Annotated in this window: 57 protein-coding genes (1 of these 57 cut by a window edge); 17 read left to right on the top strand and 40 right to left on the bottom strand. The window is 71.1% G+C overall.

The genetic code is table 11. The annotated features are described in order from the left end of the window. The 16 genes from fxlM to N5I75_RS33510 all read right to left on the bottom strand — a co-directional run. Positions 1-854 carry the start of a methyltransferase, FxLD system gene (fxlM, locus tag N5I75_RS33435; RefSeq protein WP_476683866.1) on the bottom strand. Its footprint begins 1,192 nt before the window's first position, so 854 of the gene's 2,046 nt are visible here — the first part of the coding sequence; the start codon lies at positions 852-854; its stop codon lies beyond the left edge, outside the window. 35 nt (positions 855-889) lie between these two features. Further along, positions 890-1,960 carry a lanthionine synthetase LanC family protein gene (locus N5I75_RS33440; RefSeq protein WP_476683867.1) on the bottom strand — a complete coding sequence of 357 codons (1,071 nt, stop codon included), beginning with the start codon at positions 1,958-1,960 and terminating at the stop codon, positions 890-892. Beyond that, positions 1,957-3,996 carry a lantibiotic dehydratase family protein gene (locus tag N5I75_RS33445; protein WP_476683869.1) on the bottom strand — a complete coding sequence of 680 codons (2,040 nt, stop codon included), beginning with the start codon at positions 3,994-3,996 and terminating at the stop codon, positions 1,957-1,959. Before N5I75_RS33445 ends, N5I75_RS33440 begins: the two co-directional genes overlap by 4 nt. Positions 3,997-4,084: 88 nt before the next feature. Then, a complete protein-coding gene (locus N5I75_RS33450) occupies positions 4,085-4,270 on the bottom strand; it encodes an FxLD family lanthipeptide (protein WP_476683871.1) in 186 nt (61 codons plus the stop codon). Between the two features lie 130 nt (positions 4,271-4,400). Further along, entirely contained in the window at positions 4,401-5,039 is a 639-nt protein-coding gene (locus N5I75_RS33455) for a DUF6624 domain-containing protein (protein ID WP_476683873.1), read from the bottom strand. Continuing rightward, the gene (locus N5I75_RS33460; RefSeq protein WP_476683875.1) at positions 5,036-5,590 is read right to left on the bottom strand and encodes a hypothetical protein; all 555 of its coding nucleotides are present in this window, start codon (positions 5,588-5,590) and stop codon (positions 5,036-5,038) included. Before N5I75_RS33460 ends, N5I75_RS33455 begins: the two co-directional genes overlap by 4 nt. 89 nt (positions 5,591-5,679) lie before the next feature. After that, positions 5,680-6,162, bottom strand: coding sequence for a LuxR C-terminal-related transcriptional regulator (locus tag N5I75_RS33465; protein ID WP_476683877.1), 483 nt, complete (start codon positions 6,160-6,162; stop codon positions 5,680-5,682). An 85-nt stretch (positions 6,163-6,247) separates the two neighbouring features. Beyond that, on the bottom strand, positions 6,248-7,189 hold the full coding sequence (locus N5I75_RS33470; protein WP_476683879.1) for a hypothetical protein: 942 nt from the start codon (positions 7,187-7,189) through the stop codon (positions 6,248-6,250). 7 nt (positions 7,190-7,196) lie between these two features. Then, complete coding sequence (locus N5I75_RS33475) at positions 7,197-8,450, bottom strand: acyl-CoA dehydrogenase family protein (RefSeq protein WP_476683881.1); 1,254 nt, start codon at positions 8,448-8,450, stop codon at positions 7,197-7,199. Between the two features lie 84 nt (positions 8,451-8,534). Further along, complete coding sequence (locus N5I75_RS33480) at positions 8,535-9,125, bottom strand: GAF domain-containing protein (protein ID WP_476683883.1); 591 nt, start codon at positions 9,123-9,125, stop codon at positions 8,535-8,537. A gap of 50 nt (positions 9,126-9,175) precedes the next feature. Then, positions 9,176-9,763 (bottom strand): GTP-binding protein, encoded by a 588-nt coding sequence (locus N5I75_RS33485; RefSeq protein WP_476683885.1) that lies wholly within the window; start codon positions 9,761-9,763, stop codon positions 9,176-9,178. Positions 9,764-9,815: 52 nt separating this feature from the next. Beyond that, positions 9,816-10,229: a DUF742 domain-containing protein gene (locus tag N5I75_RS33490; RefSeq protein ID WP_476683887.1), complete on the bottom strand. Its 414-nt coding sequence runs from the start codon at positions 10,227-10,229 to the stop codon at positions 9,816-9,818. Next, positions 10,226-10,741, bottom strand: a complete 516-nt coding sequence (locus N5I75_RS33495) for a roadblock/LC7 domain-containing protein (RefSeq protein WP_476683889.1) — start codon at positions 10,739-10,741, stop codon at positions 10,226-10,228. Before N5I75_RS33495 ends, N5I75_RS33490 begins: the two co-directional genes overlap by 4 nt. Positions 10,742-10,814: 73 nt before the next feature. After that, on the bottom strand, positions 10,815-12,320 hold the full coding sequence (locus N5I75_RS33500; protein WP_476683891.1) for a sensor histidine kinase: 1,506 nt from the start codon (positions 12,318-12,320) through the stop codon (positions 10,815-10,817). Beyond that, the gene (locus N5I75_RS33505) at positions 12,313-14,310 is read right to left on the bottom strand and encodes a glycoside hydrolase family 15 protein (protein ID WP_476683893.1); all 1,998 of its coding nucleotides are present in this window, start codon (positions 14,308-14,310) and stop codon (positions 12,313-12,315) included. The genes N5I75_RS33500 and N5I75_RS33505 overlap by 8 nt, the downstream gene beginning before the upstream one ends. A 475-nt stretch (positions 14,311-14,785) precedes the next feature. Beyond that, positions 14,786-15,187 (bottom strand): ATP-binding protein, encoded by a 402-nt coding sequence (locus N5I75_RS33510; RefSeq protein ID WP_476684866.1) that lies wholly within the window; start codon positions 15,185-15,187, stop codon positions 14,786-14,788. 783 nt (positions 15,188-15,970) lie between these two features. On the opposite strand from N5I75_RS33510, the gene N5I75_RS33515 reads away from it, so the two are divergent. From N5I75_RS33515 to N5I75_RS33540, 6 genes are all read left to right on the top strand, one after another. Next, the gene (locus tag N5I75_RS33515) at positions 15,971-16,963 is read left to right on the top strand and encodes a hypothetical protein (RefSeq protein WP_476683895.1); all 993 of its coding nucleotides are present in this window, start codon (positions 15,971-15,973) and stop codon (positions 16,961-16,963) included. Continuing rightward, the gene (locus tag N5I75_RS33520; RefSeq protein ID WP_476683897.1) at positions 16,960-17,499 is read left to right on the top strand and encodes an N-acetyltransferase family protein; all 540 of its coding nucleotides are present in this window, start codon (positions 16,960-16,962) and stop codon (positions 17,497-17,499) included. The genes N5I75_RS33515 and N5I75_RS33520 overlap by 4 nt, the downstream gene beginning before the upstream one ends. Before the next feature lie 154 nt (positions 17,500-17,653). Continuing rightward, positions 17,654-19,048, top strand: a complete 1,395-nt coding sequence (locus N5I75_RS33525; protein ID WP_476683899.1) for a Tat pathway signal protein — start codon at positions 17,654-17,656, stop codon at positions 19,046-19,048. A 40-nt stretch (positions 19,049-19,088) separates the two neighbouring features. After that, positions 19,089-19,562, top strand: coding sequence for a TrmO family methyltransferase domain-containing protein (locus N5I75_RS33530; RefSeq protein ID WP_476683901.1), 474 nt, complete (start codon positions 19,089-19,091; stop codon positions 19,560-19,562). Between the two features lie 927 nt (positions 19,563-20,489). Continuing rightward, a complete protein-coding gene (locus N5I75_RS33535; protein WP_476683903.1) occupies positions 20,490-20,687 on the top strand; it encodes a helix-turn-helix transcriptional regulator in 198 nt (65 codons plus the stop codon). Continuing rightward, positions 20,684-22,066 carry a tyrosine-type recombinase/integrase gene (locus tag N5I75_RS33540; protein ID WP_476683905.1) on the top strand — a complete coding sequence of 461 codons (1,383 nt, stop codon included), beginning with the start codon at positions 20,684-20,686 and terminating at the stop codon, positions 22,064-22,066. The genes N5I75_RS33535 and N5I75_RS33540 overlap by 4 nt, the downstream gene beginning before the upstream one ends. A gap of 168 nt (positions 22,067-22,234) precedes the next feature. Here N5I75_RS33540 and exaC read toward each other — a convergent pair whose 3' ends face one another. The 6 genes from exaC to xylB form a co-directional block, all read right to left on the bottom strand. Continuing rightward, positions 22,235-23,758 (bottom strand): acetaldehyde dehydrogenase ExaC, encoded by a 1,524-nt coding sequence (gene exaC / locus N5I75_RS33545; RefSeq protein ID WP_476683906.1) that lies wholly within the window; start codon positions 23,756-23,758, stop codon positions 22,235-22,237. A 255-nt stretch (positions 23,759-24,013) separates the two neighbouring features. After that, the gene (locus N5I75_RS33550) at positions 24,014-25,276 is read right to left on the bottom strand and encodes a GAF domain-containing protein (protein WP_476683907.1); all 1,263 of its coding nucleotides are present in this window, start codon (positions 25,274-25,276) and stop codon (positions 24,014-24,016) included. 121 nt (positions 25,277-25,397) lie between these two features. Further along, complete coding sequence (locus N5I75_RS33555) at positions 25,398-26,015, bottom strand: N-acetylmuramoyl-L-alanine amidase (protein WP_476683908.1); 618 nt, start codon at positions 26,013-26,015, stop codon at positions 25,398-25,400. A gap of 92 nt (positions 26,016-26,107) precedes the next feature. After that, the gene (locus tag N5I75_RS33560; RefSeq protein WP_476683909.1) at positions 26,108-27,130 is read right to left on the bottom strand and encodes an acetamidase/formamidase family protein; all 1,023 of its coding nucleotides are present in this window, start codon (positions 27,128-27,130) and stop codon (positions 26,108-26,110) included. Between the two features lie 409 nt (positions 27,131-27,539). Then, positions 27,540-28,733 (bottom strand): ROK family protein, encoded by a 1,194-nt coding sequence (locus tag N5I75_RS33565; protein ID WP_476683910.1) that lies wholly within the window; start codon positions 28,731-28,733, stop codon positions 27,540-27,542. 72 nt (positions 28,734-28,805) lie between these two features. Further along, positions 28,806-30,245 (bottom strand): xylulokinase, encoded by a 1,440-nt coding sequence (gene xylB, locus N5I75_RS33570; RefSeq protein ID WP_476683911.1) that lies wholly within the window; start codon positions 30,243-30,245, stop codon positions 28,806-28,808. A gap of 155 nt (positions 30,246-30,400) precedes the next feature. Between xylB and xylA the strand changes: the two genes are divergently transcribed. The 3 genes from xylA (at position 30,401) to N5I75_RS33585 (ending at position 33,557) form a co-directional block, all read left to right on the top strand. Then, a complete protein-coding gene (gene xylA, locus N5I75_RS33575; RefSeq protein WP_476683912.1) occupies positions 30,401-31,567 on the top strand; it encodes a xylose isomerase in 1,167 nt (388 codons plus the stop codon). A gap of 457 nt (positions 31,568-32,024) precedes the next feature. Then, entirely contained in the window at positions 32,025-32,282 is a 258-nt protein-coding gene (locus N5I75_RS33580) for a hypothetical protein (RefSeq protein WP_476683913.1), read from the top strand. Positions 32,283-32,441: 159 nt separating this feature from the next. After that, a complete protein-coding gene (locus N5I75_RS33585; RefSeq protein ID WP_476683914.1) occupies positions 32,442-33,557 on the top strand; it encodes a substrate-binding domain-containing protein in 1,116 nt (371 codons plus the stop codon). A gap of 4 nt (positions 33,558-33,561) precedes the next feature. Here N5I75_RS33585 and N5I75_RS33590 read toward each other — a convergent pair whose 3' ends face one another. From N5I75_RS33590 to N5I75_RS33635, 10 genes are all read right to left on the bottom strand, one after another. Then, on the bottom strand, positions 33,562-36,018 hold the full coding sequence (locus tag N5I75_RS33590; protein ID WP_476683915.1) for a polysaccharide lyase 8 family protein: 2,457 nt from the start codon (positions 36,016-36,018) through the stop codon (positions 33,562-33,564). Between the two features lie 127 nt (positions 36,019-36,145). Continuing rightward, positions 36,146-37,540 (bottom strand): NADP-dependent succinic semialdehyde dehydrogenase, encoded by a 1,395-nt coding sequence (locus N5I75_RS33595; protein WP_476683916.1) that lies wholly within the window; start codon positions 37,538-37,540, stop codon positions 36,146-36,148. A 91-nt stretch (positions 37,541-37,631) separates the two neighbouring features. Further along, complete coding sequence (locus N5I75_RS33600) at positions 37,632-38,108, bottom strand: NUDIX hydrolase (RefSeq protein WP_476683917.1); 477 nt, start codon at positions 38,106-38,108, stop codon at positions 37,632-37,634. 148 nt (positions 38,109-38,256) lie between these two features. After that, a complete protein-coding gene (locus tag N5I75_RS33605; RefSeq protein ID WP_476683918.1) occupies positions 38,257-38,409 on the bottom strand; it encodes a hypothetical protein in 153 nt (50 codons plus the stop codon). 94 nt (positions 38,410-38,503) lie between these two features. Beyond that, positions 38,504-39,031, bottom strand: a complete 528-nt coding sequence (locus N5I75_RS33610; protein WP_476683919.1) for a GAF domain-containing protein — start codon at positions 39,029-39,031, stop codon at positions 38,504-38,506. 162 nt (positions 39,032-39,193) lie between these two features. Next, a complete protein-coding gene (locus N5I75_RS33615) occupies positions 39,194-40,732 on the bottom strand; it encodes an MFS transporter (protein ID WP_476683920.1) in 1,539 nt (512 codons plus the stop codon). Between the two features lie 129 nt (positions 40,733-40,861). Then, positions 40,862-42,103 carry a cation:proton antiporter gene (locus N5I75_RS33620; protein WP_476683921.1) on the bottom strand — a complete coding sequence of 414 codons (1,242 nt, stop codon included), beginning with the start codon at positions 42,101-42,103 and terminating at the stop codon, positions 40,862-40,864. A gap of 4 nt (positions 42,104-42,107) precedes the next feature. Beyond that, complete coding sequence (locus N5I75_RS33625) at positions 42,108-42,593, bottom strand: cation:proton antiporter regulatory subunit (RefSeq protein ID WP_476683922.1); 486 nt, start codon at positions 42,591-42,593, stop codon at positions 42,108-42,110. A 149-nt stretch (positions 42,594-42,742) separates the two neighbouring features. Continuing rightward, entirely contained in the window at positions 42,743-44,290 is a 1,548-nt protein-coding gene (locus tag N5I75_RS33630) for an ATP-dependent DNA ligase (RefSeq protein ID WP_476683923.1), read from the bottom strand. Between the two features lie 42 nt (positions 44,291-44,332). Continuing rightward, the gene (locus N5I75_RS33635; protein WP_476683924.1) at positions 44,333-45,844 is read right to left on the bottom strand and encodes an MFS transporter; all 1,512 of its coding nucleotides are present in this window, start codon (positions 45,842-45,844) and stop codon (positions 44,333-44,335) included. 112 nt (positions 45,845-45,956) lie between these two features. Here N5I75_RS33635 and N5I75_RS33640 point away from each other — a divergent pair, with 112 nt between their 5' ends. The 3 genes from N5I75_RS33640 to N5I75_RS33650 all read left to right on the top strand — a co-directional run bounded on the left by N5I75_RS33640 (position 45,957) and on the right by N5I75_RS33650 (position 47,032). Next, positions 45,957-46,514 carry a YciI family protein gene (locus N5I75_RS33640; protein ID WP_476683925.1) on the top strand — a complete coding sequence of 186 codons (558 nt, stop codon included), beginning with the start codon at positions 45,957-45,959 and terminating at the stop codon, positions 46,512-46,514. 111 nt (positions 46,515-46,625) lie between these two features. Further along, positions 46,626-46,829, top strand: a complete 204-nt coding sequence (locus N5I75_RS33645) for a hypothetical protein (protein ID WP_476683926.1) — start codon at positions 46,626-46,628, stop codon at positions 46,827-46,829. Continuing rightward, positions 46,826-47,032, top strand: coding sequence for a hypothetical protein (locus N5I75_RS33650; RefSeq protein ID WP_476683927.1), 207 nt, complete (start codon positions 46,826-46,828; stop codon positions 47,030-47,032). Before N5I75_RS33645 ends, N5I75_RS33650 begins: the two co-directional genes overlap by 4 nt. Before the next feature lie 9 nt (positions 47,033-47,041). Here the strand turns inward: N5I75_RS33650 and N5I75_RS33655 are convergent, their stop codons facing one another. From N5I75_RS33655 to N5I75_RS33665, 3 genes are read right to left on the bottom strand one after another with little or no spacing between them, the layout of a single operon-like run. After that, positions 47,042-47,224: a hypothetical protein gene (locus tag N5I75_RS33655; protein ID WP_476683928.1), complete on the bottom strand. Its 183-nt coding sequence runs from the start codon at positions 47,222-47,224 to the stop codon at positions 47,042-47,044. Between the two features lie 55 nt (positions 47,225-47,279). Next, positions 47,280-47,771, bottom strand: coding sequence for a glutathione peroxidase (locus N5I75_RS33660; protein ID WP_476683929.1), 492 nt, complete (start codon positions 47,769-47,771; stop codon positions 47,280-47,282). A 59-nt stretch (positions 47,772-47,830) separates the two neighbouring features. Continuing rightward, a complete protein-coding gene (locus N5I75_RS33665; RefSeq protein WP_476683930.1) occupies positions 47,831-48,409 on the bottom strand; it encodes a TetR/AcrR family transcriptional regulator in 579 nt (192 codons plus the stop codon). A 122-nt stretch (positions 48,410-48,531) separates the two neighbouring features. On the opposite strand from N5I75_RS33665, the gene N5I75_RS33670 reads away from it, so the two are divergent. Both N5I75_RS33670 and N5I75_RS33675 read left to right on the top strand, forming a co-directional pair. Beyond that, positions 48,532-48,975: an anthrone oxygenase family protein gene (locus N5I75_RS33670; protein ID WP_476683931.1), complete on the top strand. Its 444-nt coding sequence runs from the start codon at positions 48,532-48,534 to the stop codon at positions 48,973-48,975. Positions 48,976-49,002: 27 nt separating this feature from the next. Beyond that, a complete protein-coding gene (locus N5I75_RS33675; RefSeq protein ID WP_476683932.1) occupies positions 49,003-49,431 on the top strand; it encodes a DUF4267 domain-containing protein in 429 nt (142 codons plus the stop codon). A gap of 10 nt (positions 49,432-49,441) precedes the next feature. Here the strand turns inward: N5I75_RS33675 and N5I75_RS33680 are convergent, their stop codons facing one another. Beyond that, positions 49,442-50,227: an ABC transporter permease gene (locus N5I75_RS33680; RefSeq protein WP_476683933.1), complete on the bottom strand. Its 786-nt coding sequence runs from the start codon at positions 50,225-50,227 to the stop codon at positions 49,442-49,444. Between the two features lie 161 nt (positions 50,228-50,388). On the opposite strand from N5I75_RS33680, the gene N5I75_RS33685 reads away from it, so the two are divergent. Further along, entirely contained in the window at positions 50,389-51,474 is a 1,086-nt protein-coding gene (locus N5I75_RS33685; protein WP_476683934.1) for an S-(hydroxymethyl)mycothiol dehydrogenase, read from the top strand. After that, entirely contained in the window at positions 51,474-52,133 is a 660-nt protein-coding gene (locus tag N5I75_RS33690; RefSeq protein ID WP_476683935.1) for an MBL fold metallo-hydrolase, read from the top strand. Before N5I75_RS33685 ends, N5I75_RS33690 begins: the two co-directional genes overlap by 1 nt. A 23-nt stretch (positions 52,134-52,156) precedes the next feature. Here N5I75_RS33690 and N5I75_RS33695 read toward each other — a convergent pair whose 3' ends face one another. From N5I75_RS33695 to N5I75_RS33705, 3 genes are read right to left on the bottom strand one after another with little or no spacing between them, the layout of a single operon-like run. Continuing rightward, positions 52,157-52,558 carry an ATP-binding protein gene (locus tag N5I75_RS33695; protein WP_476683936.1) on the bottom strand — a complete coding sequence of 134 codons (402 nt, stop codon included), beginning with the start codon at positions 52,556-52,558 and terminating at the stop codon, positions 52,157-52,159. Between the two features lie 5 nt (positions 52,559-52,563). Continuing rightward, on the bottom strand, positions 52,564-53,178 hold the full coding sequence (locus N5I75_RS33700) for a VanZ family protein (protein WP_476683937.1): 615 nt from the start codon (positions 53,176-53,178) through the stop codon (positions 52,564-52,566). 48 nt (positions 53,179-53,226) lie between these two features. Continuing rightward, on the bottom strand, positions 53,227-53,532 hold the full coding sequence (locus N5I75_RS33705; protein ID WP_476683938.1) for a hypothetical protein: 306 nt from the start codon (positions 53,530-53,532) through the stop codon (positions 53,227-53,229). A 197-nt stretch (positions 53,533-53,729) separates the two neighbouring features. Here N5I75_RS33705 and N5I75_RS33710 point away from each other — a divergent pair, with 197 nt between their 5' ends. Further along, the gene (locus N5I75_RS33710) at positions 53,730-54,428 is read left to right on the top strand and encodes a DUF2470 domain-containing protein (RefSeq protein ID WP_476683939.1); all 699 of its coding nucleotides are present in this window, start codon (positions 53,730-53,732) and stop codon (positions 54,426-54,428) included. Here N5I75_RS33710 and N5I75_RS33715 read toward each other — a convergent pair. Further along, on the bottom strand, positions 54,409-55,512 hold the full coding sequence (locus N5I75_RS33715; RefSeq protein ID WP_476683940.1) for an acyltransferase family protein: 1,104 nt from the start codon (positions 55,510-55,512) through the stop codon (positions 54,409-54,411). The genes N5I75_RS33710 and N5I75_RS33715 overlap by 20 nt on opposite strands. Positions 55,513-55,625: the final 113 nt, after the last annotated feature.

Genomic DNA, 55,625 nt, shown 5'->3' on the forward strand with positions numbered 1-55,625 from the left:
TCGCGCAGGTGGGCAGGGTCGGTTACGGGTGTCACGGTGGTCTCCATTCGAGGGAGGCTAGGGTCCGCCGAGGCGGACTTGCGGGTAGACACGTCAGCTCCTTCTTGGGTGGAGAAGGCGACGTGACGGCCGAGCCACGCGGTGGCGGCCTGCGCGTCCACGGGTACGGCCGCGCGGTTGAACGCGAAGACCGCGTGGTGGGCGATGACCGCCCGGATACCGCGTATCAGCCGGCCGTCGGCGGCGAGCCGGCGCAGCTCGCGGCCGGCGTGCTCGAACGCGGTGACGCGCTCGGCCCAGCCTGGTTCCGCGCAGGGGAGCAGGACGGCGTCGGCGTTCATCAGCCGCCGCATCGCGGATACGGCCTTCTCCAGGACCGGCCCTTGAGGCGGGGTGGCGGGGGGCCGCAGGGCGGCCCACTGGGCGTAGACGTCGCCGGCTTCAAACGGGTCCAGCCCGGCCCCGCGGATCATGGAGGACAGCAGCATCACGCTGCACTCACGGGCGCCGGGGGTGCCGGTCTCGGCGAGCGCGGCCGGACTGTCGGCGCAGAACACATCGTGCGCGACCTCCATGCCCTCGGGCCCACCGAAGGCATGGGTCTCCGGCTCGTAGATCCCGCCCGTCCAGCCAGTGATCACGCGGTCGGCGACGAGCTGGTCCAGCAGGTCACCGACGGGCTGTTCGGTGCGCAGGCGCACGCCGGCGTCCTTGCGCAGGAAGTGGAAGCGGTGGCCGGTCAGCGCGGTCGCCAGGGCCCGGGCGGCGCTCGCGGGCGGGGTGGGGAAGGCCACCGAGGCGTGCCACCAGGACGCGGCTGGGGGGATCGGCAGGTTCTCGTCGTCGACGGTCATGGGAAGGGATCTCCTTGTGAGCGGCAGGGCGAGGGTCAGGCGAGCAGGAGGACGCGGGTCCAGCCGGTGGTGTCGTTGGCCCCCAAGGCGAGTTGGGCTCCGGCGCGGCCTTCCATGAAGCCGGGTCTGGGTAGGTGCTCCCAGTCGATGGCCAGGCGTCGGTGCAGGTCCTGGATGATCGGGGTGAAGCGGCTGGGCGTCGGGCTGTCGGCGGCGACTGCGCGGGTCAGGGTCAGCAGGCCGGCCCAGCCGTGGCAGAGCGTGGAGTCGTGGATGCGTGAGAGGTGCAGCGGGTCGGTCAGGATGGCCGCAACGGTGTCCTCGGCGGCCCGGCGACGGGCTGGGTCGCTGAGGGCGAGCGCGGCGAGCTGCTGGGCGCGGGCGATGCCGGGCTGGCCGTAGCACCAGGACTGGCGGGCCGGTTCCGCGGCGGGAGGCTGGGCGGCGTCCAGGTGGGCTGCGGTGGACCAGTAGTGGGCACCGTGCCGTTCCAGCCAGGTCGCGAACGTAGCGACGGCTTCCTCGTGCCCGGGGACGCGGACTCCGCGGCGCAGGGCGAGGGAGAGCACGGCCAGGGTCCCCGCGATGCCGTGGGCCATGCCGTTGTTGCCGTGCCCGCCGGCCATGTCCTTCCCGTCCGGGCCGACCGCCGACCACCACCCGGGCAGCATCCGGCCGTTGCCGCGTACGGGGTGGGCGAGCGCGACCAGGCAGTCGAGCACGTCGGGCAGCCGGGGCGCGATCGGGCGCCGGTCCAGCAGCAGCGCGGCGAGTCCGGTCAGCCCGCGGATGAGGTCCCATTCGGCGAGGTGGGGCCGCGCGCCGGCCACCTGGCGACGGCGGGCGGCGGCGAGGCGGGCGTCTACGACGCGGTCGACGGCCGCGCGGACGTCGTCACTGGCCCCGTGCACGCGGGTCAGGACGAACTCCAGGGCGGGTGCGCCGTGGAAGAGGCTGGCGTTGCTTCCGGTGCTCACCCCCCGGGCGGTGGCCTGGGCGAGGTGACGGCGCGCGGTGGACAGATCACGGCGCTCGATGTCGAGCAGGGCCATCCCCAGAGCGCCCTCGGACAGGTCCTGTGTACCGGGCACGGTCGTCGTGGTCATGAGCGCCTGCCCAGGGGGACGACGATGCTGTGGGATCGGCTACCGATCCACCCGTCGGCATCCGGTGGGGGCGCGTCGTGCAGGGTGGCGATGCCGAAGGGGCTGGCTTCCAGGTGTGCGCGCAGAAGGTCCAGGTCTACGTCGCGGGTGAGGTCGAGGGGCAGCTGCTGGTCGTCCTCCGCGAGCAGTACCCGCTCCGGCACTTGGAACCGCGCACGCCAGCTGTGGAGTTGGTCCGCCCACTGCTGGAGCGGGGCGGTGCGGCCGGGCAGCGTGCGGCTGCGGATCTTCCACCGTGCGGCGGTGAGGATGGTGCGTCGGTAGGTGAGGGCCGGGGTGAAGGGCAGGGCCCAGGCGGCGCCCCAGTCGAACCAGGTCACCTGCGGGGAGGTGGCTCGGCTGATCTCGCCGAGGAAGCGGGCCATCGGCGGGGTGTAGTTGTTCCACAGGAAGTTGATGGCGGTGGGGGCCAGCAGCTCCAACGGCTTGCCCGTCGCGGACTCCACCAGCTGAGGGCGGCCCCCGGTGACGGTCACTGACAGATCGCGGGGAAAGAGGACGTGCGGGGAAGGGCGGCGGAATTCACCGACGCTGACCACGCGGGGCAGGGCCTGGGGCGCGCGGGTGAGCAGGTCGGCCGGCACCCGTCCGGCGTGGAAGGAGAGGTGCGCCAGTTCTGCCCCCGGATCGACCGTGGGCAGGTTCGCGTACGCCTCCTCGACGCCGGGGAACAGATGCCAGAACCGGCCAGTCATTGATCCGGCCGAGCGGGAGACGGTCAGCACGCGCAGCCGGAAGTCGCCCCTGTCCAGGGCGGAAACGGAGGCGGCGTGAACCTGCGCGGCAAGTTCCAGGTGCGGCGCCAGATCGTGGGGCTTGCTGCCGACCGCTGCTTCCAGTTCCTCGATCATTGCCCCGGTCACCGCCACGCTGCGGCTGCCGTCGGCCGCGGCCGAACCGGCAAGCTCCAACAGCAGGCGGTCACGCCGGGACATCGGCCGGGGCGGCTCGCTCGCCGTAACGAACCCGGGCGGGAAGCCCACGCCGCGGTCAGGGTCCGTCACCTCTTCCACCGGCACCGCGGTGCTGTCGCCGTAGCGCTCAGAGAACTGCGCGATCCACCGCTGCCAGGCCGGTGTCCCGGTCGGATGAGTGACCAGGCGGGCCAAGACCGTCGCGGCGGTTTCCACCTCGGTCTGCACCTGCTGGGGCAGCCGCACGTCGGCGTCCAGCCGTAGGTCGCACGCTGTCCGCAGGCCGGCTACCTGGGCGCGCGCCGCAGGCGGCAAGACATCGGTGGGGTCCGCGACGGTGGCGGGCGCGCGCAGCGAGGAGCGCAGCAGCCGCACCCGCAGCAAGTCACCGAGCAGCCGCTCGCGCGCAGTGCCGCTCGCGGTGGGGAACTCCGCGGCCAGCTTGCCGGACAACTGGCGGTACTCGATCGGTGATCGGGCCAGGTCGAGGACGAGACGCAGCGCGGGACTGAGGGCGAGGCGGAACTCTGCGTCGCCCTCGGAGGGGACGTGGATGTGCTGGTCGCGCTGATAGATCAGGCTGTTGACGCAAACCTCGGCGTCGACCATACCCGCAGCGTCGCTCTCCTCGGCGCTGAGGATCTCGTCCAGTCCCACCGGATCGGGGCGGGTGACGGCATGGTGATCGTTGCCGATGCGGAGGGCTGTGGTTGGGCCGAAGCCGAGCCGGGCGACGCCGGCGAACAGGCCGTACGGGGTGGAGCGGTGGGCGTAGCGGATGGCGTAGCGGGCGGTGGCCAGCGCCGCCCGGCGCATTCGCCGCGTCTTTGGTGTGCGGCCGTCGAGGATTGCCTGCACTTGGTCGGCCAGATGAGGGCTCGCCTGCGACACGGAGCGGCGGAAGTCGGTGTCGGACCACACCCTGCTCAGCCACGCGCGCCACGCGTCCGCGGGCGCCCTGGTCGTCGGCCAGGGCGGCATGGCGGGCTCGGTGGTGTGCACCGCAGCGCGCAGCATGGCCTGCCCCACGGCCTCGTACAGGCTGGGCCGGTGCCGTGTCATCAGGGCTCTCCTCATCGTGTGCGTGACGGTGGGGGACGGGCCGGACGGGGGGACCCCCGCCCGGCCCGCGCTACCGGGGCTTCCCGGCTTACGAGGTGGTGCAGGCGCTGGGGCAGGAGCTGCCGCAGGTGTCGCCCGTGCTGCACATCAGGACGGTCTCGGTCGCCGGCGTGCCTTCGATGAAGGTGATGTCGAGGCCGAACGGGTCGTCGTCGGTCTTCGCGAGATCCGCCTGCGTGGAGGTGGTCGGCCTCTCGGCCTGGATGGCGGTCATGCATGCCTCCTAGGAGTGGTGGATGGTGCGGGATACCGGGGCCCGGCCTGGGCCCCGGGGCCTGCCGCCGGACAGCGGCGGGCAGCCAGAGCCGCTCGGCCGTCACGTGTCCGGAGTCGGTGGGGTGCCGTCAGGCCGCGGCGGGCTGCTGCTGTGGGCGGCTTTTGGCGGCCTGGTCCAGCGCCCGGGTGAAGCGCTCAGCCCGCTCGTCGCCCTCGGCCTCCTGGGCGCGCAGGTCGCCGAAGCGCGTGTACCGGTGCCTCACCGCCTCTAGCGCCACGGCGAGCGGCGGCAGACCCACCGCGCTCCGGCGGGCGTCGACGGATTCAGGTGCGCGCAGCGGGCACAGTTCGATGCTGCTGGCGCTCAGGCGGTGCTGGGTACCGAATTCCTGTGCGTGTCCGTTGGTGATGAGGGCACGGTCGTGCAGGTGTGCCCAGTGCTGAACCGGCGCGTCTTCGGCCTGGACTGCGCGTTTAAGCAGAATGGTGGCGGCGCGTTGGAAGGCGGGGTCGTCGTCGCTGTGGAGGGCAATCGTCCATGCGGCGCGGGCAGCGGTGGGGCCCACGAGTCGGTGGCCGGGCCAGTCGTGCTCGGAGAGGATCCGACGCAACACGGCGGTGTTGGCGTGCTCGGTGTGCCGGCCTCGCCCGAGTTGGATGGCGTCGAGCTGGTCGCGTACGCGCTTGGCTCGCTGCGCGGCCGAGCCGTCGGCGCGGGCGATCAGCTCGCGGGCGAGGTCGGGCCGTCGCGGTTTGTCGGTGGTCACGTGACGCTCCATTCTCCGTTGGCGGGCTGGGGGACGCGGACCCGGCAACTGATCAGCGCGTGGAGCCCGGAGCGGCGCTCGGCATTCAGTTCGAGGTGGGCGACCTCGCCGGCCTGTCCGTCGCCGGCACCGTGCAGAGCCCAGCCCATGTCGATCAGGCGATTGAGGAGTTGCGCGACCGGGGCCGGATCACGCAGCTGGGGGGCGGGCACTTCCGCGCGTATGCGGGGCAGACCGTGGCGGGCGGCGGCGTCGGAAGCCCACAAGGTGATCAGACGGGTGACGTTGTCCGGGTGACCGGGCAGCGTATAGAGGCTGCGGAGGAAGAGGCACGGTCCTTGGCCCCACCGGACATCGGGGGTGTGCTCAGGGATCAGGCAGGCCAGCATCCGTCCGTCCTCGAAGAGCCCGGCGGAACGGGTCTGCGCAGCTCGGAATTGCGCGGGGGCGTCCTCGTCACCAGGGATGGGCAGGCCGTGCCGGATGAGCCAATTCTGGCGATCCTGCACAAGCGCTGCGGCTTCCTCGCGCTCTGCTGCGGTGTCCAGCATGCGCATCGTGTAGAGGGCGGACGCCGGCGTCTGCGTGAACGGGACGGGGGCGGAGCGGTCCTCGCTGCCCGTGTGGATTCCGGGCCGGGTCACTGGCGCGCTCCACTTCGTGTGGCGTGGGCGCCTCGCGTGAGCGGCAGCAACTGCCAGCTGTACGCCAGCACCACCAGCTCGGTGTTGTCCTGTGCGCCTACGTCGGCGAGGAGCTGTTCGAGGGCAGTGGACAGGTCGGCCGGGGCGAGGCGGGCGGCCAGGGCGATGTCGCGTGGCAAGGGGTGCTCGGCCACGGCGCGAAGCAGTCTCGTCTGTTCAGGGCTCAGGTCCGGAGTGGGCCGCTTCGGGGGCGGGGCGGTCGCCAGTCCGGAGACGAGCGCGCGGTGGACGACCATGGCGAGGGGCGATCGCTGCGGGCAGTGCAGTTTCCAGCGCACCGTGGTCAGCATCTTCTTGACCGTGCCCAGCTTCAGGACAGTGGTGGACGCGATCTCTTGGGCGGACAAGCCGTTCACCAGAAGTTGGGCGATGCGTTGTTCGGCTGGGGTGAGGGGCTGTGTCAGGGCGGGGGCGGTCATGGAAGGTTCCTCGTCGAGGGCAGGTCACTCGGTCGTCGTTGGGCACAGCAGGACGGGTAAGGCGGGAGCTGTCCGGGCGCGGTGGTCATGACGCTCCAGACGATCGCTTGCACAGCTCGTGTGCAGAGGTGAGGCCCTGCCCGGGGACGAGGCGGCGGATCAAAAGGCGGCCTTGCTCGGGGCTCATGGCGAGTGTGAGCCGGTCGGATCTGGATGAATCCGGGGGCTGCCGCGCGACAGCAGCACCGAAGCCCACGGCCGCGTCGAGAATTCGCTGGAGACGCTTGGAGGGATCAGAAACCTTGGTGTGGAGGAGGCGCTTGGCCAAGAGACGCGCCTGCTCCAGCGTGAACTTCACGGTGAGGCGATCGACCTCGTGCTCGCAGGCGGGCTCGACCTCTGCGACGACCGAAGAGCCCACCACGCCGGTGATCACCAGCTTAATCCGCTTGGCCATCCGCCGGATGTCGCGGCGGCGGTGGAGCTGCAGTTCCGATGCGATGTCCGGTGCGCCGAGAGTGCGCGCGAGGGTAGCGGCCGAGCCGAGTTCCTCGTCGGCCAGGTGGAGGTAGAGGTCCTGCTTCCCTACGTCGATAGTGCTGTCGAGGCCGTGGTCCGCGAGCGCGTCCTTGAGCTGCTGGGCGGCGGCGTGGGCGGTGATCCAGGGCTGGAGCAGGGTGGTGATGAGTGTGCGCACGGCGTCGTCGGTGGGCAGAGTGAGGACGACTTGATGGGTCTCCTCGTCCAGCGAAGCGATGGCGTCGATGCCGGCGTGGCGCAGCCATTCGGTGGCAGCCTCCACGGTGTCGTCGAAGGGGCGCTTGCTGCGGTACACGGTCAGCCTCAAAGCCGCCTCGTCGTCGGCTACGTAGAGCAAGGAGATGACGTCGGCTGCCTGCAGGGCGTCTTCGAGTTGTTGCTTCAGCGAGGCGGCACTTCCCGCGGTGGCGGGCTTGGGTGACGCTGGCAGGTCTGCGGTCATCATCACTTCCGGGCTTGGCGGTGCGGATTCGGGGTTGGCGCGCACGGGAGGCTCATGCGGCGGTCGGATCGGGCTGTGCCCAGGCGGCCACGGCTGCGAAGCGTTCGGACCACTGGATGCGGTCCTCGTCGAAGGCGGCGTCCGCCAGGCGGATCCGCTGGACTTCACCGGTTCCGGCCGGCGGGTAGGTGTGCTGTATGTCCCGCCACAGGCGCTGGAGGAGGTAGTCGCGGTCCAGAGCGTGTGCGCCGTGCAGTTCCATGGCGTCCTGGGCTGACTTCATCGCCCATCGGTGGCTGAGGTACTTGCTGTTGATCAGTTCCGCGTCGCAGGACACGCCCTCGTCGAGGAGGTGCACGGCCTGGTAGGCGAGGATGCGCGCGGCGCGCAGTCGAGCTTCCATGCCGCCGACGCGGTCGCGAAGGACCGGCAGGTCGGACAGGGTGCTCCTATAGCGGATGCGGGTCTTGAGGCGTTCGGTCGTGGTGGCTACGACGGCCTCGTGGATACCGAGGCTGACGGCGGCGAGGTTGGGGCGTCCGTAGAGGATGCTGCTGCTCTGCGCTACGGCCGAGCCCCGCCCGACGTCGCCGAGCACGTTGTCGTGCGGGATGCGGACCTGGTCGAGGTCGAGGCGGCCGGCGGAGAAGCCGTGCAGGCCAAGGCCGCCGCGGTGGTCGTGAAGGGTGAGGCCGGGGCGGTCGGATTCGACCATGAATGCGGTCAGAGCGGTGGAGGTACTCGTCCCGGCTTCGGCGGTGCGGGCGACGACGAGGTGAGCGGCGGCAATGTGGCTGTTGCCGACGTGGACTTTGCTGCCGGTGATCACCCAGTCATTGCCGGCGCGTCGGGCGGTGGTCTCGATGCCGCCTATGTGCCCGCCGGCCTCCGGTTCCGTTACCGCGATCGACAGGAGTCGCGAGCCGTCGGCGGCGCCGGGCAGCCAGCGCTGTTGCTGATCTTCGGTGGCGAAGTTGAGGACGGCGCCGACCGGGATCAGCGTGGCCTGCAGGATGGTCGCGACGGACGCGGATGCGCAGGCGATGCGGTGGACCAGCACGGACCGCGCTACGTGCCCGGCGTCGATCCCACCCAGCGCGGTCGGGATGGTGACGCCGAACCAGCCACGTGCGCCCATCAGTTCGGCTAGTTTGCGCTCCACTCGATCGGGTGCGGCCTCCATGCGCGCGATGCGGGGAGTGACCTGTTCGTCAGCGAAGGTGTCCGCCTCGGTCCACAGCAGTGCGTGGCGGGCGCTGAGGTAGGGGCGCAGCGCCGGTGGCGGCGTGATGGATGTGGCGGGCATGGTCGTCTCCCTCTGCGTGGGCGAAGGTCGCACGGTCAGAGCGGCCGGGTATCGCGCGCTCTTGGCTGATGCAGGCCGAAAGGTCTAGCGGATCGCCCCGCGGGTGATGCCATCCATCACTTGGGCACCGCCGTCGATGACGATGTCCCGGATCCGGCGTGCGTCACTCAGGGGGCGCTTTTCGGGGTCGATCACGCACACCGTGCCCAGCCGGACACCGCTGTCGTGGATGAGGGGAGCGCCGAAGTAGGCGCGGATCCCGACTGCGTCCACCACGTGATTGCCGCTGAACCGGGGGCTGGCGTGCACATCAGGCAGCGGCAGAGCCTTGCGGCGGGCCATGACTTCCGGGCACCATCCGTGGTCGCGGCTCATGGTGCGGCCGACGATGACGTACCCGCTGTCCGCCGGCGGCTGGTGCAGTCCGACGAACTTCTGCTTCTCCAGGAACAGGTTGACGAACCCGTAGAGGAACCCGGTCTTCTCCGCGATGGCTCGGGCCATCGCGTCGAAGTCCTCGCTGGCCGTGGTGGGCACGCCCAGGCGCCGCAGCAGTTCGTACCGCTGGGACAGTTCGCTCGGCTCTGCCTCATGCGGGAGGGCGGGGGTGGTGCCGACGGGCTGTGCCGGGTTCTGCGCCCCGGGGCGCAGGGCTCGTTGTGGTAAGTGGAGCACGGGCGCGGCTGGCGGCGTCGGAAGGTGAGGTGTAGGGGGCTGGTACGACATCAGGCGTCCTGGAAAGTGATGGCGGATGGAACGGGAGCGGACTCGGTCGGGGGGTTCCGCATGGCGTGGCCGACGAGGGCGATCAGGATGCCCGCGACGTGGTTCGGGTTGCGGGCGTCGCAGGGCAGCACCGGCACCGATGCCGGCAGTCCGAGGGCATCACGTACTTCTTCGGGGTGGTGGCGCTCGGCACCGTCGAAGTGGTTCACCGCGATGGCGAAGGGCAGCTGGATGTCTTCGAAGAAGTCGATGGGGGCAAAGCTGCTTTCCAGGCGACGGGTGTCGACCAGCACGACCGCGCCGACGGCTCCGCGGGAGAGGTCGTACCAGAGGTCTCCGAACCGGTCCTGGCCGGGCGTGCCGAACAGGAACAGCTCCAGGGGAATGGGCGCGTCAGGCAGGCTGGTCCGGCCGAAGTCGAAGGCGACCGTGGTGGTCTCCTTGGCCTCGACGCCCTCAAGACTGTCCACGCCTGTGCTCGCCTCGGTCAGGTACTCCTCCGTACTCAGCGGAGTGATGTCGCTGACTGCTCCCACGGCGGTGGTCTTGCCCACGCCGAAGCCCCCGGCGATCACGATTTTCAGCACGGTGGGTGCGGCAGCGTGTACGGGCGGCGGAGTGCGCAGCCCCGCACGCGGGTCATCCGGCCTGGGAAAAACGGTTGGCATTGGGCCACTTCCTTTTCAGGCCCACCGCGAAGGCAGCCAGTAGATCGGTGGTGGGTCGTTCATCCGCGTCCGCGTCGGAGGAGGCATACGCGGAGGTCACGGAGATGACCAGGGCGTTGGCGTCCAGGAGGTCCGAGACGAGGATCTTGACTGCGGTGACAGGGCGAGCAAGCAGTCCGGCCAGCTCGGTGACCGGCCGCGGATGCTCCTGGCACAGGGCGAGGATCTGCTCGCACTCCTCGGCCTGACGGGGGCCTGGCCGTCCGGGGCCGGCGGCCAGGACGGTCTCCAGGCTCAGCAGGTGCCGCGGCCTGGTGCGCCCGCGCGTCAGCGTGTAGGTCCGCACGAACGTGGCGTCCTCGTCCGCGCGGTCGTGGGTGTTCACCGGGCCTCGTCGTCAGTGCGGCCGCGGACCGGTACCTGCATGTAGGGGGCGAACTTCTGGACCAGGCGTCCGATTTCGAAGCCGACGCTGCCCGCGTCCGCCTCCGTGGTCGCGACAACGCCAAGGACCGTGTCCTTCACCTTGCTGCCGGGGTGGTTGTTGAAGGCGGTGCTGCTTCCGGCGCTCTGGACGAAAATGAGGCAGTCGTCGCGCTCGATGATGACCTGGCTTGCAGGCCGCTTCAGGCGGCTCGGCCCGGTGAGGTTCTTCGCGATGGCGGCGATTCCGCTGAGGGCTGCCGCCAACTCGTCCGCCCAGTCCTTCTCGACCTCGCTGTCCAGGAGTTGCAGGCCGTCCCGCGACAGCAGCACGGCGTGTGTAACGCCTGCGACCTCGGCGACGAAGTGCTTCAGCAGCCACTGCATGTCACCTCGCATGCCGCTCGCCGTCACCTCCGCCTGCGGCGCGGAGGCGTCCTCGGACACGGTGTCCAACTCGGCGTGGGTGCTCATGGGAATCACTCCTGAAGGGGGAAGGGCCGGCGACCATGACCGGTTCGTCGGGAGGCGAGGGGAGGTGTGATCGTCAGGGGCGGGTGGGCTCGCCGGAGTCTGCAGGCGTGGTGGCGGCGCCTTCGCCGGCCTGGACGCCGCGACGGAAGGCAGCTGCCAGCCCCGGCCTGGGCGCAGCCACGGGAATGTGCTCGCGCTCGCCCGGCGGACGAACCGAGCCGGGCTGGCGTGTTCTCCGCGGCAGAGTGGAGGGCCTGGGGCCTCCGGCTGAAGGCAGTGTCGCCGCGGTCGGGCTTCCGCCCGGGTGTATCGCGGGGACAGGCGCCGTGCGGGTCTGCTCCGGCGGCGACGCGACGGGGCGGACGTCACGTCGGGTGTCCATGTTCCCAGCGGGTGCGATCGTCACGAGGAGCCGCTTTGGGATGATCACCTGGGCTGTGGTGCCTCCCATGGCGTTCTCCTGGAGGTGCACCGTCAGGTTGTGCGACTGAGCGATCTTCGCTGCGACCAGCAGGCCGATCTGCCCCACACGTACCTGGGCACTGACGTCGACCTCGTCGGGTGCTTTGAGCAGGTGATTCATCTGTGCGCGGGACTGCGGTGGCATGGGGATGGCTCGGTCTTCGACCTCGATCACCAGGCCGTTGGGCACCGGCTCCGCGCGCACTAGCACCCTGGTGGCGGGATCGGAGGACTCGCATGCGTTCTCGATCAGTTCCGCCAGCAGGTGGGTCAAGTCGGGACCCACATGTCGCGGGAGCCCCAGCTGTACGCCTACCGAACCCGCCGCGACCACCACACGTGAGTACTGGACGACCTCCGAGACCGCGCCGCGCAGCGTAGTCGTGACCGACACCGGCTGACGCGTGCTGCGCAGGGACTGACCACCCAGAACTGCTGTGCTTTCCACCTGACGACGCACCCGGGTCACGAGGTGATCGATCTGGAAGATCCTGTCCAGCATTTCCGGATCGTCGGTCAGCTTCTCCAGTTGGTTCAGGGCCTCCAGGGCCTTGCCCACCAGGGAGTGCTCCCGCATGGCCAGGCGGCGCAGGACCTGGAGAAGGACGACTGACTGGGACTCGTCGTGCACACGTATCAGCGCTGTGACGGCCTCCACCTGGAGTGCCCCGAGCGCACTGCTGATCTCCGCCGTCGCACCGGCCGGACCGGGCATCCGACGTTCGGGCAGCGGCGGTCGGGCTCCTCGGCACAGTTCCTCCGCCGACCAGAGCACTGTCTTCTCCACAGCCGCCGTGTCCTTGGCGAGGGCGGTCAGCTCCGCCGCTCGCCGCTCTTCCACGACTGCATGGATAGCGACGGCTGCCGTGCGCGTGCCGCTCCGGGCGACCAGCGCGATGACACCCAGTCCGCAGACCAAGGCGACCACGATCCAGGCATGAGTCGTCGCGGCCGTCAGCCACCCGATCCAAGCGCCACTCAACAACACCGTCAGTAGGACCAGAGGCGGCATCACGGCGCGACGGACACGACCCACGGTGAGGGCGTCGATCTGTGGGGCTTGCCGTCTGCGGTGACTGGTCGCGGCCGGCCGTGTCGGGAACGCGCGGTCAGGCATGGGATTCCTCGTCGGTGGGTGGGGCGACAGAGCGTGCTTTGGCGTCGGGTTCTGAACCGTCTGGCGCGGTCTGGGGCACGTTTCGAGCGTCGCGCTCGGCCAACTCGCAGGCAATTCCCGGCCGTTCTACTTCCGTTTCACTTCTGTCCCGCCGGAGGCGCGGACTGCGCCCTAGGCGGAGAGAGGGCTGCGGCGACAGCCGGTGCAGGAGCCGGGCGCTCTGGATCAGACCCATGTGGCTGAACGCCTGCGGGAAGTTGCCGAGTTGCCGTCCCTGCGCGGGGTCGTACTCCTCGGCCAGGAGCCCGAGACCGCTGCGCAGCGCGAGGAGGCGTTCGAACAGGCCGTTGGCCTCATTCAGCCGACCGGTTAAGGCCAGGGCATCGACCAGCCAGAACGAGCAGAGAAGGAAGGTGCCTTCGTCGCCCTTCAGGCCGTCCACTCCGGCGCGGTTGCCGGCCGTCGGGTATCGGCGCACCAGTCCGTCCGGGGTGCTCAGCTCCCGGCGTACCGCGTCCACGGTGCCGATGACGCGCGGGTCGTCGGGCGGTAGGAACCCGATGCTGGGGATGAGCAGGGTGGCGGCGTCCAGAGCCCTCGATCCGTAGGACTGCGTGAAGGTGTTGCGGTCGGGGTCGAAGCCCTTGGTGCACACCTCGTGGTGGATCGTCTCGCGCAGCTTGATCAGCGGGGCCAGCTCCATGCTGAGAGCACCGGCCTCGATCAGGCGGATGGTGCGGTCGATGGCCACCCAGGCCATGACCTTGGAGTGCACGAAGTGTCGGCGGGCCCCGCGGATCTCCCAGATGCCCTCGTCGGGTTCCTGCCACCGCTGGACCAGGTGCTCGACGAGTCGCTGGTGCAGGACCGCGGTGTCCGCGCAGTGCGCGACCCCACTCTGATGTGCGAGGTACAGGGTCTCGATCACCTCGCCGTACACGTCCAGCTGAAGCTGGTCGGCCGCTCCGTTGCCGACCCGTACTGGTGCTGATCCCTCGTACCCGGGAAGCCAAGGCAGCTCCCGCTCGCGCAGGTCGCGCTCACCGGTTATCCCGTACATGATCTGCAGGTTCTGTGGGTCGCCGGCCACGGCTCGTAGCAGCCAGCGTCGCCATGCCTGCGCCTCCTGCCGGTACCCGGTGCCCAGCAGCGCGGCCAGCGTCTTGGAGGCATCGCGGAGCCAGGTGTAGCGATAGTCCCAGTTGCGCACCCCGCCGATTTCCTCGGGCAGTGACGTGGTCGGCGCCGCGACGATCCCCCCGCTCGGCCCGTATGTCATCGCCTTCAGCGTGATCAAAGAACGGACCACGGCCTCGCGGTAGGGCCCGTCGTAGGTGCACTCCTGTGTCCAGTCCTGCCAGAAAGCGAGCGTCTCGGTGAGTGTGGCCTTGGGGTCGGGAACGTCCGGCTCGCCGGCATGGGATGAGGACCAGCTGAGGACAAATGCCACGCTCTGCCCGGGGACGACGGTGAAGGTGCTGACGACGACGCCGTCCTTCTCCACCTGCGGGACGCAGGTGTCCAGCCACAGCGCGTCCGCGCCGGCCTCCGCGACCATGCGCCCGCCGACCTCGTGGATCCAGGGACTGACGCTGCCGTATCCCGGCCGCGGACGCGTGGCCGAGACCATCTCGACCTCGCCGGCTAAGCCCTCGACGATCCGGATGACCTGCGGGTCCCCGTCGCGCGGCGGCATGAAGTCCAGGACACGGACCGAGCCAGCCTGGGTGCGCCATACCGATTCCAAAACCAGCGAGTCACCGCGGTATCGGCGCTCAGCGAGTGCCCCGGCATCGGGTCGGTTGATACATGGTGCCGGGGCGATCTGCCAGGAGCCGTGCTCCTGGGTGCCGAGCAGCCCGGCGAAGACTGCCGGCGAATCAAAGCGGGGCAGGCACAGCCAGTCGATGGCTCCGTCGTCACAGACGTGGGCGCTGGTCTGTGTGTCGCCGATCAGGCCGTACTGCTCGATCTGCGGAAGGCGCTTCATCGTGTGGAACTCCATAGGCCCCGCGGCTACGGGGCTGGTTCTGGGGCCGCCGTAGCGGCCGGGAACGGTAGGGACGAGAGACATCGGTGTCACCGGGGCGGGGAAGGAGCGTTCTGCGACGGCGGCAGCTCCTCGCCGGGCCGGGCCGGGAGGGGACGAGTGCTCACCCCGAAGACAAGCGACGAGATGCACCCTGCTGGGCATGTGGCTATCAGGGACAGCAGCCGAGGCGTGAGGCACGAGCTCCACGAGTGTCGTCGTCGCCTTCCGCGACCGATCCGCGATGGTTTGGACCTCGTCTGATGCGGGCTTCGCGTCCGCGCCGAGAACGGCGTCCAGTCGTCATACAGTTCGTCGGTGACTGCCTCACGGGCGAGCGAGCGACGCAGGCTGAAGGGGATCAGGCCCGCCGTAATGTCGTCAGCGGAGCACTGCCCGACCATCTGCGCTGCGGCCTCCCGAGTGATCGCGACCATCACGGCCTCCCGGCGGGGACGCGGAAGACGCACCCCGTCGTCTTGCCGTCGTCGCTGATGCCCCAACGGTCGGCCAGAGCAGCGACGAGGAGCAGGCCGCGGCCGGAATCGTCGTCGTCATTGGGGGAACGCAGGTTAGCGGGGGCGCGACTTCCGTCGGTCACCGCGACGTGCAGTTCGTTGTCGGCGCACTGCACCCGAAGGGCGACTCCGCCCTCGCCGTGTTCGACGGCATTGGTGACCAGCTCGGAAACGGCAAGCACGATGTCCTCGGCCAGCGGGCCGCGCACGTCCCAAAGCCCCAGGAAAGCCTTGGTGATTCGGCGCATGCCTCCGACCCGGCGTCGGGACGGGGTGAAAGCCACCTCGAAGGCGTGCGAGGTCTGCGGCAGTCCCTGCACCGCGACTGGTGCGACTGCTGGAGCCGAAGTCATCGGAAGCCTCCCAGCTGGACCGGGCGGAGCAGAGCGCGAGGCACGACCTCCCCTTGACGCGTGGTGCCTGTGACCCGTCGCCGCCACTGACTGACGCCGGGTGGGCACACGGCACGCGTCACGCTGAAGTTGTCAGTGAAGGAGTTCATGTGGGGTACTCCCGCCCGTCGTGAAGCTGGCCTACCAAGAGCGAACCGCTTAACCGGTTGAATCGGCATGGGGTCAAGGGCTTGGCGGTGGTCAAGGTGGTCAAAGATCGTTTGGCGTTCGTCTGCTCCTTCACGGCGGGACCGTCACGCCGGTCTGCGGCGGAGTGCGCGATCGGCCCGGTGCCGTGTGGAACAAGTAACGCCGAGTCCAGAGCCCCTGGTTAGGGGGTCTGACGCGGAACCGAGATAGCTCACCTAGGGGATTTTGGTGTTCCCTTTACCTAGCTGTGCGTGCGCAACGGTCTACGGTGCGGTCATGAACCCCACGCGAAACAAGGCTCTTGAAGCGTGGATGGAAGACCATCAGCACAGCTCAAACAGCCTGGCCAAAGCCGTAAACGAAGCTCTGGAGGACCTCACCGGTAGATTCGGAACGTACGACGGCCGTCATGTCCGGGAGTGGCGATCTGGGCGAGTTCGATGGCCCAACACGGCAACGCGGAGGGTCCTTGAGGGCATCTCAGGGATGTCTGCTGTCGACTTAGGGTTCGTGCCACGGGGCCGCTCCTCATCGACGGCAGCCCCACCGCAGGAGGACCCTATGCACCGCCGCACCCTTGTCGCTGGAACCATCTCGGCGGCCGTGGCTGCCGCCGCCCCAGCCACTGCCTCGACGCGCAAGATCGGCATGAGTGACGTCGGACGGCTGCAAGAGAAGTTCGCGGCTGTGGTCGCCAGCGATCACAAGCGCGGCGGACAGCGAGATATTGAGAAGCGTGCCGTAGACCTTGCTGGCTCAGCCCTGAATCTCCAGAACTCGGGAAGCGCCACCCAACGCGTGCGGAGCAGTCTTTACGCCACCGCCGCGAGTTTCCGCTCATCCGCGATGTGGGCTGCCATCGACGGCCGCCGTTTCCAAGATGCCGTCGCCCACATGAGGGAAGCCCAAGCGCTCGCCGAGTTGTCCGGGGACCAGGCCATCAAGTTCCGCATCTGGTCGCATGCCGGCAGTCTCTACCGGCATATGGGACGCCCCGCGGATGCCCGAGCAGCCAACGACGTCGCACGGAACCTACACATCACCCGCCGTGACCCAGTGTTCGCTTCCCTGGGTATGGCCCGGCAGATGGCTATCCAGGGCGCCGCGCACGAGGGGCGGGGCCTGCCCCGCACCTTCGACCAGGCGTACGAAGCCATGAACCGCGCTGATCGAGGTGCCTCCCGGCCAGTATGGCTTCTGGCCTTCTACGACGAAGCGGAGCTTCACTCCCTCGCCCTCACCGCCCATCTCGCCGCAGGTAACTGGTCCACCGCCGAGTATCACGCGCACCAGTGCTTGGCCGTGCTCAGACCGCACATGAAGCGCTCGCGCGCCATCGCCACCAGCCGCCTCGCGCAGGCCCAGCTCGCTCAGGGCGACGTCGACACCGCTACTGGCACGGCCATGGACGTCACAGCGGAGGCGGCTACCCATCACCCCCGGGTATCGCGCATGCTTCAGGAGTTTGGCGCTGCCCTGCGTGCTACTGCACCGGGCAGTGACAGCGCGCGAATCTGGACCGAGCACACCGCCGCCTGGAGGCACACCGCATGACCTCGGCACCCGCTATCGAACTCCGATCCTTCACCGAACTGGACGCCGTCCGGGGCGACCTGCTCAATGTGTATGCCGAAGTACGGGCACCGCTGCTCCACCTAGCGAACTATGCGGTCTCCTCCTTCGGCGAGCGGCTGGACCGGCACGGAACCGAGCCTGGCTTTCAGGCGGTACTCGCCTACGAGGGCGAGCGCCCGGTGGGGTACGCCTACGGCAACACGATCGAGGACGGGGACCGGTACTGGCAGCGCACCAGTCCGGCGCCCGTCGAGAAGTACACGGCGCACGCAGTCCTGGCACTGAAGGAAATCGGCGTGTCCCCTGCATGGCGAGGCACTGGTGTGGCGCGACACATTCACGACGCGCTCCTGGCCGGCCGGGAGGAGCCGTACGTGACGCTCATGGTCAACGAAGCAGCCGGCGACGGGAAGGTCCACTCCCTGTACCGATCGTGGGGGTACGAGGACATCGGTCGCAGCCAGCCGTCACCGGCCTCGCCCCGTCTCACGGTGATGATTCGCTCAACAGCTTGATCTTGCGCCCCGCGCAGAGACGGCCTTCGGTCATCTCCTCTGCACCGCAGATCAGTTGAGCACTACGTTGGAATCTGAACCGCCCTGAGCAAGAGCCGGGGCGGGCGGATCGGTCAACATGGTCAAAGATCGGCTTCAGTGACGGGGGCGCACGATGGCGCGCGAGAGGAACGAGCGGCTAGCCGCGCTTCTCCTGGAAGCGCGCTGGTCACGGGCACAGGCGGCATCCGCGTACAACCGGATCTCCGCCGAGACACTGAACGGCGAGGTACGGGAGAACTCCAAGGTCGGCCGCTCCCACGTGAGCATGTGGGTCGGAGGCACCCAGCCGACAGGTGTCGCGCCCGCTATCTTGTGCCAGGCGCTGACCCGTCGTTTGAAGCGTGAGATCACACCGGAAGAGGCCGGGTTCGCAGCATCCACCTCACCAGCGCAAGGTGCGCTGGACTGGCGCGCCGATCCCTTGATCGCGCTGAACGAACTGGGGAGTGGCGTGGACACGGACCGGCGGCGGCTACTGGCGGGTGGCGTGTACTCCGCGGCGTCCCTCCTCCTGCCGGAGGAAGCATGGTGGGATGCCATGTCGAGGCCGCCAGCAGAGGACGACGCTTCAACGGGCAAGCGTGTCGGGCGCGGAGACGTTGAGATCGTACGAGAGCTGACTTTGGCCTTCTCACGTATGGACCAGAGGCGCGGCGGCGGCCACGGACGGCGGGCGGTCGACGAATACCTGAAGCACGAGGCCCACGACTTCCTCCGAGGCCGGTTCGCCGACGAGGCAACCCGCCGCGCGATGTATTCAGCAGCCGCCGAACTTGCCTACGTGTCCGGCTGGATGGCCTTCGATAACAGTGAGCACGGGTTCGCGCTTCAGCGCTTCAACACAGCCGTGAAGCTCGCGGCCCGCTCCGGCGATGCCCCCCTGAGCGGACACATCCTTCGTGCCATGGCGCACCAGGCGCTCGACCTGGGCTTTCGGCGCGAAGCCCTACGGATCGCACAGACCTCAGTGCATGGCGAGCGGTATGCGGCGGCTACTCCTCGGGAGCGGGCACTCCTCGGTGTGGTGCATGCGCGTGCCCTCGCCGCGAACGATTTCAAGCAGCAGGCAGCAAAAGCGCTGCTGCGCGCCGAAGATGACTTGGCGAACGCCAGCGACGGGGTCAGGGAGCCGGACCGGACCTTCTTCTTCGGCGAAGCGTCGCTTGCGCACGAGACCGCCTGTACGTTGCGGGACCTTGGCGATCCTCAGCGCGCGGTCAAGGAGTTTCGGCGCTCCGTACGCACGCGAGGAGCCGCGTTCCGGCGCACGCACGCGGTCACCCTCGGATACATGGGGGCAGCTCAGATCGCACAGGGCGGCGTCGAAGAGGCGTGCGCTACGTGGACCAACGTCCTGGACGCGATGGAGGACGGGATCTACTCAGGTCGAGCCCGGCAGACGGTCGTGGACATGCGACGACTCATGTCGCCCTACCGCAAGCGCGGTATCCCCGCGGTAGGGGCGCTTGACGCCCGTGCGGCGTCGTATCTGGCCCAAGTAGATTGATCACACGTGTTGTCGAGGCCGAATCGAAGGGCGGAGGGCCATGGCTTTGGAGATCAAGCCGATCGGTGAAGTTGTCGCGGGTCGTACGGACGTCGCCGATGACTACTGGGGAGGCGTCGAGTCGGTGATTCAGCTCGACGAGGCAGAGTTCCCGCACGACTCCGTGCAGGGGCTGGAGGAGTTCTCCCACTTGATCGTCGTGTGGCATTTCGACCAGGCGTCACCTGATGCCGTCGAGTACCACGCCCGCAGCCCGCGCGGGAACACGGACTGGCCGGCCACCGGCACCTTCGCTCATCGTAATCACCGTCGCCCCAACCAGTTGGCGCAGAGCTTTCCGCGGTTGCTGAAGGTCGACGGGCTCAGCTTGCGCGTGACCGAGCTGGACGCTGTGGTCGGCACGAAGATCTACGATCTCTCGCCCTACTTCGCAGAGATGGGGCCGCGCGGGGAGGTCCATGAGCCTGCGTGGCCGGGCGAGATGCTGACGGATTACTGGGCCAATCCGGTATGACGTTCAGTAATCGAAAGAGACTCGCTGGGTGGCTGGAGCGTCGCCGTCGATGAGCGAAGCTTCAGCGGCCGCCAACTCAGTTGTGGTGTCGGGAGCATCCTGATTTCCCGCTCGTCCTTGCGGTCGTCTGCATGCTTGGGCTGCTTCTTCCTTCTGGCCAGGTCCCCCTTCTGGTAGCTGGCGGTTGGCGAGGATACCGGGCCTCTGTCCCCGAGATGGATTCGCCCACGGCAGACAAGAAAGAGCCGCACAGGACTGGAATCACCTCGGGACCCATGTCAACGTACAACGTCCCCGGAAAACTCCAGGTCAGAGAAGCTCTGGCAGGGGAAGGGTGGGCCAGGGGTTCCTACGCTGAGCCCAGCCCACCGTCCCGCGTCATCGTCGCTGCCGAGGAGGCTTAATTACCGAAGTCCGTACTCCGATCAGGCCGTTCTCATGCCCGATCCTCAGATTGCCCGGCGCAGTAGACGCCGGAACTGTCCAGACGAAAGCGCAGTGCGCCGCACTCGCCGTCACTTGAGTCGCTGCGTTCGGCGGCTAGCGTCCCAGGCACCTCGGCATGAAAAACCTTCGGATCAGCCGTCCCAGTCACAGATGGCGCGCACCCCGTGATTTGAGCTGACCGATGGCGTGGTGCCCCGCCGGATGCGGGGAGGAATATAGACGACGATCCCCGGTTACCGAAACCGGGGATCTTTCGGAGTATTGATGGTGTCCGCACCGGCTGTGCTTGGCGGTGGAGCCGTGCCGGACGTAGTTGGAGATGTCGCGTGCCTTCCTAGGGAAGCCGTGTAGCGGTCATTTCCATCTGCTCCTGCGCCCATACTCGCTCCCTTCGTGCCATCAGATCTCAAGCAGCGTCGGTTACGTATCGATGCCTGCATTTCTGGCATGAGGTACTACCCGTTACGAAGGTGTTAATCCATGGCTCGTCCTCCGGCACTTAAGCTCGCCGAGGTTCTGGCGGAGATCCGTATGAGTCCGTCGGCGTTCTACCGAATGCGTGCCCGCGGGGAAGCGCCCCGTATGGTCAAGTTGCCCAATGGCGAACTTCGTTGCCGTCGTGCCGATCTGGATGCCTGGTGGGAAGCATGTGAAAGGGACTCCGACTCTTGGCGATGAGCTACAACGTCCGCTTCTGGGACATACGTGAGCGCCCTGACCGGCGCAAAGCGTTCATGGTCCGGTGGACGGTTGACGGGCGTGAAAACTCCGAGTCGTTCATGACGTTCGGGCTAGCGGATAGTAGGCGCTCAAAGCTGATGACAGCTGCGCGCGAAGGCGAGCCTTTCGATGTCTACACGGGCTTGCCGGCGTCTGAGCTCCGAGCCGTTAAGCAGCGAACTACATGGTACGACCTCGCCCACGAGTACCTCGATCAGCGATGGGACCGCACTCCGGGAAACACTCGCCGCACGTTGGCCGACGCGTTCGCCACCATCACGCCCGCCTTGGTGCACCCCGGCGCGACGTACCCGAAACCGCGTGTGCTGCGGCGTGCCTTGTACTCGTGGGCGTTCAACAAGAACGCTTGGGCCGAGAATCCTGACGAAGAGTGGCAGGAGGCCCTGGACTGGATACGACGGAACTCTCTGCCTGCCAGCGCCCTTGCGGAAGCTGATGTGCTGCGACGAGCGTTGGACGCCCTGTGTCGCAAGGTGGATGGCAAGCCAGCGGCTGCCAAGACGGCACGTCGCAAGCGAGCCGCGTTCAACGAGGTGCTCAATACCGCAGTGGAGAAAGGTTACTTCACGGAGAACCCCCTGAACGGGATCCGCTGGAAGGCTCCAGCGGTGAACGAGGAAGTGGACCCGGCTGCTGTCCCCAACCCTGCCCAAGTCGCGCGTCTCCTGGCGGCGGTCGCCCAACAGAGGGGTCGCGGCCCTCACCTTGAGGCGTTCTTCGGCTGTATGTATTACGCGGCCATGCGGCCTGCGGAGGTCATTCACCTCCGGCTCGAGCAGTGCCACCTACCCGAAACCGGGTGGGGGATGCTCAATCTGTCGGGTGGCGTCGTAACCGCCGGCAAGGAGTGGACGGATGACGGAGCGGTGCACGAGGTGCATTCGCTGAAGCGCCGGGCCGCTACGTCGACCCGGCCCGTGCCCATCCCTCCGGCATTCGTCCGTACCCTTCGTGCGCACATCGAGCGGTTCGGCGTGGCGCCGGGCGGTCGGCTGTTCCGGAACCAGAAGGGCAACTATGTGGATGCAGCCGCGTACGGCATGACGTGGGCACGGGCGCGAAAGTACGTCTTGACGCGTACGGAACTTGCCTCTGGGCTGGTCAAGCGGCCCTACGATCTGCGGCACGCCGGGATCTCGTTCTGGCTGTACTCCGGCGTGGACCCGGCCGAATGCGCTCGCCGTGCGGGCCAGAGCATCGAGGTCCTCTTCCGCCACTACGCCAAGTTCCTGGACGGCATGGTGGAGCAGGCCAATCGTCTCATCGAGCAGTCGATGGTGGAGTGGGATCGCGTCAGCCGGCCTGATGGCTCGTGAGGCTGGGTCGGGGCTTTGGTCCGCCACTGGTCCGGAACGGCTGGTCAGGAGTGGGATTGCTACGGGAGGAACTGGGAGTTATGACGTAACTCGGGCTCTGGTCTGAGTGCGTCGCTCGGAAGGCGCCTGACGGGCGAAAGCCCAGGTCAGGCGCCTTCTTTCGTGCCCCTAGAAGAAGCCAAGCTTCTGTGCCGAGTACGAGACCAATAGGTTCTTCGTCTGCTGGTAGTGGTCCAGCATCATCCTGTGGTTCTCACGGCCGATCCCCGACTGCTTGTAGCCGCCGAACGCGGCATGCGCCGGGTACGCGTGGTAGCAGTTCGTCCAGACGCGGCCCGCCTGGATCGAGCGGCCCGCGCGGTAGGCCGTGTTGATGTCGCGGGTCCAGACGCCGGCGCCGAGGCCGTACAGGGTGTCGTTGGCGATCTTGATGGCGTCGTCGTAGTCGGCGAACGAGGCGACCGAGACGACCGGGCCGAAGATCTCCTCCTGGAAGACGCGCATCCGGTTGGAGCCCTCGAAGATCGTGGGCTGGACGTAGTAGCCGCCCGCCAGCTCGCCGTCGTACTCGATGCGCTGTCCGCCGGTGAGGACCTTCGCGCCCTCCTGCTGGCCGATGTCCAGGTAGGAGAGGATCTTCTGGAGCTGGTCGTTCGAGGCCTGGGCGCCGATCATCGTCTCCGTGTCGAGCGGGTGGCCCGGCTTGATGGCCTCGGTTCGGGCGATCGCCGCTTCGAGGAACTCGCTGTAGTGGCCCTGCTGGATCAGCGCCCTGGACGGGCAGGTGCAGACCTCGCCCTGGTTCAGGGCGAACATCGTGAAGCCTTCGAGCGCCTTGTCGCGGAAGTCGTCGTCCTTCGCCCAGACGTCGTCGAAGAAGATGTTCGGGGACTTGCCGCCGAGTTCGAGCGTGACCGGCTTGATGTTCTCCGAGGCGTACTGCATGATCAGCCGGCCCGTCGTCGTCTCGCCCGTGAAGGCGACCTTCGCCACGCGCGGGCTGGACGCCAGCGGCTTGCCCGCCTCCACGCCGAAGCCGTTGACGATGTTGACCACGCCCGGCGGGATCAGGTCCGAGACCAGGCTCAGCCAGAAGTGGATCGAGGCCGGGGTCTGCTCGGCCGGCTTGATGACGACCGCGTTGCCCGCCGCGAGCGCCGGGGCCAGCTTCCACGTCGCCATCAGGATCGGGAAGTTCCACGGGATGATCTGGGCGACGACGCCGAGCGGCTCGTGGAAGTGGTACGCCACCGTGTCGTCGTCGATCTCGGAGAGGGTGCCCTCCTGGGCCCGGACCGCGCCCGCGAAGTAGCGGAAGTGGTCGATGGCGAGCGGGATGTCGGCGGCCAGCGTCTCGCGGACCGGCTTGCCGTTCTCCCAGCTCTCCGCGACGGCGAGCTGTTCGAGGTTGGCCTCCATCCGGTCGGCGATCTTGTTGAGGATGTCGGCGCGGTCGCCGGCGGAGGTGCGTCCCCAGGCGGGCGCGGCGGCGTGCGCGGCGTCGAGGGCGCGCTCGACGTCCTCCTCGGTGCCGCGCGCGATCTCCGTGAACGGCTGGCCGTTGACCGGGCTGGGGTTCTCGAAGTACTGGCCGCGGGCGGGCTCCACGTACGCGCCGCCGATGAAGTGGTCGTAGCGGGCCTGGTAGGAGACGACGGAGCCCTCGGTGCCGGGCGCGGAGTAACGGGTCATCTTGGCTGGCCTCTCCTGTGCGGGCCGCCCGCCGTTGGGCGACCGTCGCGGTGGAGGCTAGGGATCCGGACGTTGCAGCGACGTTGCGTACGATCCGGCGCGGGGCTTGTTGTGTACGGTCCGGCCCCGGCGTCCGGCCTCGACCTCCGGATCCCTAGCCTCCGGCCCTCCTGCGTCCGGCCTCGACCTCCGGATCCCTAGCCTCCGGCCCCAGCGTCCGGCCCCAGCGTCCCGGGCCCCGGAGGGCCACGGTGCCTACGCGCCCCACGCGCCTCGCTGATCCTCGTCCAGCGCGGCGAGCCGGGTCAGGATCGATGGGGCGGGGCGGGCTGCCGCGAGGGCCTGCCATATGTCGAGGTCGTCCTCGCCCCAGGGGGCGTGCGCCCAGTCGGAGAGGAGGTCCGGGTCGCCGCGCGCGATGAGTGCCGCCCGCAGCCCGGACGCCAGTTCGCGGCGCAGCCGGGCCACCGCCGGTGCCTGCGACGCGGGCAGCAGCGGGCCCGGGTACGCGGACGCCGCCGCCGTCACCGCACCCGCGGCGAGGCGCCGCTCGACCGTCGTCAGGTCCGATTCGACCGGGACCGCCAGACGGTACGGGCGCGACGTCAGCACCTCGGGCCCGAGCACCCGGCGCAGCCGCGCGAGTTCGGCCCGCAACGTCACCGGGGTCACCGACTCGTCCTCGTACAGGCGGCACAGCAGTTCGTCGCCGGTCAGGCCCTCGGGGTGGCGGGAGAGGAGGACGAGCAGTTCGCTGTGGCGGCGACTGAGGCGGATCTTGTGGCCGGACGCCGTGAGCAGCAGCGCCTCGTCGCGGCCGAGTGCGAACAGGCGCAGGCCGGGACGGTTCGCCGGGGCGGGTGCGAGCAGCGCGAGCTGGGACTCGGCGGCGCGCGCCACCGCCTGCACGAACGCCAGGCTGTGCGGGTGCGCGAGCCCGTCCCCGCCGGTGATGTCGACCGCGCCGAGCAGCCGTCCCGTGTGCGGATCGTGCACCGGGGCCGCCGCGCACGTCCACGGCTGCACCTGGCGGATGAAGTGCTCGGCGGCGAACACCTGCACGGGACGGTCGACGGCGACCGCCGTGCCCGGCGCGTTGGTCCCCATCGCCGACTCCGACCAGCGGGCGCCCGGCACGAAGTTCATGCCGCCCGCCCGGCGCCGGGTGGAGGGATGCCCCTCGACCCAGAGCAGCCGGCCCTGCGCGTCGCACACCGCCAGGAGGTGCTCGCCGTCCGTCGCGAACGTGCCCATCAGCTCGCGGAACAGCGGCATCACCCGGGCGAGGGGGTGCTCCGCGCGGTACGCCCCGAGGTCGCCGTCGGTCAGCTCCACCGCGGCCGAGGCATCCGGGCTGACGTGCGCGCCCGCCGAACGACGCCAGGAAGCGGCGACCACCGGGCGGACCGGGCGGGCGACGGTGCCCGCCGCGGTGAACCGGTCGTGGGCGGAGCGCAGCGCCCGGACCCGCTCGGCCGGATCGGCGCCGGGTTCCAGGGCGACCCAGGGATCGGACAAGTCGGCCTCCAGGTACGGCGTGCGATGCGGCGCTCGAACGGCGATGCGGTGGGGACATCGTCGCTCCGCGGGCGCGGGCCGACAAGGAGACGGGCGCGGGTCGTGCGCGATCGGCGAAAGGTCAGGCGAAGTTGACCATCCGTATGTAGCGTGTCCAGTCCCAGTACGGGCCCGGGTCGGTGTGGTCGGTGCCCGGCACCTCGATGTGGCCGATGATGTGCTCGCGGTCCATCGGGATCCCGTACCGCGCGCAGACCGACGCGGTCAGCGCCGCCGACGCCTCGTACAGCGCGTTGGTGAAGTACGCGGGCTTGTCGACCCAGCCCTCGTGCTCGATGCCGATGCTGCGCGTGTTGTAGTCCCAGTTGCCCGCGTGCCAGGCGATGTTCTTCTCGCGCACGAGCTGGGCGATGTGGCCGTCGGCCGAGCGGACCAGGTAGTGGGAGGAGACCTGCTTGGCCGGGTTCTGGAAGATCTTGACGGCGTCGGCGTACGTCTCCTGCGTGACATGGACGACGACGTAATCGATCTTGTACGAGGACGGGCGGCTGGAGACCGTGTAGTTGGAGGTGCTGGCGGGCACGGACTCGGCCGGCGGGTAGTCGACGGCCGACGCCTGCGCACCGGCCCGGCCCGCGGGCAGTAGCGCGCTGGGCACCGCGGCCAGCGCCCCGGCCTGGAGCAGTCGGCGACGGCTGGGGTGACGGGGGTGGCCGGAAGGATGTCTTGCCTGGTCCATGACGTGCCTGCCTCTCGTGGGGGAGGTCATGCGAGGTGGGGGTGGACTCCCTGGTGGGGGGAGGCGGAGAGGGCCGGGGGCGCGGGCCGTGCTCAGCGCTCCGGGCGCGGCAAGGTCGTCGCGATCTCGCGCAGCCGGGCGTGCAGTCCGCGGTGCGTCTCGCGCGCGGGCAGCCACTCCTTGCGGAGTTTGGCGACGCACGTGTAGTTGGTGTCGCAGACGTTCGCCAGCGGTGACTCGACGGTCTGCGTCGCGAACTGGTAGGCGTCCAGCTCGCTGAACCCGTAGTCCCGTACGAGCCAGTGCACCAGGTCGAGCTGGGAGATCCGGAAGGCGTCCTCCAGCGGGCGCGCCGAACCCGTCGAGATGATGTGCGTGTCCGACTCGATGCGCGGCCACGGCGTGGCCACGCCCTTCAGCAGCTCCACGACGACGACCGTGCGCATCGCGCACTCGACGGCGACGCCGCACGTCTCGCCCTCGCCCTGGCGCGCGTGCCCGTCGCCGAGGCTGAGGAGGGCGCCCTCGACGTTGACGCCGAGGTAGCAGGTGACGCCCGCGCGCATCTCGGGCGTGTCCATGTTGCCGCCGTGCGCATCCGGGACGAGGGCGGAGCGCACCTCCAGGTTGGCGGGCGCGACGCCGACCGTGCCGTGCATCGGGTCCATCGGCAGCTCGGCCGTGAACGCGCTGTCCCGTGCGGAGAACCGGGCGGTGCGGCGCTCCCGGTCGAGCTCCCAGATCCAGACTGTCTCGGGCAGCGGCGGCTGCAGCGTGGCCGTGGTGTGCGTGGACGTCAGCGCGCCGAACAGCGGCACGGTCGTGGACGCGGCCCAGTCCCGGGCGGGCTCGATGGAGACGAAGTGCACCGCGACGGTGTCGCCCGGTTCGGCGCCCTCGATGTGGAACGGGCCTGTCTGCGGGTTCAGGTACGGGAACTCGCAGACCTGCGACACGAGGTCCTTCTCCGAGCGGACGCGGCCCGCGAAACAGTCCTCCGTGAACAGGTCCAGGACCGTGCCCGGCGCGATCCGGGCGATCGGCGGTGCGCCGCCGAAGGTCCAGGCGTAGGTGCCGGGGTCCGGCCGGACGGTGAGCATGCGCGGGTCGCTCACGCGAACCCCCTTCCCGTGCGCACGCCGCCACCCGTTCGGTCGGACAGAGATCCGGCGCCTCGCCTGAAGTACGTTACGCAGCCCGCGGGTTGACGTGGAAGGGGGTGATGGGCATCTGTGGATAACCCGCGAGTTGTGAACAACCGCACGTCAGAGGTCCGAACCAGTGGCGCCGAGGCCGTGAAAACCGCCGGCGGTTACGCGCCCAGAGTGCCGCCACCCAGGGTGCTGCCGTACGTACACGGTTGCGCGCCCAGGGTGCCGCCGCCCAGGGCGCTGCCGTACGCAGTTTCGCCGCTCACGGTCACGCCGCTCACGGTCACGCCGCTCACGGTCACACCGCCCCCGGTCACACCGTCCCCGGTCACACCGTCCCCGCTCACGCCGCCCCCGGTTACGCCAACCACGGCTACGCCGCCTGCACCACACCCATCGGATCATCGAGCACCGTCCGCACCACCGAATGCGCCGCGCCGAGCAGCGGCCCGTCCGAGCCGAAGCGGGAGACGGCGATGCCGTCCGCCGGGGTCGCCGTGCGGCCCGTCAACTCGGCCTCCAGGGACGGAAGGAGCCAGGGGGCGAGGCGGGACAGGGCGCCGCCGAGCACCACCGCGCGCGGGTCGAGGAGGTTGACCGCGCCGGTCAGCGCGATGCCCAGAGCGGTGCCCGCGTCCCGCAGAGCGCGCCGGGTGGCGGCGTCGCCGGACTCGGCCCGTTCCGCGAGCAGCGAGACGCGGTCCGCGCCCGGTTCGAGGCCCGCCCCGCGCAGGACCGCCTCCTCGCCCGCGTACTGCTCGAGGCAGCCGCGGCTGCCGCACGGGCAGGCGGGGCCGTCGGGGCGTACGGGGATGTGGCCCAGTTCGCCCGCGAACCCCCGTGTGCCGCGCAGGAGTTGGCCGTCCACGACGAGCGCGGCGCCGATGCCGATCTCCGCCGAGACGTGCAGGAAGTCCGCCGGGGACTCCGCGGCCAGCCAGAGTTCGGCGAGCGCGCCGAAGTTCGCCTCGTTGTCGACCTGCAGCGGCACCTCGCAGGGCAGCAGCGCGGCCACGTCCGTGTCGTGCCAGTCCAGGTTGGGGGCGCGGACGACGGTGTGCGTGCCGCGCGCCACCAGTCCCGGCACCGCGACCGAGAGCCCCGCGGGCCGCAGCCCCTCAGCCTCGGCCCGCTCGGTCACCTCCCGCAGCAGCCCGGCGAGGTCGTCGAGCACGGGGCCTGGCGCGCGCCCCCGGTTGTCGACCCGCAGCTCGGCGCGGGCCCGCACCTCACCGCGCAGATCCACCGCGCACGCCGCGAGGTGGTCGACGCCCACCTCGGCACCGAGCCCGGCGGGGCCCCGGCCGCTGACCGCGAGCGCGGACCCGGGCCGGCCCACCCCGCCGGGCCGCTGCGGACCCAGCTCCTCCAGGAGACCGGCCCGGATCAGCTCGTCGACCAGCGTCGACACGGCGGCCCGGGTCAGCCCGATCCGCCCCGCCACCGCGGCCCGCGACAACGGCCCCTCGGCGGCGACGGCGTGCAGCACGCGGGAGAGATTGCGGCGGCGCATGCCCTGCTGGTTGTCGGGCGTCCCCGCCCGGGGACGGTGCAATGGTGCGGTCATGCGGTCATGCTCCCAGGGTGGACGGACACCGCCGCGCGCAGGTCGGCGCTCGGTCGCGCGCGATCGGCCGCCTCAGGCCCCTTCCAGGAGCCCGGCCGCCCCGCGCAGCACCCCGGAGATCCGCTCCAGCGCCGCGTCGTCCCGCTCGACGGGGTCGAGCACAGGGCCTCGCGCCGTGTTCCAGCGGCGGGCGACCGCGGCCGGGTTCTCGCCGGTCAGGACGCCCGCGGCCTGCGCGGCGGCGCCCAGGGCGACCAGTTCGCGGGCCTCGGGGACCTGGACGGGGCGGCCGGAGAGGCGGCGGACCGTCTGCTGCCAGGCCGTGCCGCGTGCGCCGCCGCCGATCAGCAGGAGGGGAGTGGAGCGGTCGGCGTCGTCGTCCAGGACGCGGTCGAGGGCGCCGAGCAGGGCGTGCACGGCGCCGTCGTACGCCGCCTGGAGCAGCTGTCCGCCGGTCGTGTCGTGGCGCAGCCCCGTCAGCAGGCCGGACGCGTGGGGCAGGTCGGGCGTCCGCTCTCCGTCCAGGTAGGGGAGGATCGTCGCCGCGCCGCCCCCTTCCACCGCCTCCCGGTCCAGGCCGAGCAGGGCGGCGATGCGGTCGACGGCGAGCGTGCAGTTCAGGGTGCAGGCCAGCGGCAACCAGTCCCCGTGCGCGGCGGCGAAACCGGCGACGATGCCGCTCGGGTCCGTGGGCCTGCGGGTCGAGACCGCGTAGACCGTGCCGGACGTGCCGAGGCTCAGGACGGGTGTGCCGGGGAGCAGGCCGAGGCCGAGCGCGGCGGCGGCGTTGTCCCCGGTACCGGCCGCGATCAGGGTGCCCTTGGAGAAGGGCAGCTCGGCGTCGTGGACCGTGCCCGCCACCTCGCCGGGGCCGACGACCCGGGGCAGCAGCGCCGGGTCGAGGCCGACCCGGCCGAGGACGTCCTCGTCGTACGTCTCGGTCTCCGATGCCCACCATCCCGTACCGGAGGCGTCGCCGCGGTCCGTCGTGCCGTCGCCGGTGAGCCGTCCCGTCAGGTAGTCGTGGGGGAGGCGGACGGCCGCCGTCGCGCGGGCGGCCTCCGGCTCGTGCTCGGCCAGCCACGCCCACTTCGAGACGGTGAAGGACGCGCCGGGCACGCTGCCGAAACGGTCCGCCCACGCCTTCGGGCCGCCCAGTTCCTCGACGAGGCGGCGGGCCTGCGGCGCGGAGCGCACGTCGTTCCAGAGCAGCGCCGGGCGCACCGGGCGGCCCTGCGCGTCGAGCGTCACCAGGCCGTGCTGCTGCCCGCCGACCGAGACGGCGGCCGCCTGGCGCGCCGCGTCACCGCATTGGGCGAGCGCCGTGCGCAGGGCGGTGTACCACTCCTCGGGGTCGCTCTCGCGCCCCGCGCCCGAGGTGACCGTGTGCGGGGCCTGCCCACTGGCCACGACCTCGCCCGTGGCGACGTCCACGACCAGGGCCTTCGTGGACTGCGTGGAGCTGTCCACCCCGACGACGTACGGCCCGAGGGGCCCCTCGGCAGCTGACATGCGGCTCTCCTGAATTTCGGGCGGTACCGGGAGTGGCTCTTCCCAGCGGCGTGCCCGCATACTAATTTGTAAAGCGCCATGACGAAATAGGCGGGCGGCACGACATTGCCCTGTGCCGCCCAGCCGCGCCCGCGAAACGGCGAGGGAGCCGCAAGATGACGTACCAGCCCACCCCCGACGACAAGTTCACCTTCGGCCTGTGGACGGTCGGCTGGCAGGGCCGCGACCCGTTCGGTGACGCCACCCGGCCCGCGCTCGACCCCGTCGAGTCGGTCCAGCGGCTGTCCGAGCTGGGCGCGCACGGCGTCACGTTCCACGACGACGACCTGATCCCCTTCGGCTCCTCCGACAGCGAGCGCGAGGGCCACATCAAGCGCTTCCGGCAGGCGCTCGACGCCGCGGGCATGGTCGTGCCGATGGCCACGACGAACCTGTTCACGCACCCCGTCTTCAAGGACGGCGGCTTCACCGCGAACGACCGCGACGTCCGCCGCTACGCGATCCGCAAGACCATGCGCAACATGGACCTCGCCGCCGAACTGGGCGCCAAGACGTACGTGGCCTGGGGTGGCCGTGAGGGGGCCGAGTCCGGCGGCGCCAAGGACGTGCGCGCCGCGCTCGACCGGATGAAGGAGGCGTTCGACCTCCTCGGCGAGTACGTCATCGAGCAGGGCTACGACCTCAAGTTCGCCATCGAGCCCAAGCCGAACGAGCCCCGCGGCGACATCCTCCTGCCCACCGTCGGCCACGCCCTCGCCTTCATCGAACGCCTTGAGCGCCCGGAGATGTACGGCGTCAACCCGGAGGTCGGCCACGAGCAGATGGCGGGCCTCAACTTCCCGCACGGCATCGCGCAGGCGATCTGGGCCGGCAAGCTCTTCCACATCGACCTCAACGGTCAGTCCGGCATCAAGTACGACCAGGACCTGCGGTTCGGCGCGGGTGACCTGCGCTCCGCGTTCTGGCTCGTGGACCTCCTGGAGACCGCCGGGTACGAGGGTCCCCGCCACTTCGACTTCAAGCCGCCGCGGACCGAGGACTTCGAGGGCGTCTGGGCGTCGGCCGCGGGCTGCATGCGCAACTACCTGATCCTCAAGGAGCGCGCGGCCGCCTTCCGCGCCGACCCGGAGGTCCAGGAGGCGCTGCGCGCGTCCCGCCTCGACGAGCTGGCGCAGCCCACCGCGGCGGACGGTCTCGCCGGCCTCCGCGCGGACAAGTCGGCGTTCGAGGACTTCGACGTCGACGCGGCGGCCGAGCGCGGCATGGCGTTCGAACGCCTGGACCAGCTGGCGATGGACCACCTGCTGGCGGCGCGCGGCTGAGCCGGTACGTGAGCGGCGGCGCCCCGGGGTGTGCGATGCCCCGGGGGCCGCTTTGCCGTCCGGGGCAGGGTGTGCGGGTCCCCGTGTGGAGGGCGCACCTGTTGTTCCGAGCCGGAGGCGCCCCGGGTGCGCACGCTGTCCCCAGCCGCGCGTACCCAGCCGGGGCGCCTCCGGCTGGGCACGCCGATGTCGGTCGCTCAACTCCCCGCCGTGACAGGCGCATTGGCGCCAAAGGGTCGCGCCGCAGCCCCCCGGCCGGGATTCTGGGTGTATGTCCATGCCCCCACCGCCACCGCAGCAGCCGCCCCGGCCCCCCAGTGACCCACCGCCCCCGGGCGGCGGCGGGTTCGGGCCGCCGGGCGCAGGGGCGTTCGGTGGTCCGCCGCCAGAGGGGCCGCCCGGAGGGGCGCCCGGGGGATCGCCCGGGCCGGGGCGGCGCCCGTATCTCGTGATTGCCGTGCTGGTCGGCCTCGCTGTGGTCGTCGCCGTCGTCGTGGTCCTGGTGACGCGCTCCTCGGACGACGGCGACGACAAGTCCCCCGGCGACAAGGACCGCACGAAACGGCCCTCGCCCTCCCTGAGCATTCCGAGCGAACTGCCGAGCAGGCTGCCGACCGAGCTCCCGAGCGAACTGCCCACCGCGCTGCCCAGCGAGTTGCCGTCGGAGCTGCCTTCCGCGTTGCCCAGCGAGATCCCCAGCGAGCTGTTGCCCTGAGCCCGGCACTGGTCAGCCGTCCGCCCCGCCTCCGCCTCTGCCCTCACCCCATCCCGCCCGACAGATCGTTCCGAGCGCATCCGATCGATACGATGACGCGGCCGTCCGCGCACAGCGCCGGGCGGGCCGGGGCAGGGACCAGCGGGGAGGGCCGGACTCATGCGGCTGCACGTCGATCGGCGCCACGCGCGCGTGCTCGAACTGCTGCGGGAGCGCGGCACCTTGCGCGTCGCCGACCTCGCCCGTGAGCTGGACGTCTCGCCGGTCACGCTGCGCCGCGACGTCGAGACGCTCGCCGCGCAGGGCCGGCTCCAGCGTCTGCACGGCGCGGTCGTGTGGTCCGGGGAGGACGAGGACGGGACGACGGCCGAACGCGAACTCCCGCGCGTCACGGGCCGGTCGGCCGACGGCGCCGTCATCGGCATGGTGGTGCCGACCACCGAGTACTACTACGCCGAGGTCGTGCGCGGCGCCCGGGAGGCCGTCGAGGAGCGCGGCGCCCGCCTCGTCGTGGCCCTGTCGCGGTACCTGCCCGGCGAGGACTCCATCCAGGTCGACCGGCTGCTCGGCGCGGGGGCCGACGGGCTGCTCCTGACGCCCAGCTGGGAGCGTGGCGTGCCGGGCCCGGGGGAGGGGCTGCGGATCACCGAGCGGCCCGTGCCTACGGTCCTCGTCGAACGGTCCGCCCCGCACGGCCACCCGGCCGCCGCCCTCGACCGGGTCCGCTCCGACCACGCCCACGGCGCCGCCGAGGCCGTCCGCCACCTCGCCGCGCTCGGCCACCGCACCCTGGCCCTGGCCGCCCAGGAGTCACCCACCAGCGCCCAGCTGCGACGCGGCTACGAGGCGGCCGTCGCGGCGCTCGGGCTGCACGACGTCCCCGGCCCGCCACCGTCCCGGGACCCCGCCGCCGCGTCGGAGGCCGAGCGCTTCGACCGCGCCTTCGGCTTCCTGCGCGCGGCGGTCGAGGAGCACGGGGTGACCGCCGCGATCCTGCACAGCGACGCCGACGCGCTGGTCCTCGTACCCCGGCTGCGGGCCCACGGCGTACGCGTGCCCGAGGACCTCTCCGTGATCACGTACGACGACGAGATCGCCGCGCTCGCCGACCTGCCGCTCACGGCGGTGGCCCCGGCCAAACGGACCGTGGGCCGCCGCGCGGCCGAACTCCTCCTGTCCCGCCTCACCGCGCCGCACGGCGCCGACGAACCGGGTCAGCACATCGACGTCCTGCCGCGGCTGCACGTCCGCGCGTCCTGCGCCGCCGCCCCGTGACCGCCTACCGCAGCCGTACGGTGACCTTCTGCGAGACCCCGCCGGTCGCGGACAGGTCCCCGAGGACCAGCCTCAGTTCACTGCCGGTCGTCGCCTCCGTCACCGAACCCGGCTTCGACGTCACCGACCCCACCGGGCGCCGCCACACCAGCGTGGCGCCCTTCACCGACCGGTTCGGGTCGGCCACCGTGACCGTCGCCGTGCCGTCCCGCTTCTCGCGGATCTGGACGATCAGCGGGGCGTCCACGGTCACCCGGCCGACCGTTCCGGGCTCCCAGAACGTCACGCCCGTGAAGCCGAGTGACGGCACGCGGACGCCCTGCCGCGCGCCGGAGTTGGCGTCGATGAGCAGCCAGTTCCGGTCGAGCGCCCGCACCGCCGTGCGTGATGCGTCCGCGCCCGGCATCAGCAGGTAGGCGTAGGAGGCGTCCGCCGGGTCGGTGCCGTGGTCCGCGAGCAGGGACACGTAGCGGCGCGTCACGGGATCGGCCGAGCCGCCGCCGTTGACGGACTTCCAGGTGCCCGTGCGCTCTTCGCGGAGCGCCGTCAGCGACGTACCGCCGGGGAAGACGTAGCCGCCGTGGCCCGCCACGTGGGCCCAACGCGCGCGGGGGAACGTCGCGTTCCAGGGGTGGCGGGCCGGCTGGGCGCGGCCGTCGACCGTCAGCCCCGCCGTGCCCGATGCCCCCAGGTTGCGGGTGTCGAAGACGCTCTCCACGCCCGCCCCGTCGGTGCTCGTGATGCCCGCGCCGAGGCACACCACCGTGTCGTCGAGGAAGAACCACGACTTCTTCGCCCGGAGCGTCGAGGACAGGCCGCGCACGTCCTGGGCGAGCGCCGCGTACGTGCCGTCCGTCGCGCCGCCCACCCATGTCGTGTCCGGCCGCGCCGCGCCCCACGCGCCGCCCTCGGCGTCCGCGAGGGGCTTGCGCGAGACCGTGGTGCCGGGCAGCCGGTACGGATCGACGGTCGGCCAGTAGCCGTCGCTGTACTGGCCGCCGCCCGCGGCTCCGGAACCTCCGGCCCACCAATAGAGCATCCCGGAACCGGTGTGCCAGCCCCGGACGTTCTCGCCGTTGCCGGTCTCGTAGAACGTGATCGCCTTGGAGGACATCGAGACGGACGCCGTGAACGCCTTGGTGCGGTGCGTCGCCCGCGCCATCGACGGGAAGACGCGGTGGCCGGTCGGCTCGGCGGCCGGCTTCACCGCCGCGTCGTCGAGGAGCGAGGTCACGCGGGAGAGGGCGGCCACCCCGAGCGTGCGGCCCGTCGTGACGTCGCTGTAGCGGTCCCGCGTGTACCAGCCCTTGGCGAGCGCCCGCCAGCGCGCGTTCTCGTCGGGGCTCGCGCCCTGCCCGAGCAGCAGGACCGAGGCGATGATCGCGTGCCCGCGCGCGTGGTCGTCCTGCTGGACCTTCAGCGGGTCCGTGGCGACGAGCCCGCGGCTGATGGCCCGCCCGGAGACGTTGTCGATCATCAGCCCGTCGTGCAGGAACGGGGCGTACGCGCCCTCCACCGCGTCCAGGAAGATCTGCCGCCCGCTGTCGGTGATCGCCCAGGTCGAGCCGCCGAGCAGCGCGAACAGCTTGCTCAGGCCGTCGATGAGGACGGCGCCGTAGGAGCCGGTGTACGGCACGTACGTGTGCTGGATCAGCGAGCCGTCGGCGTAGAGGCCGTCGCCCGAGGTGACGTAGGGGAAGACCGGCGAGATCGCGTCCCGCGCCAGCGCGATCTTCGCCGCCGTGCCGTCGAGGACGCCGCGCAGCGCGAGGACGCGGCACAGGTCGATGCGGTTGGCGCCGGTGCTCGTGCCGGTGTACTTCGCGACGAGCGAATCCGGGACGAAGTGGTCGACCGCCTCGACCGCCGCCGTCAGCTGCGCCGCGCTCAGGTGCTCGTACATCAGGACGGCGATGTCGAGGAGCCGCTGCGGGGCGCCGATCTGGAAGTTGTACCAGTTGCCGTACTGCGCCCGCGTCTTGTTGTAGACCTGCGCGCTCAGATGGTCCAGGGCGGTGAGGACGGCGGTCTTGAGGCCCTCGTCGCCGGTCAGGCCCGTGCCCGGCTGGCAGTACGCCTCCGCCATCAGCCGTACGCGTTCGTAGCTGGTCTGGATCTTCTCCGAGTAGCCGTACGACTCGGTGTCCGTGTCGGGGTCGGGGTCGCCGAACACCGCGTCCGGCCACAGCGAGCCGTCCGCCGGGGCCATCGTGGCGCGCCACGTCCCGGCCTGTGTGCCGAGCGTGGCGAGCTTCGACCTGAACGGCTCGGCGGTCGGGCTGAACCCCTCGCCGAGGTACAGCGCCCGCCACTTCGCCCGCAGGGCGGCGAACTCGTCGTCGGCCCCTTCCGCCGCCGCGGCCACCCGGGGGAGCCCTACGGTGAACGCGGCGCCGGCGGCCGCGGTCGAGGCGAGGAAGCCGCGACGCGACCAGGACGGGGAAAGCTCGTGCGACGTCATGAAGAGCTCCGGATGCTGGAGTGACCGCTGGGAGTAAGCGGTTTCTAGCATCCGGAGTTTCAAACGCTCAAGAGGATCGACCAAGTTGAGCGTTTCGATCGATTCGAAAGGGCCCGGCGTCGCTCGTTCAGGCCGCGACCCACACCGTCGTGATGTTGCAGAACTCCTTGATCCCGTGGCCCGCCAGCTCGCGCCCGTACCCGGAGCGCTTCGCGCCGCCGAAGGGCAGTGCCGGATGCGAGGCCGTCATTCCGTTGACGAAGACGCCGCCCGCCTGGCTGTCGCGGGCGAACCGCTCGATCTCGTCCTCGTCGCCGGTCCAGAGGTTGGAGCTGAGACCGAACGGCGTGTCGTTGGCGACGGCGATCGCCTCGTCCAGGTCCGCGACCCGGTACAGGGTGGCGACCGGGCCGAACGTCTCCTCGCGGTGGATGCGCATCTCGGGCGTGATGTCCGTGAGGACGGTCGGCTCGTAGAACCAGCCCCGGTCCGCCAGCTCCTTCGGCCGCTGCCCGCCGCACAGCACGGTCGCGCCGGACTCGACGGCCTCGTCGACCAGCTCCTCCAGGTCCTTGCGGCCCTGCTCGCTGGCGACCGGGCCGACGTCCGTCGACTCGTCGAGCGGATCGCCGACGGTCAGCTCCCGCATGCCCGCCACGAACGCGTCCCGGAACTCCTCGAAGACGTCCTCGTGCACGATGAACCGCTTCGCCGCGATGCACGACTGGCCGTTGTTCTGCACCCGGGCCGTCACCGCCGTCTTCGCCGCCTTGGCGATGTCCGCCGACGGCATGACCAGATACGGGTCGCTGCCGCCCAGCTCCAGGACCGTCTTCTTCACCTCGTCACCGGCGATCGAGGCGACGGAGCGGCCCGCGGGCTCGCTGCCCGTCAGCGTCGCGGCCGCCACGCGCTCGTCGCGCAGGATGCCCTCGATCTCGCCCGAGCCGACCAGGAGCGTCTGGAAGCAGCCCTCGGGGAATCCGGCCCGGCGGAACAGGTCCTCCAGGTAGAGGGCGGTCTGCGGGACGTTCGACGCGTGCTTGAGCAGGCCCACGTTCCCGGCCATCAGGGCGGGCGCCGCGAACCGGACGACCTGCCACAGCGGGAAGTTCCACGGCATCACCGCGAGCACGACGCCGAGCGGCCGGTAGCGCACGACCGCGCGGGACGCCCCCGAGTCCCGTACGTCGGACTCGGCGGGGTGCTCCTCGGCCAGCAGGTCCTGGGCGTTCTCCGCGTACCAGCGCATCGCCTTCGCGCACTTCGCCGCCTCGGCGCGGGCCGCCGCGATCGGCTTGCCCATCTCCGTGGTCATGACGCGCGCGATGTCCGGGGTGTCCGCGTCCAGCAGGTCGGCGGCCTGCTGGAGCATCCGCGCCCGGTCGAAGAACGTCGTCGTGCGGTACGAGTCGAACGTCCGGGCCGCCAGGGCCAGCTTCTGCTCGATGTCCTCGGAGGAGAGGGCGTCGTACGTCTTCAGCGTCTCGCCGTTCGCGGGATTGACCGTCGCGATGGGCATGGGGCGACCTCCTGAGCGGGTTTCTTCGACCTTCCCGCGCGGCGCGCGGGCGCGCAACGCGGAGTCCCCCGCGTACCCGGCCCCCTCGCTGTCAGACGTGCTCGGCGAGCCGGTCCAGGAACACCGCCTGCGCCTTCACGATCACCGCCCGCGCCGCGTCCAGGCCGAACCACGCCACCCGGTCCAGCTCAGGGAACTCGGCGATCCGGCCCGAACCGCGCGGCCATTCCATCGTGAACGTGCCCGGCACCATCTCCGCCGGGTCGAGATCGCCCTCCACCGCCCACACGGTGACGCGCTTCCCGCTCGACTGGACCGTCTCGCCGAGCGGCAGCGGCGTCCCGTCCGGCGCGGGCAGCCCCAGCTCCTCCTCGAACTCGCGCCGCGCCGCGTCCCAGGGCGCCTCGTCCGGCTCGTACTCGCCCTTCGGCACGCCCCACGCGCCCGCGTCCTTGCGCGCCCAGAACGGGCCGCCCATGTGCCCGAGCAGCACCTCGGGCCCGGCGGGCGCACGGCGGAAGAGGAGCAGGCCCGCGCTGCGTCTGGTGCGCTTCGTCCCGTCAGCCATACGCCGTGCGCCTCCCGTCAGCCATGAGCCGTGGTCCTCCCGCGGCCCTCACTCAGTCTCCGCGCAAGGACCGGACGACCGCGAGTACCCGGCGGTGGTGATCCTCCGGCACGGGCAGTCCGAGCGTGCCGAAGACCGCCGCGACGAGCTACTCGACGCTGTCCGCGAAGACGTGCGGGGAGTGGGCGATCGCCGCGTCCGAGCGGCCCTCGGCCATCAGGGTCAGCACTTCCCGCTCCCGCCGCCGGTCAGCGAGCCCAGCTCCCGCGTGCGCCGCCCCGCCCCGGCGAGCCGGCGTCACCACCTCCGGGTACGCGGTCTCCGCCCACGCGCGCCGCGTCAGCGGGGCCCGCGGGGCCGTGCCGACGCTCGGCCGCTCACGCGTCGCGGCGTTTTCAGCAGCGGTCGCGCGGCAGTACGCCGAGGGCCGTCGCGTCCGCCAGGTGCTGGCCGAGGCGCAGTTGCAGTGCGCCGGGCGGGCCCGGGCTCTCGGAGAGCAGGCTGAGTGAGCCGACCGTCCGGTCCGGGGTGCGCAGCGGCACCGCCACCACGCACGCGAAGCCGAGCGAGCGCGCCATCGCCGTGTACGAGGGCCAGTTGGCCCGCGCGTAGGGATGTGCCAGGGGCACGCCCCGGATGGGCTGCGCCGAGGCCCGGCAGTCCGCTCCGGGGCCCTCGCCCCAGGACAGCGAGGCGCGCTCCAGACGCAGCCCGCGGTTGTCGGAGGCGGCCAGCTCCACGCGGCCGGTCGGCGGTTTGAGCACGGCCGTCGCGGAGAGCACGTCGAGCAGCGAGATACAGCTTCCGACCAGGGCGTTCAGGGCTTGCGAGCCGCCTCGTACGGCGGCGTCCGCCACTTCGACGAATGCCGTCGCGAGCTGTTCGCTGTCCACCTGGTACGCCTCGTACGGCACGCCGCGCATGGCTGTTTCCCCCTTGGTCCTGCCCTTGGTCCGTCCGCCCCGCCAGCGGAAGTGCCGCCCGCCCGGCGCATGGCCGGACGGGCGGAACTTGCAGAAGGGGTATGCCCCCTGAATGGCGGAGCTGAACGGGAGCGGGCCGGGCGCGGGCCGGGCGCGGCGGTGTCACATGTGCGCGGCGCCGTCCGTCGCGGCCGACTTCGGGACTCCGGGGCGGTACAGCACGAGCGTCACCACGAAGCCGATGGCGAAGAAGAGCGCCGACCACCAGAACGCGGTCGAGTAGCTCTCCATCGACGCCTCGGCCTGCGTCAGCGGAGAGGGCTGCTTGCCCTTGAGGTAGTTGGTCGCGGCGCTGGTCGCGAGCGAGTTGAGCAGCGCCGTGCCGATCGAGCCGCCGACCTGCTGGCTGGTGTTGACCATCGCGGAGGCGACACCCGCGTCGTGCGTCTCGACCCCGGCCGTCGCGAGGTTCATCGCGGTGGCGAAGATCAGACCGAGGCCGATACCGGCGATGAGCAGCGGCGGCAGCACATGCGCCGCGTAGGTGCTGTGCAGGTCGAGCGCGGTCAGCCACGCCATGCCGCCGGCGGTCAGCGCCATGCCCAGCGGCACGATGGGTTTCGGACCCAGCATGGGCACCAGGTAGTTCGTCGTGACGACGGACGAGAACACCATGCACGCCACCATCGGCAGGAACGCCACACCGGTGATGACCGGCGAGTACGCGAGGATCTGCTGCAGGTAGTACGTGAGGAACAGGAACACGCCGAACATGCCCGCGCCCGAGAGGAACATCGCCAGGTACGACGCCCCGCGGTCCCGGTCGAGGACGACGCGCAGCGGAAGCAGCGGATGCGGCGCCCGCATCTCCCACCAGGTGAACGCGGCGAGCAGCAGGACGCCGATGACGAGGAAGCCCCAGGTCAGGAACGAGCTCCAGTGGTGCGACTCGGCGTTGGAGAACCCGTAGACGATGCAGAACAGGCCGACCGTGACGAGGGCCGTGCCGGGCACGTCCAGTTCGGGCCGGTCCTTGGGGCGGCCGCCGTGCAGGAGCCGCCAGCCGCCGGCGATGGCGACGGCCGCGAACAGCAGGTTCACGTACAGGCACCAGCGCCAGTCCAGGTACTCGGTCAGGATGCCGCCGAGCAGCAGGCCGACGGCGCCGCCCGCGCCCGCGATGGCGCCGTAGATGCCGAACGCCTTGGCGCGCTCGCGCGGGTCGGTGAACGTGGTGGTCAGCAGGGAAAGGGCGGCCGGTGCGAGCAGTGCGCCGAACAAGCCTTGCAGGGCGCGGGCGAAGACCAGGACCCCGAAGCTGGGCGCCGCGCCGCCGAGCGCCGAGGCCACGGCGAAGCCGATGAGGCCCGCGATGAACACGGTCTTGCGGCCCATGAGGTCGGCGATGCGCCCGCCGAGCAGCAGCAGGGAGCCGAACGCGAGCGCGTAGGCGGTGACGATCCACTGCCGGTTGCCGTCGCTGAAGCCGAGGTCCTTCTGCGCCGAGGGCAGCGCGATGTTCACGATCGTCGCGTCGAGGACGACCATCAGCTGCGCGATCCCGATGACGGCGAGGATCAGCCACCGGTGTTCGTGCGCGCCGCCGCCCGCGTACGGCGCCGTGCCGTCGCCGGGCGTGCCGCCTATGCCGGGATCGGACGATCCCGCCGACGCCCCGGTGGGCTCGGACGAGCGGTCCATGGTGGCCTCCAGAGATCCGGGTGCACCTGTGATCAACCCCGTCCACCACGCTAAGCGCCCTGCTCCGGGACGGCGACCGGGGGAGAACGGAGCCGTTCTCCCCCGGTCGCCGTCCGGCACGGCAGCGGCTCAGCCGAGCCGCTCGTCCACGGACGCGGTCTCCTCCTCGGCCGCGCGCGGGGCCGGGACCGTGGCCGCCGGGGCCGTCCTGGCGGCGCGCCCGCCGAACAGCTTCTGGGCCAGCGGCTCGGTGTAGCGGGCGGTGAGCGGGCCCAGGATCACCAGGATCAGGACGTACGCGGTGGCGAGCGGGCCGAGCCGCGGCTCGATCCCGGAGGTCACCGCGAGCCCCGCGATGACGATGGAGAACTCGCCGCGCGCGACGAGTGCCCCGCCGGCCCGCCAGCGGCCCTTGACGGAGATCCCGGCGCGGCGCGCCGCCCACCAGCCGGTGAAGATCTTCGTGCAGGCCGTGACGACCGCGAGGAGCAGCGCGGGAAGCAGTACCGGCGGGATGCTCGCCGGGTCGGTGTGGAGGCCGAAGAAGACGAAGAACACGGCGGCGAACAGGTCCCGCAGCGGCGAGAGCAGCGTGTGCGTGCCCTCGGCGACCTCGCCGGAGAGCGCGATGCCGACGAGGAACGCGCCGACGGCGGCCGAGACCTGGAGCTGCTGGGCGAGCCCCGCGACCAGGATCGTCAGACCGAGGACGACGAGGAGCAGCTTCTCCGGGTCGTCGCTCGACACGAACCGCGATATGTGCCGCCCGTAGCGCACGGCGACGAACAGGACGAGCCCGGCAGCGCCGAGGGCGATGGCGAGCGTGAGCCCGCCCGCCGCCCAGCCGACCCCGGCGAGCAGCGCGGTGATGATCGGCAGGTAGACCGCCATGGCCAGGTCCTCGAGGACCAGGATGCTCAGGATGACCGGTGTCTCGCGGTTGCCCAGACGCCCGAGGTCGCCGAGCACCTTGGCGATCACGCCGGACGACGAGATCCAGGTGACACCGGCGAGCACGACGGCCGCCACCGGGCCCCAGCCCATGAGGAGGGCCGCGGCGGCGCCGGGCAGGGCGTTGAACGTCATGTCGACGAGGCCCGCCGGGTACTGCGTCTTGAGGTTGCTGACGAGATCGCTGGCCGTGTACTCCAGGCCCAGCATGAGGAGCAGCAGGATCACGCCGATCTCGGCGCCGATCGCGACGAACTCCTCGCTCGCGCCGAGCGGCAGCAGCCCGCCCTCGCCGAACGCGAGGCCCGCGAGGAGGTAGAGCGGGATGGGGGAGAAGCTCAGCCGTCCGGCGAGGCGGCCGAGGAGGCCGAGCGCCAGGATGATCGCGCCGAACTCGATGAGGAAGACAGCGGAATGCATCCGATCACTCCCTGCCCAGGATCGCGGCGGCCGCCTCGACGCCCTCGCGCGTGCCGATCACGATGACCGTGTCACCGCCGGCGAGCCGGAAGTCCGGCGTCGGCGACGGGATCGCCTCGGTCCGGCGCAGCACGGCCACGATCGAGGTGCCCGTCTCGGTGCGCATGTGCGTCTCGCCGAGCAGCCGGCCGTTCCAGTGCGAGGTCGCCGGGATCTCGATGCGCTCGGCGACCAGGCCCAGGTCGGTGGTGTGCAGCAGGTTGGGGCTGTGGTGCGAGGGCATCAGCGCGTCGATGAGGTACGCGGCCTCGCCCGAGGTCAGTTTCAGCGACAGGGCGCAGGCGTCGGGGTCGTCCGCCTGGTACGCGCTGAGCGTGCGGCCCCCGTCCCGGTGCGCGACCACCGACAGCTGGCGTTGTTCCCGGGTGGTCAGGTCGTAGCGGAAACCGATTCCCGGCAACGGTGTCCTGCTCAGGCGTGAAGCGGGCACGTCTCTCCCCTTGTCCGTGCGTGTCCGGGCTGCGGTCCCGGCGAGTAATAGGTGGCGGCTGCATCTTTCGCGGCGACTGTCACCCTATACGGTCCATGATTTGGCAAAGAAAAAGTCAGGGGAGGGCAGGAGGAAAATCCGGGGGATCGCTAGTCGGAGACGGCCGGATGCGCCGCGAGCACCGTCTCCACCGTGTCGGCCTGCTCGGGTGTCTTGTCCTCGCGGTACCGGATCACCCGGGCGAACCGCAGCGTCACGCCCGCCGGATACCGCGTCGAGCGCTGCAGCCCGTCGTAGGCGATCTCCACGACCAGCTCGGGCCTGACCTTCACGACGATCCCGTCGTCCTCGACCGTCAGCTCGCCCAGGCGCTCGGTCTGCCAGGTGAGCAGCGCGTCCGTGAGCCCCTTGAACGTCTTGCCGAGCATCGCGAACGACCCGTCCTCGCGCCGCGCGCCCAGGTGCAGATTGGACAGCTTGCCCGTACGCCGTCCGTGGCCCCATTCGGCGCCGAGCACCACGAGGTCGAGCGTGTGCACGGGCTTGACCTTCAGCCAGGACGCGCCACGGCGCCCCGCGCTGTACGGGGCTTCGAGGCCCTTGAGGACGACGCCTTCGTGGCCCCGGTTCAGCGTCTCCGCGAAGAAGTCCTGCGCCGCCGTGCGCTGGGCGTCCTCGACCGTATCCTCGACGACCGTCCGCCGCACCCGCATCGGCTCCGGCACGACACGCGCCAGATGCTGGTGGCGCTGGGCGAACGGCAGGTCGAGCAGGTCGTGCCCGTCGACGTACAGCACGTCGAAGAAGACCGGCGAGACGGGCAGCGCCTTCGCGGCCCGCTCCACGTCCACCCGCGATCCGACCCGGCCGGCCACGTCCTGGAACGCGCGGGGCCGCCCGGCCTCGTCCACGGCGATGACCTCGCCGTCGAGGATGAGCCGCTCACCCCGCAACTCCCGTGCCGCCGCCACGACTTCGGGCAGCCGGTCGGTGATCTCGTCGAGCGTCCGCGTGAAGATCCGGACGTCGTCCCCGTCCCGGTGCACCTGGATGCGGATGCCGTCGAGCTTCTCCTCCACGGCGCACGCCCCCAGCTTGTCGAGCCCCTCCGCGACGGACCCCGCGGAGTGCGCCAGCATCGGCTGCACGGGCCCGCCCACGGTGAGCCGGAACTCCGCGAGCGCCTCCGGGCCCCCGGCGAGCAGCGCCTTCGCGACCGTCTGGAGCCCGCCCGCCAGCATCACCGCACGCCGTACGTCCCCGGGCGGGGAGCCGGTCGCCCGCGCGAGCCCCTCAAGGGCGACGGCGTCCAGGGCGCCCTGCCGTACCTCGCCGGTGACGAGCCCGAACAGGAACCGCTGCTCGTCCTCCGTGGCGGCGGCCATCAACTCACCGACCAGGCGCTTGCGTTCGGCCTGCGAACCGGCGCCGCTCACATCACCGAGCGTGGTCAGGGCCGCGTCGACGTCCTGCACGCTCAGGCGCGGCTCGGCCGACGGCTCCACCCGCTCACCGAGCACCCGCCAGCCCACGCCGAGCCGCCCCTGCGGGAGGCGGCCCGCCAGGTACGGAATGACGATCGGCACGTCGTCCGGGTCCGCGTCCCGGAACAGCTCGGCGAGCAGCTCGATCTTCTTCGAGCGCGCCGAGGTGGCGGCTACCTCCTGGGACACCTGTGCCAGCCGGGCAAAGAGCATGCAGCCATGGTGCAACGGCTCTCCGCGCGGCGCACCAGAGCCTCAGCGCTCGTCGCCCGGTTCCAGCGCGGGGGAGCCGACCCCGCAATGCGACCGGCACTGCGGCCGCGGCGCCTCGGCGGCCCGGTGGCGCACATGGCGCGGGCGCACGAAGAGGACCGCCACCACGGCCGCGAGCAGGAAAAGCAGCGCACAGCCGTACGCCGCCCGGTGGAACGAGACGTTCACGGCCGCGGGTCGCGTGTACGCCTCGCCCGAAAGACCCACGGCCAGCGGGAGCCCGGCGACGACCAGGAGCTGCGCGACCCGCGCCGCCGTGTTGTTCACCCCGCTCGCGAGCCCGGCACGGGACGGCTCCACCGACGCGAGGACGGTCGCCGTCAGCGGCGCCACGAACACACTCATCCCGAGCCCCAGGACCGCGACCGCGGGCAGCACATCGGCGACGTACGAGGAGCCGGGCCCGATCCGCAGCATGAGGAGCACCCCGGTCGCGGCGACGACGGGCCCGACGACGAGCGGCAGCGTCGGCCCGATCCGGTGGGCCAGGTCGGCGGCGCGGGCGGAGAACAGCAGCATCAGCACGGTCACCGGAAGCGTCGCCGTCCCGGCCCGGAGCGCGTCGTACCCGACCGTGACCTGCAGCTGGACCGGCAGCAGGAACAGGATTCCGCCGATCCCCGCGTACAGGCACAGCGTCATCCCGTTCGCCGCGCTGAACAGCCGCGAGGCGAACAGCGACGGCGGCAGCATCGGCGCGGCACGGCGCCGCTCCACGTACACGAAGACAGCACCGGCGACGACACCGAGGAGCGCGGGCAGCCCGGTGGAGAGCGGGGAGGCGCCGCCGGACGACGAGATCAGCGCGTAGCTGACCCCGGCCAGGCTGAGCGCGGCGAGCACGGCGCCGACCTGGTCGAAGGGGGTGTCGGCGGCGCCCGCGTCCCGGCTCTCGGGCACGTACCGGAGCGCGATCGCGAGCACGACGGCGGCGATCGGCACGTTGATGTAGAAGATCCACCGCCATCCGGGCCCGTCGATCAGCCACCCGCCCAGGAACGGCCCGAGTGCCCCCGCCACACCGGTGAGGGCGGACCACGCGCCGACGGCCCGCGCCTGGTCGTCGGAGTGGAACACCGACCGCACCAGCGCGAGCGACCCGGGCGTGAGCAGCGCCGCCCCGACCCCCAGCAAGGCCCGCGCCGCGATCAGCGTGCCCTCGTCCGGCGCGAACCCGCACAACGCCGACGCGCCCGCGAACCACGCCACGCCCAGCATCAGCGTGCGCCGCCGCCCCATCCGGTCGCCAAGCGCGCCGCCCCACAGGAGCAGCGCGGAGAGCGTGAGCATGTACGCGTTGACGACCCATTGCAGCGCGGACAGCGACGCCCCGAGGTCGCGCCCCATGCTCGGCAGCGCGATGTTGACGACCGTCCCGTCCAGCATCGCCATGCCGGACGCGAGCACCACGCACGCAAGGATCCACCGCCCGCGCGCCGACGCGAGCCGGACGTCCGGGGAGGCGGCTGCGGAGGGGCGTGTCGTCGCGGTCACCGGCTCATTGTCATGGACGCCGAGCGCGGACGCGAGGGCATGTCGCGCGAGGGCGGCGCGGTGCGGAAAAGCGCGTGCGGAAGTCCGGTCGGGCCGGGAAGAGTGCGGCCCCATGATGTTCTTCTGCTACCACCGCGACCGGCCCGACTCCCTCGCTCTGCGCCAGCAATTGGTGGAGGAGCACTGGTCCTACATGGACCAGTTCGAGCGGGAGCTGATCGCGCGCGGTCCGACCTTCGCCGAGGACGGGGAGACCCCGACCGGCAGCGTGCACATCGTCGACCTGCCGGACCCGGCGGCGGCCCGCGCGTTCGCCTTCGACGAGCCCACCTACCAGGCCGGTGTCTACCGGGACGTGCTGCTGCGCCGCTGGCACGACCTGCTCGGCCGCACGATGTGGGACTTCCCCGGCGGCCCCGTCGGCGAGGACCGCTACCTCGTGCTCGGCCTCGGCGCGGGCCGGGCGGCCGACCTCGACGTGCCGTCGGGCCCGCGCGCGGCCGAGCTGATCGCGTACGGCCCGCTGTACAGCGACGACGGCACGGCGTGGCTCGGTACGGCGGCCCTCCTCAGGGCGTCCGGCCCGGCCGAGGCGCGGACCGTGCTCACCGAGGGCCGGTACGCGACCGTCGAGGTGCACCCGTGGGAGTTCGGCGGCCGGCGCGACTGACGGCGCGACTGACGGCGCGATCGATGGAGCGGGGCGCGGCGCAGAGGGGACGGGTGACCGGCGGGCTCGGCCGGTTGCACGTAAATTCGAACATGCGATCTAATCCAGGTCATGCGGCACACGATCACCGACGACCTCGTACAGACACGCCAGGAATGGGCCGAGACCTACCGGCTCCTCGCCGAACAGCCCGGCCGCACCGTCCTGCGCCGCCGCCTGATACACCTCTCCCGCGCACTCGCGGAGGAGCGGCTGACCCCCGCCGAGAGAGCGGAGCTGCGCCTGCGGGCGCGGCAGGGCGGGGGTGCGTCGTGAAGGTTGCGGTGCACCGTCCGGCGCCGGGCGGCGGGCGCAGCGTCACGGTCGGGGACGTGCCCCTCGGGCTCGCGCACTCCGACGCGGACGTCATCGAGTTCCTGCGCCGGGCGGGCCTGGAGAACGCCGAGGACCTCGTGCTCGGCGACTCGCCCGCCATCGAGTGGCGCGGAGCGCCCGCCCACGAGTACGGGGCGATATGACCCGTGCCGTCAGGCGGTCGGCGCGGGCCCGGACGCCGGACGGCCGGGCATCCCCTCCGGCTGGGGGTGGACGAACGGGTCGCCCGCGGCCGGGGCGACCGTGACCGGGGAGGCGGCGAACGCCAGCGGCGCCACCGCGGCGAGCGCGGCGGCGACCGCCAGGGCGAAGGTCAGAACGTTCGTCTTGCGCATGCCCGGCTAACGAACACCCCGTCGGCCGGGCACGCACACGTGTGCCGCGGTGGGATCAGCGCGGCAGACGCGCCTCGACGGCCGCCACCAGTTCGGGGGCGTCGGGCTCGGTCTGGGGGGAGAAGCGGGCCACGGCGTTGCCGTCCTGGTCGACGAGGAACTTCTCGAAGTTCCAGCGGATGTCCCCGGTGTGCCCCTCGCCGTCCGCCACCTCCGTCAGCCTGGCGTACAGCGGGTGCCGCTCCGCCCCGTTGACGTCGACCTTCTCCGTCATCGGGAAGGTCACCCCGTACGTCGCCGAGCAGAACTCGGCGATCTCGTCGGCGGTGCCCGGCTCCTGGCCCATGAACTGGTTGCAGGGCACCCCGAGCACGGTGAAGCCGCGCTCCGCGTACCTCTCGTGCAGTCGCTCCAGACCCGCGTACTGCGGGGTGAGGCCGCACTTGGAGGCGACGTTGACGATGAGGACGGCCTTGCCCTTGTACTGGGCGAGGTCGGCGGGGCCGCCCTGGAGGCGGTCGATCTCTACTGCGTCGTAAACAGACATGGTCCGGAGCGTACGCCTGCGCCCGCCCGCCCCTGCCTGGCCCCGTCCGGCCCGCCGGGTCAGACCACGGCCAGCCGGTCCACGATCAGCTTCAGCCGCTCCTCGGTGAGCTCCGCGGGCAGCCTGCCGGACCGGGTCAAGGTCACCACGCCGTGCAGGGACGCCCAGAACACCTCGGTGAACAGGTCCGGGGCGATGCCCTCACCGGCGACCTCGCCGAGACATTCCAGGAGCGCGGCGAAGGCGTCCTTGAGGGGCTCCGGGGTCTCCTCCTGCGCGTAGGCGAGGCCGCCGTCGAGCTGGAAGATGGCGTCGTAGACCGCCGGGTTGCTCTCGGCGAAGTCGAGGTAGGCGCGGGCGAGGGCGTGCACGCGGGCCCGCGGGCCGTCCGCGGCGGAGGTCGCGGCCCGTACCGCCACGGCCATCTCGGTCGCGCCCTGCAGGGCCACGGCGCCGATGATCTCGCGTTTGCCGCGGAAGTGGCTGTAGAGGACGGGCTGGCTGTACTCGATGCGCTCGGCGAGCCGGCGGGTGGTGACCGCGTCCCAGCCCTGCCGCTCGGCGAGTTCGCGGGCGGTGGCCACGATGAGGCGCTCGCGTTCCGCCCGTTCGCGTTCCTTGCGTTCCTGTACCGGCATGACGGAATTCTAGCACTGCTAGACAATCGAGCGGCAATAGGTCTAGCGTTGCTTCAACAGCTAGCAGCGCTAGATTCAGAGCTTCGGAGGCCCGGGGTCCCGGAGTTCGGGGAGGGGTTGTCATGCTCAATTCGCTCGAGGTCGTCACCACCGTGATCGTCGGACTGATGGTGGGGGTGGAGTTCGCCGTCGCCTTCGTCCTGGGCCCCGTACTCAACGCACTTCCCGAGGACAGCGCCCAGCTCGGCCACGCCCACGGGGGCCGGATGCTCGGGACCGTCATGCCGTTCTGGTACATCGGCTCGCTCGTCCTCGCCGGCATCTGGGCCGGTACCGGGTGGCACCGGCCCGGCACGGGCCTCGTCGTCACCGCGGTCGGGCTGCTGCTCCTCAGCGTCGTCATGTCGGTCCTGCTGCTCGTCCCCATCAACAACCGGAACAGGACGTGGACCCCGGAGAACCGGCCCGCGGACTGGAAGCAGCAGCTGAACCGCTGGGAGCGCCTCCACTACGTCCGCGTCGCGGTCATCGTCGCCGCCTTCACCCTGCTCACCGTCGCGCTCTGAACCGATCGACCCAGAGGAGAAGGAACCATGTCGCTGAAGAAGATCGACACCGTCATGACCGTCGTCCTCGTCCTCTTCGTCCTCTGGTTCGGGACGCGGTACGTCCTGAGCCCGGAGACGATGGCGCCCAGCTTCGGACTGCCGAGCCCGCCCTCCGGCGACGGCGGGGGTTTCCTGATCGTCAAGGGGACGCGCGACGTCGTCATGGCGCTGGTCCTGGGCGTCCTGCTGATCTCGGGGCAGCGCACAGCGCTGAGCCGGGTGCTCCCGGTGATGGCCCTCGCCGCCTTCGGCGACATGGCCAACGTGCTGGCCCACCACGGGTCGGTGGCCACGGCGCTCGGCGTCCACGGCCTGACCGCGACGTGGATGGTGATCATCGGCCTGCTGCTGACGCGGGAGACGCGCACCGCGAGGACCGTCGCCGCGAAGGCCGTCCCGCGTCCCGCCGCCTGAGACGCGCGGGTCATGGGGACGGCCGGCGCAGTCGGCCCCGCGCCACCAGTTCCACCGTCGTCGCCACCGCGACCGCCTGTACGGCCATCAGTGCCACGAGGACGAACAGCTGGACCGCGCCCGCCATCACCGGGGACGCGCCGCCGAGGAGCATGCCGAGGAACGCGCCGGGCAGGGTGACCAGGCCGACCGTGCGGGTCTGGTCGAGGCCGGGCAGGAGGGCGTCGGAGGCGGCGGGGCGGGCGATCTCCAGGCGGGCGTCGTGCGGGAGGAGGCCGATGGCCAGGCACGCCTCCACCTCGCCGTGGCGCGCGGTGAGTTCGTCCAGGGCGCGGCGGCCCGCGAGGACGGTCGCGGTGAGCGCGCCGCCGATGAGGATGCCGGTGACGGGGATCAGCGCGATGCCGTCCGCCGGGAGGAGCCCCGAGACGACGAGCGCGCCGACGGCCGGGGCGACCGGCGCCGCGATCGGCAGCGCCGCCCACGCCCAGCTCCGGTCGGCGGTGACGCGCCGCCCCGCCGTCCACGCGGCCACGCAGAACATCAGCAGCACGAACGCGAGCAGCGCGGCCCCGTGCCTGACCACCCAGCCGATCACCAGGGAAACCGCGCCGAGCTGCACTGTCGCCCGTACGCCCGCCACCACCATGTCCCGCGCCCGCCGCCGGGAGGCGTCCGGGGAGAGCCGGAACACCGCGGCCGTCGCGGCGGCGAGCAGCAGCAGGGCGACGAGGAGGGCGGCGAGGGTGCCGTTGACGGGCAGGAGGGCGGCCTGCGCCACCGTGCGATCGGGCATCCGTGCAGCGTAGAACCCTCCGACCTGGGCACCGGTGCTGTTCCGCACCCACCGCATGAGCGACGATGGGTGCACAGAAGCAGCGCAAGGACGCAGCGTGGAGACGCGGCGCAAAGACGCGGCTTCGCAAGACGCCGCCGAGAGAAAGAAGGCTGACCGTCATGGCACAGCAGGTGCAGGGCGTGATCGCGCGATCCAAGGGCGCCCCCGTGGCGATCGAGACGATCACGGTGCCGGACCCGGGCCCGGGCGAGGCCGTCGTGAAGATCCAGGCGTGCGGTGTCTGCCACACCGACCTGCACTACCGGGACGGCGGCATCAACGACGACTTCCCGTTCCTGCTCGGGCACGAGGCCGCCGGTGTCGTGGAGTCCGTGGGGGAGGGGGTGACCGAGGTCGTCCCCGGTGACTTCGTCATCCTCAACTGGCGTGCGGTGTGCGGCGAGTGCCGGGCCTGTCGCCGCGGCCGCCCCGAGTACTGCTTCAACACGCACAACGCCAAGCAGCGGATGACCCTCTCCGACGGCACCGAGCTGACCCCCGCCCTCGGCATCGGCGCGTTCGCCGAGAAGACGCTCGTCGCCGCGGGCCAGTGCACGAAGGTCGACCCGGCCGCGTCGCCCGCCGCGGCCGGACTGCTCGGCTGCGGCGTGATGGCCGGGATCGGCGCCGCCATCAACACCGGCAACGTCACCCGGGGCGACTCGGTCGCCGTCATCGGCTGCGGCGGCGTCGGCAACGCCTCGGTGGTCGGCGCCCGCCTCGCCGGGGCCGGCACGATCATCGCCGTCGACATCGACGACAAGAAGCTGGAGACGGCCCGCGCGCTCGGCGCCACCCACACCGTCAACTCCCGCTCCACGGACGCCGTCGAGGCCGTACGCCAGCTGACCGGCGGCTTCGGCGCGGACGTCGTCATCGAGGCGGTCGGCCGCCCGGAGACGTACGAGCAGGCCTTCTACGCCCGCGACCTGGCGGGCACGGTCGTCCTCGTCGGTGTCCCGACCCCCGAGATGAAGATCGAGCTGCCGCTGCTCGACGTGTTCGGCCGCGGCGGCGCGCTCAAGTCGTCCTGGTACGGCGACTGCCTGCCGTCCCGCGACTTCCCGATGCTGATCGACCTGTACCTGCAGGGGCGGCTCGACCTCGACGCGTTCGTCACCGAGACCATCGCGCTTGCGGACGTGGAGAAGGCGTTCGAGCGGATGCACGAAGGTGACGTGCTGCGTTCGGTGGTGATGTTCTGATGGCCGCCTCCGACAGCCCCGCCTCCGACAGCCCCGCACGCGTCGAGCACCTCGTCACCTCGGGCACCTTCTCCCTCGACGGCGGCACCTGGGACGTCGACAACAACGTGTGGCTCGTCGGCGACGACTCCGAGGTGCTCGTCATCGACGCCGCGCACGACGCCGACGCCATCGCCGAAGCGGTCGGCGACCGGCAGCTCGTCGCGATCGTGTGCACCCATGCCCACGACGACCACATCGACGCCGCCCCGGCCCTCGCCGCGCGCACGGGCGCGCCGATCCTGCTGCACTCCGCCGACACGGAGCTGTGGAAGCGCACGCACCCGGACCGCGCGCCCGACGCCGAACTCACCGACGGGCAGAGCCTCTCCGTCGCGGGCGTCGAGCTGACCGTGCTGCACACCCCGGGCCACTGCCACGGCGCGGTCAGCCTGTACGCGCCCGGCCTGAACACCGTCTTCACCGGGGACACCCTCTTCCAGGGCGGCCCGGGGGCGACCGGGCGGACGTTCAGCGACTTCCCGACGATCATCGACTCGATCCGGGACCGGCTCCTCACCCTGCCCGCCGAGACCGTCGTACGCACCGGTCACGGCGACACCACGACGATCGGCGCGGAGGCCCCGCAGCTCGACGAGTGGATCAAGCGCGACCACTGAGCCGTACCCGGCCGGGCGCGGCGTCAGGACGGGGCGAAGACCGCCCGTACCGTCTTGCCGCCGCGCCGGTCGGGCCGCACGCTCCAGCGTTCGGCGAGCGCGTGGACGAGGGCGATGCCGCGCCCCGACTCGGCCGTCTCCGACGCGGGGCGCAGGCGCGGCAGGCCAGGGCCTTCGTCGCGCACCTCCACCACCAGCTCGCCCGCGTCCATGCGCAGGCTCATGCGGCAGCGCATCTCGGAGGCCCGGGTCGCGTTGGTGACGAGCTCCGACACGACGAGCTCGGCGTCGGCGGCCGTCTCCTCGGCGGAGCCCGCCAGGAACGAGCGGGTCAGACGCCGCGCCCAGCGGGCGGCGCCCGAGCCCTGCGGCATCAGGTACTCCACGCGTGCGGCACGCCGTCCGGCGCTCCGGAACGCACGCATGACGATCACTTCCTCTCCGTCTCCCTCGCGGGAACCTTCTCGGTCCTGCTGTGCCTGTTCTCCCCGTCGACACTGTCGACGCTGTCGACCCTGTCGCTGCCGTCGTCGCGCGCCGGGCGGTCCGCCAGCGCGTGGTACCCGTGCCCGATGCGCCGTCCGACCAGGACGTACGCGATCATCGCGCCCGCCGTGTTGAGGATGACGTCGTCCACGTCGAACGCGCGGCCCTGCACGAGCGCGCCCTGCGCCAGCTCGACGAGGACCATGACGATCGCGGTCAGCGCGAGCACCCGCAGCCAGCGCATCCGCCGCGCCACAAGGACCGGGAGCAACAGCCCGAAGGGCGCCCCGAGCAGGAGGTTGCCGCCGATCTGCTTGCACGCGGCCGCGAACGTGTACTGGTCCGCGTACTGCCGCAACGAGGCGCCGGGCCGCAGGTTGGACCCGGCGATGTCGGCGGATGCCGGGGAAGGGGTGAGGGTGAGCCGGGCGAGGACGGCGGAGAACGCGACGAGGGCGAGGAAGGCGACGAGCGCCACCACGACCCGCAGAAGCACCCGCCACCACTGTCCCGGACGCGACCGGTCCGTCTTCATCGTCTGTGCCGTCGCCGATGTCATGGACACCGGATGCCCCGGCGGAGCCGGACCACGCAGGGTGACGGCCCGTCAACTTCCCTCGGTGGGATGGGCGAGCGTGTCCAGGAACCGGTCGAGCGCCGGGGACGAGGCGCCGCCCGCGCAGCGCACCCGGTCGACCTGCGGTATCGACGCCTTGCCGAGGGTGCCGAGGCTTCCGAGGTGCGGTGCCCGGCTCTCCATGGCCTCGGTCAGCTGCAGCCGGCCGAGCGCCCGCTCGGCGGCGGTGCGGCGAACGTACTCGACGACCGTCACGCCCAGATGGTCCGCGTGGCCGCGCACGGCCTCGTACTCGTCGGGGGTGAAGAGCTCGCGCAGCGGCGCAGTTCCGTCCATGCGCGGCATGATGCCGCTCCGGATCGCGGAGCGGGGGCGGATGGCATATTCGCACCCGTTCGCGTGGACTCGACGTGTACCGGTGGCGGTGGGGTGGACCCCTGTCGTCGATCTCCGATAAGTTAGGCAAGGCTTACCTAATTGGTTGCCATGAGGCACGCCGCAGACATGAGCCACGTACCTGACTGGAGGTCGGGATGGGTGTCCGACAGATCGCCACCGCCGTGCCCACCACGGCGACCCGCGCACGCTCCGTGCTCGCCGCCGCCTGGACCTGCGGCGTCACCACCGACGTGGGGCAGGACGACCTCGTCGGCGCCCACCGCGTCGCCGAGGACGGCACCGTGTACCTCGCGCCGCCGCCGGACAGCGTGCTCGCCGCCGCGGTGCTCTGCGCACCGCACGGCCGGCCGAGCACGCTCGTCGAGTTCGCCGACGCGGCGCCCGTCCCCGTACGGGACCGGGTCCGCGCCCGCCTGTGGCTCTCGGGCGAACTCGTCCCCGAGGGGCCCGGGGGAGAAGAGATGGTGCTGCGCCTGGAGCGCGCCGTGCTGCAGACGCGCACCGAGCGCCAGGCCATCGACCTCGCCGAACTCGCGGCCGCCGCGCCCGATCCGCTGGCGCTCGCCGAACCGCGCCTGCTGACGCATCTCGCGGACGCCCACCCCGAGGCCGTGGAACAGCTCACCCGGCTCATCGCCGCCGACAGCCTGCACGGTGTCGTACGGGTCCAGCCGCTCGCCGTCGACCGGCACGGGCTCACGCTCCGCCTGGAGCGCGCCCGGGGCCAGGCCGACGTACGGATCCCGTTCCACAGTCCCGCCGACGACCTGACCGCGCTCACCGAGCGCATGCACTGCCTGCTGACGCAGGCTGTCAGCCGCCGGCGACGCTGACGCGCTCGCGATCGCGCTCGACGGCCGGTTCGGGCCGCTTCTTCGGCTCCACAGGCCGGAACGCCCACTCCATGCGCGGTTCGACGACGAACCGGAAGACGCGCCGCACCGGATTCGTGCACAGCACGGTGATGAGGGCGATGCCCGCCAGCGTCACGGCCACCTCGCCGAGCGGGGTGTGCAGCCAGTCGTGCTTGTACCAGCCGTCCCAGCGCGCGGTCTTGATGACGAAACCGTGCAGCAGGTACGCGTAGATGGTGCCGGCGCCCAGCGCCGTGAACCAGAACTTGCGCCCCGGCACCCAGGCCAGGAAGCAGGCGGTCAGCACGAGCGCGAGCACGAACAGGACGGGGGTGATCCACAGCCCGTCCCAGGCGGTCATTCCGTCGCGCCCGACGACGCTGCCCCGGTGGTAGAACCAGCCGGCGTCGAACCGCGGCGCCACCCAGTACGCCGCCACGACCGCGGCCAGGCCCACCGGCAGGGCCACGATCCGCATCCGCCAGGTCCGCACCCGCTCGAAGTGCTCCGGCTTGAGCATCAGGCCCACCACGAAGAACGGCAGGAACTGCAGCACGCGCTGGAGCGCCATGTCGCCGCCCGTGTCGGGGGACATCGACACCGCCGTCGCGATCACCAGGGAGACCAGTACCGGCTGACGGATCGCCAGCCACAGCGGCGTCGTGATCCGCCAGACGAACAGCGCCAGCAGGAACCACATCAGGTACCAGGGGTCGAGCAGGCTGAACGGGTACTTCCAGTCGTCCTGCACCACCTTGTAGAACAGGGTGTAGGCGAACTCGAAGACGACGTAGGGGACGACGACCCCGGTCACCAGTCGCTTTAGCCGCCGCGGCGACATGTCGAAACTTCGGGACATGTATCCCGACACCAGCGCGAACGCCGGCATGTGGAAGGCGTAGACGGTGAGATACAAAGCCGTCACCGCTCGGCTGCCGTACGTCAACGGTTCCCACGCGTGGCCACAGACCACGAGGACGATGGTCAGATATTTCACGTTGTCGAAGTACGACTCGCGTGCCTTGCCGCCACCGGATATTGCTTGCGCTGCTTGCCCTGCCATCGCGCTTCTGCGCCCCTCCTCGAACTCGACCCCGGGCACCCCCGTCTGCCCCTTGCAGACCGTTCCATGAGTTGAGCTGTGACACAAGCGCCGCCAGGTGACGGTCGTGACAC

This window comes from Streptomyces sp. R818 (assembly GCF_056172735.1).

Coding starts and splice junctions, on each gene's coding strand:
- N5I75_RS33525 (WP_476683899.1), top strand. CDS start 17,654: ATGGCGCGCGAGAGGAACGAGCGGCTAGCCGCGCTTCTCCTGGAAGCG.
- N5I75_RS33555 (WP_476683908.1), bottom strand. CDS start 26,015: ATGGACCAGGCAAGACATCCTTCCGGCCACCCCCGTCACCCCAGCCGT.
- N5I75_RS33655 (WP_476683928.1), bottom strand. CDS start 47,224: ATGCGCAAGACGAACGTTCTGACCTTCGCCCTGGCGGTCGCCGCCGCG.
- N5I75_RS33565 (WP_476683910.1), bottom strand. CDS start 28,733: ATGACCGCACCATTGCACCGTCCCCGGGCGGGGACGCCCGACAACCAG.
- N5I75_RS33610 (WP_476683919.1), bottom strand. CDS start 39,031: ATGCGCGGCGTGCCGTACGAGGCGTACCAGGTGGACAGCGAACAGCTC.
- N5I75_RS33520 (WP_476683897.1), top strand. CDS start 16,960: ATGACCTCGGCACCCGCTATCGAACTCCGATCCTTCACCGAACTGGAC.
- N5I75_RS33450 (WP_476683871.1), bottom strand. CDS start 4,270: ATGACCGCCATCCAGGCCGAGAGGCCGACCACCTCCACGCAGGCGGAT.
- N5I75_RS33630 (WP_476683923.1), bottom strand. CDS start 44,290: ATGCTCTTTGCCCGGCTGGCACAGGTGTCCCAGGAGGTAGCCGCCACC.
- N5I75_RS33530 (WP_476683901.1), top strand. CDS start 19,089: ATGGCTTTGGAGATCAAGCCGATCGGTGAAGTTGTCGCGGGTCGTACG.
- N5I75_RS33685 (WP_476683934.1), top strand. CDS start 50,389: ATGGCACAGCAGGTGCAGGGCGTGATCGCGCGATCCAAGGGCGCCCCC.
- N5I75_RS33460 (WP_476683875.1), bottom strand. CDS start 5,590: ATGCTGGACACCGCAGCAGAGCGCGAGGAAGCCGCAGCGCTTGTGCAG.
- N5I75_RS33465 (WP_476683877.1), bottom strand. CDS start 6,162: ATGACCGCCCCCGCCCTGACACAGCCCCTCACCCCAGCCGAACAACGC.
- N5I75_RS33440 (WP_476683867.1), bottom strand. CDS start 1,960: ATGACCACGACGACCGTGCCCGGTACACAGGACCTGTCCGAGGGCGCT.
- N5I75_RS33505 (WP_476683893.1), bottom strand. CDS start 14,310: ATGAAGCGCCTTCCGCAGATCGAGCAGTACGGCCTGATCGGCGACACA.
- N5I75_RS33665 (WP_476683930.1), bottom strand. CDS start 48,409: ATGCCGGTACAGGAACGCAAGGAACGCGAACGGGCGGAACGCGAGCGC.
- exaC (WP_476683906.1), bottom strand. CDS start 23,758: ATGACCCGTTACTCCGCGCCCGGCACCGAGGGCTCCGTCGTCTCCTAC.
- N5I75_RS33620 (WP_476683921.1), bottom strand. CDS start 42,103: ATGCATTCCGCTGTCTTCCTCATCGAGTTCGGCGCGATCATCCTGGCG.
- N5I75_RS33690 (WP_476683935.1), top strand. CDS start 51,474: ATGGCCGCCTCCGACAGCCCCGCCTCCGACAGCCCCGCACGCGTCGAG.
- N5I75_RS33595 (WP_476683916.1), bottom strand. CDS start 37,540: ATGCCCATCGCGACGGTCAATCCCGCGAACGGCGAGACGCTGAAGACG.
- N5I75_RS33500 (WP_476683891.1), bottom strand. CDS start 12,320: ATGCCTGACCGCGCGTTCCCGACACGGCCGGCCGCGACCAGTCACCGC.
- N5I75_RS33515 (WP_476683895.1), top strand. CDS start 15,971: ATGCACCGCCGCACCCTTGTCGCTGGAACCATCTCGGCGGCCGTGGCT.
- N5I75_RS33660 (WP_476683929.1), bottom strand. CDS start 47,771: ATGTCTGTTTACGACGCAGTAGAGATCGACCGCCTCCAGGGCGGCCCC.
- N5I75_RS33540 (WP_476683905.1), top strand. CDS start 20,684: ATGAGCTACAACGTCCGCTTCTGGGACATACGTGAGCGCCCTGACCGG.
- N5I75_RS33615 (WP_476683920.1), bottom strand. CDS start 40,732: ATGGACCGCTCGTCCGAGCCCACCGGGGCGTCGGCGGGATCGTCCGAT.
- xylA (WP_476683912.1), top strand. CDS start 30,401: ATGACGTACCAGCCCACCCCCGACGACAAGTTCACCTTCGGCCTGTGG.
- N5I75_RS33475 (WP_476683881.1), bottom strand. CDS start 8,450: ATGCCCGCCACATCCATCACGCCGCCACCGGCGCTGCGCCCCTACCTC.
- N5I75_RS33585 (WP_476683914.1), top strand. CDS start 32,442: ATGCGGCTGCACGTCGATCGGCGCCACGCGCGCGTGCTCGAACTGCTG.
- N5I75_RS33715 (WP_476683940.1), bottom strand. CDS start 55,512: ATGGCAGGGCAAGCAGCGCAAGCAATATCCGGTGGCGGCAAGGCACGC.
- N5I75_RS33710 (WP_476683939.1), top strand. CDS start 53,730: ATGGGTGTCCGACAGATCGCCACCGCCGTGCCCACCACGGCGACCCGC.
- N5I75_RS33645 (WP_476683926.1), top strand. CDS start 46,626: ATGCGGCACACGATCACCGACGACCTCGTACAGACACGCCAGGAATGG.
- N5I75_RS33495 (WP_476683889.1), bottom strand. CDS start 10,741: ATGAGCACCCACGCCGAGTTGGACACCGTGTCCGAGGACGCCTCCGCG.
- N5I75_RS33705 (WP_476683938.1), bottom strand. CDS start 53,532: ATGGACGGAACTGCGCCGCTGCGCGAGCTCTTCACCCCCGACGAGTAC.
- N5I75_RS33535 (WP_476683903.1), top strand. CDS start 20,490: ATGGCTCGTCCTCCGGCACTTAAGCTCGCCGAGGTTCTGGCGGAGATC.
- N5I75_RS33590 (WP_476683915.1), bottom strand. CDS start 36,018: ATGACGTCGCACGAGCTTTCCCCGTCCTGGTCGCGTCGCGGCTTCCTC.
- N5I75_RS33640 (WP_476683925.1), top strand. CDS start 45,957: ATGATGTTCTTCTGCTACCACCGCGACCGGCCCGACTCCCTCGCTCTG.
- N5I75_RS33680 (WP_476683933.1), bottom strand. CDS start 50,227: ATGCCCGATCGCACGGTGGCGCAGGCCGCCCTCCTGCCCGTCAACGGC.
- N5I75_RS33695 (WP_476683936.1), bottom strand. CDS start 52,558: ATGCGTGCGTTCCGGAGCGCCGGACGGCGTGCCGCACGCGTGGAGTAC.
- N5I75_RS33600 (WP_476683917.1), bottom strand. CDS start 38,108: ATGGCTGACGGGACGAAGCGCACCAGACGCAGCGCGGGCCTGCTCCTC.
- N5I75_RS33445 (WP_476683869.1), bottom strand. CDS start 3,996: ATGACACGGCACCGGCCCAGCCTGTACGAGGCCGTGGGGCAGGCCATG.
- N5I75_RS33675 (WP_476683932.1), top strand. CDS start 49,003: ATGTCGCTGAAGAAGATCGACACCGTCATGACCGTCGTCCTCGTCCTC.
- N5I75_RS33670 (WP_476683931.1), top strand. CDS start 48,532: ATGCTCAATTCGCTCGAGGTCGTCACCACCGTGATCGTCGGACTGATG.
- xylB (WP_476683911.1), bottom strand. CDS start 30,245: ATGTCAGCTGCCGAGGGGCCCCTCGGGCCGTACGTCGTCGGGGTGGAC.
- N5I75_RS33700 (WP_476683937.1), bottom strand. CDS start 53,178: ATGACATCGGCGACGGCACAGACGATGAAGACGGACCGGTCGCGTCCG.